Origin of the sequence: Bartonella raoultii, assembly GCF_019659805.1 — a bacterium.
In the GTDB taxonomy this organism is placed as follows: Bacteria; Pseudomonadota; Alphaproteobacteria; order Rhizobiales; family Rhizobiaceae; genus Bartonella; species Bartonella raoultii.
This window is the reverse complement of the sequence record NZ_JAIFRO010000002.1, coordinates 173,015-230,685: the sequence shown is the minus strand read 5'-3', so window position 1 is coordinate 230,685 and position 57,671 is coordinate 173,015. Positions and strand designations below refer to the sequence as shown.

At 37.8% G+C, this 57,671-nt stretch carries 25 protein-coding genes and 2 pseudogenes (2 of these 27 running past the window's edge); 5 read left to right on the top strand and 22 right to left on the bottom strand.

The window, feature by feature from the left end; all coding sequences use genetic code 11:
* Positions 1 to 355: pseudogene (locus tag K3248_RS02255) on the bottom strand (UTP--glucose-1-phosphate uridylyltransferase) (it extends 547 nt beyond the left edge of the window).
* A 187-nt stretch (positions 356 to 542) separates the two neighbouring features.
* Between K3248_RS02255 and K3248_RS02250 the strand changes: the two are divergent.
* Together K3248_RS02250 and K3248_RS02245 are read left to right on the top strand one after the other, a co-directional pair.
* Complete coding sequence (locus K3248_RS02250) at positions 543 to 1,799, top strand: lytic murein transglycosylase (protein WP_220716736.1); 1,257 nt, start codon at positions 543 to 545, stop codon at positions 1,797 to 1,799.
* Positions 1,800 to 1,814: 15 nt separating this feature from the next.
* A complete protein-coding gene (locus tag K3248_RS02245) occupies positions 1,815 to 2,882 on the top strand; it encodes an SGNH/GDSL hydrolase family protein (RefSeq protein ID WP_220716735.1) in 1,068 nt (355 codons plus the stop codon).
* A gap of 148 nt (positions 2,883 to 3,030) precedes the next feature.
* Here K3248_RS02245 and K3248_RS02240 read toward each other — a convergent pair whose 3' ends face one another.
* Positions 3,031 to 5,055 (bottom strand): M3 family metallopeptidase, encoded by a 2,025-nt coding sequence (locus K3248_RS02240; protein WP_220716734.1) that lies wholly within the window; start codon positions 5,053 to 5,055, stop codon positions 3,031 to 3,033.
* A gap of 354 nt (positions 5,056 to 5,409) precedes the next feature.
* Between K3248_RS02240 and mgtE the strand changes: the two genes are divergently transcribed.
* The 3 genes from mgtE (at position 5,410) to ppa (ending at position 9,521) form a co-directional block, all read left to right on the top strand.
* Positions 5,410 to 6,792: a magnesium transporter gene (gene mgtE / locus K3248_RS02235; protein WP_220716733.1), complete on the top strand. Its 1,383-nt coding sequence runs from the start codon at positions 5,410 to 5,412 to the stop codon at positions 6,790 to 6,792.
* A gap of 308 nt (positions 6,793 to 7,100) precedes the next feature.
* Positions 7,101 to 8,927 (top strand): translational GTPase TypA, encoded by a 1,827-nt coding sequence (gene typA, locus K3248_RS02230; protein ID WP_220716732.1) that lies wholly within the window; start codon positions 7,101 to 7,103, stop codon positions 8,925 to 8,927.
* A 63-nt stretch (positions 8,928 to 8,990) separates the two neighbouring features.
* Positions 8,991 to 9,521, top strand: a complete 531-nt coding sequence (gene ppa, locus K3248_RS02225; RefSeq protein WP_220716731.1) for an inorganic diphosphatase — start codon at positions 8,991 to 8,993, stop codon at positions 9,519 to 9,521.
* A 39-nt stretch (positions 9,522 to 9,560) separates the two neighbouring features.
* Here the strand turns inward: ppa and K3248_RS02220 are convergent, their stop codons facing one another.
* From K3248_RS02220 to K3248_RS02130, 20 genes and pseudogenes are all read right to left on the bottom strand, one after another.
* Positions 9,561 to 9,884, bottom strand: coding sequence for a DUF167 domain-containing protein (locus K3248_RS02220; protein WP_220716730.1), 324 nt, complete (start codon positions 9,882 to 9,884; stop codon positions 9,561 to 9,563).
* A gap of 23 nt (positions 9,885 to 9,907) precedes the next feature.
* Complete coding sequence (locus tag K3248_RS02215) at positions 9,908 to 10,201, bottom strand: YggT family protein (RefSeq protein ID WP_220716729.1); 294 nt, start codon at positions 10,199 to 10,201, stop codon at positions 9,908 to 9,910.
* Between the two features lie 315 nt (positions 10,202 to 10,516).
* Complete coding sequence (locus tag K3248_RS02210; protein WP_220716728.1) at positions 10,517 to 11,077, bottom strand: invasion associated locus B family protein; 561 nt, start codon at positions 11,075 to 11,077, stop codon at positions 10,517 to 10,519.
* A 128-nt stretch (positions 11,078 to 11,205) separates the two neighbouring features.
* Positions 11,206 to 11,721, bottom strand: a complete 516-nt coding sequence (locus tag K3248_RS02205; protein WP_220716727.1) for an RNA pyrophosphohydrolase — start codon at positions 11,719 to 11,721, stop codon at positions 11,206 to 11,208.
* Between the two features lie 40 nt (positions 11,722 to 11,761).
* Entirely contained in the window at positions 11,762 to 13,072 is a 1,311-nt protein-coding gene (locus tag K3248_RS02200) for a S41 family peptidase (RefSeq protein WP_220716726.1), read from the bottom strand.
* Entirely contained in the window at positions 13,062 to 14,336 is a 1,275-nt protein-coding gene (locus tag K3248_RS02195) for a murein hydrolase activator EnvC family protein (protein WP_220716725.1), read from the bottom strand. The genes K3248_RS02200 and K3248_RS02195 overlap by 11 nt, the downstream gene beginning before the upstream one ends.
* A gap of 107 nt (positions 14,337 to 14,443) precedes the next feature.
* The gene (gene rlmH, locus K3248_RS02190) at positions 14,444 to 14,926 is read right to left on the bottom strand and encodes a 23S rRNA (pseudouridine(1915)-N(3))-methyltransferase RlmH (RefSeq protein ID WP_220716724.1); all 483 of its coding nucleotides are present in this window, start codon (positions 14,924 to 14,926) and stop codon (positions 14,444 to 14,446) included.
* Between the two features lies 1 nt (position 14,927).
* Complete coding sequence (gene rsfS / locus K3248_RS02185; RefSeq protein ID WP_220716832.1) at positions 14,928 to 15,356, bottom strand: ribosome silencing factor; 429 nt, start codon at positions 15,354 to 15,356, stop codon at positions 14,928 to 14,930.
* A gap of 75 nt (positions 15,357 to 15,431) precedes the next feature.
* Positions 15,432 to 16,025 (bottom strand): nicotinate-nucleotide adenylyltransferase, encoded by a 594-nt coding sequence (locus K3248_RS02180; RefSeq protein ID WP_220716723.1) that lies wholly within the window; start codon positions 16,023 to 16,025, stop codon positions 15,432 to 15,434.
* Between the two features lie 29 nt (positions 16,026 to 16,054).
* On the bottom strand, positions 16,055 to 17,311 hold the full coding sequence (locus K3248_RS02175) for a glutamate-5-semialdehyde dehydrogenase (RefSeq protein ID WP_220716722.1): 1,257 nt from the start codon (positions 17,309 to 17,311) through the stop codon (positions 16,055 to 16,057).
* A gap of 48 nt (positions 17,312 to 17,359) precedes the next feature.
* The gene (proB, locus tag K3248_RS02170) at positions 17,360 to 18,499 is read right to left on the bottom strand and encodes a glutamate 5-kinase (RefSeq protein WP_220716721.1); all 1,140 of its coding nucleotides are present in this window, start codon (positions 18,497 to 18,499) and stop codon (positions 17,360 to 17,362) included.
* A 14-nt stretch (positions 18,500 to 18,513) separates the two neighbouring features.
* Positions 18,514 to 19,527 (bottom strand): GTPase ObgE, encoded by a 1,014-nt coding sequence (obgE, locus tag K3248_RS02165; protein WP_220716720.1) that lies wholly within the window; start codon positions 19,525 to 19,527, stop codon positions 18,514 to 18,516.
* A gap of 173 nt (positions 19,528 to 19,700) precedes the next feature.
* Positions 19,701 to 20,429, bottom strand: coding sequence for an RlmE family RNA methyltransferase (locus tag K3248_RS02160; protein WP_220716719.1), 729 nt, complete (start codon positions 20,427 to 20,429; stop codon positions 19,701 to 19,703).
* A gap of 33 nt (positions 20,430 to 20,462) precedes the next feature.
* Entirely contained in the window at positions 20,463 to 21,764 is a 1,302-nt protein-coding gene (locus K3248_RS02155) for a Ppx/GppA phosphatase family protein (RefSeq protein ID WP_220716718.1), read from the bottom strand.
* A gap of 709 nt (positions 21,765 to 22,473) precedes the next feature.
* Positions 22,474 to 23,049 carry an invasion associated locus B family protein gene (locus tag K3248_RS02150; RefSeq protein WP_220716717.1) on the bottom strand — a complete coding sequence of 192 codons (576 nt, stop codon included), beginning with the start codon at positions 23,047 to 23,049 and terminating at the stop codon, positions 22,474 to 22,476.
* A complete protein-coding gene (locus K3248_RS02145) occupies positions 23,046 to 40,844 on the bottom strand; it encodes a Vomp family autotransporter (RefSeq protein WP_220716716.1) in 17,799 nt (5,932 codons plus the stop codon). The genes K3248_RS02150 and K3248_RS02145 overlap by 4 nt, the downstream gene beginning before the upstream one ends.
* 773 nt (positions 40,845 to 41,617) lie before the next feature.
* On the bottom strand, positions 41,618 to 43,153 hold the full coding sequence (locus K3248_RS09250) for a Vomp family autotransporter (protein WP_443092862.1): 1,536 nt from the start codon (positions 43,151 to 43,153) through the stop codon (positions 41,618 to 41,620).
* Between the two features lie 183 nt (positions 43,154 to 43,336).
* Positions 43,337 to 49,198 (bottom strand): annotated as a pseudogene (locus tag K3248_RS02140) (hypothetical protein); the annotation flags it as partial.
* A gap of 1,244 nt (positions 49,199 to 50,442) precedes the next feature.
* A complete protein-coding gene (locus K3248_RS02135) occupies positions 50,443 to 54,594 on the bottom strand; it encodes a Vomp family autotransporter (protein ID WP_220716714.1) in 4,152 nt (1,383 codons plus the stop codon).
* 565 nt (positions 54,595 to 55,159) lie between these two features.
* On the bottom strand, positions 55,160 to 57,671 hold the 3' end of the coding sequence (locus tag K3248_RS02130; protein WP_220716713.1) for a Vomp family autotransporter. Its footprint extends 3,188 nt past the window's final position; only the last 2,512 of its 5,700 coding nucleotides appear in the window; its start codon lies beyond the right edge, outside the window; it ends in the stop codon at positions 55,160 to 55,162.

The window sequence follows — 57,671 nt, the reverse complement described above, 5'->3', positions numbered from 1 at the left end:
TAATCCCAAAGATGTTGTTGCCGTATAAAGAAACTGTCGCTGGTGCCGGTTGTAAATCATGTAAATGCTCAAGTTCTTCTTTCTTGCCATGTCTAGCAAGTGTTGCATATAATTTAACTTGTCCATCAAAGTAATCTTCAATAACTGCTTTATTGCGCCCAGTAACAAAAATAAAATGCTCAATACCAGTCTCACATGCCTCATCTTCAACATATTGAATAACGGACTTATCAACAACTGTCAGCATTTCTTCAGGAATTGTTTTTGTTGCAGGAAGAAAACGCGTACCAAACCCAGCGACAGGAGATACTGTTTTCCAGATTTTACGTACTTTTACCCTCTCAACCCATAGTATAACTTTCTATCATATGTTTTTACCAAATAGTAAAAAAAAGATCTTATTATTTTAATGAGCGTTATAATGAACAGAAAAAGAATTCATTTTAATCTGTTTTACCTCTTAATAATTTAGTTGATTAAACTAAATACAAAGTCAAAACCATCATACATTGAAAGACTTAAGTATTGATAGGAGTATTAAAATGCAAAAAATAGAGTCTCAATCTTTCTCTTTTTCAGAGAAATTGGTAAAGCAGAAAGCTCTTATCACGAATTTAGTCATTTTTTGTTCTATTTTTTTTACATTTTTTGCATCTTTTTCATATGCTGATAGCGGTTTTAAACACTGGATTAAAGAATTCAAAAAAATAGCACTCACTCATGATATTTTACCCTCTACCTTTGATACAGCTTTTAAAAACGTTAATACAATTGATCCAGAAGTTTTAAAAAGAGCCGCATATCAGCCAGAATTTGTTGCTCCTTCATGGCGTTATTTTGATAACCGTGTTCATAATATTGCTATTGTAGAAGGACGACGCCAAGCTAAAAAGTGGCAAAAATGGCTTCTTCAAATTGAAAAGCATTTTGGCGTTGATCACAATATTCTTCTCGCTATTTGGTCCATGGAAAGCAATTATGGAAAAATTTTAGCTAATAAAAATGTGATGCGTGATACCATTCGCTCCCTTGCAACACTAGCCTATGCAGATAAAAAACGTGCAAACTATGCACGCACACAATTGATTGCTGCTATGAAAATTCTTCAAAATGGTGAAATTAAGCGCTCTCAACTTATTGGCTCTTGGGCAGGTGCATTAGGACATACGCAATTTATTCCAACCAGCTATCTTTCCTATGCTATCGATATAGATGGAGATGGACGGCGTGATATTTGGAGTTCTGTTCCAGATGCTTTAGCCACTGCTGCAAATCTTCTCCATATGAATGGTTGGAAATCTCACCTCTCTTGGGGAATAGAAGTTAAATTACCGCATGGAAAAAATTTGCCTAAAGGGTGGCATTCCTTTGAACAATGGAAAAAATTAGGTGTAAAATGCGCTAATGGACATCCTTTATCTACATCACCAGAACAAGCAATCTTGAAATATCCGGATGGAACAAAAGGTCCAATCTTCTTAGTAACAAAAAATTTCTTCGTTCTTAAACGTTATAATAATGCAGATCGTTATGCTTTCGCTGTTGCCCTTCTTGCAAACCGCATTGCTGGATATCCCAAATTGGTTCAAGATTGGCAAAGACCATTTCAATCTCTTACTTTCCAAGAATGTAAAGAACTCCAATCTCGCTTAGCTAAACTTGGTTATTATAAAGGAGAAATTGATGGTAAAATTGGGACCGCCTCTCGAAAAGCGATTCAAGCTTTCCAGCGGCAACATCACTTAAAAGCCAATGGATATCCAACTCCTGCAATTCTCTCTTTTCTACGAAAACAGTAATCTGGAGTAAAAAGTTTGTCTTACTTCCGTCCATTCTACTTGATTATTTTGCTTTTCTCTATCTTTACCCTTATGCTTATACAGCAGACTCCAAGCAAAGCTAATAACTTTTTTAAATGGTTACTAAACCATAAACAACAAGAATACCAACAACAGAAAATAAAAATTATAGAACAAAAAGGAAACAAACCAATAAAAAAAACTGTCATACAAAAGTTTAAACAAAAACGAAAAGAAGAAAATACAAAACGCATTCTCATCATTGGAGATTTTGTAGCTTCTGCTATTGCAGATGCCCTCAAGACGCTTTTTGCAGATAATAACGATATTATCATTATTAATAAAACAATACCTAATTCTGGCTTAGTTAGAACAGACTATTATTCTTGGAAAAACAATATTTTTAGGCTCATTGATAAAAACAATCCTCACGTTATCGTCATAATGATCGGCGCAAATGATAATCAACCCATTACAACACCTCACGGCATATTCAGCACGATTCAACCAGAATGGATGACTCTCTATAAACAAAGAATTACTGAAATTGCTGAAAGCCTTCATAGCTCTGGAAAGCCATGGTTTTGGATAGGGCAACCTATCTTTCAAAACAGCGATTTAACGCAAAAAATAAAAATCTTTAACACGCTTTATAAAAATATAACAGAAGCAACAGGAGGATATTTTATTGATCTTTGGAATGGCTTTATTGATGAAAAAGGGCAATTTTCTTTTTCAGGTTATAATAAAGATGGAAATATCGTTAGATTACGCACAAATGATGGTATTAATTTTACCTCTGAAGGAAAGAAAAAACTTGCCTCTTATTTAGAAAAAAAATTAGAAAATATTTTAGGTTCTCAAATACTCCCTCATGATAGTGTATTCTTTGCCAATTTCGACATTTCAAAACCTCTGCAAGAAATACAACATATCGTGCGCCAAGCTCCCATGAGTCTTGATGCCATGGCACAACAAAATACTAACTTATTAAACAGCGTAGAGCAAAAATTCATAAAAAAATCTTGGCACTTCCCAAATGGTCATCAAAAAGACCGCGCTGATAATTTTTTTCTCCCATAATATTTTATTAGAAGATTACAGTTTAATCATCTCTACAAATTAAAACCGATATCATAAAAAAATTTACAGTCTTAATATTTTGCATTTACTATACATTTAAAAAGTTATTATAAAGCAGTATATTGTATAAAATATACTGCTCTATTTTTTAAAGCCCACGTTTTTTAATCATTGCTTCTGGTGAAGGCATCCGTCCCCGAAAAGCTTTATAAAGCTCTTCTGGATCACGACTTCCTCCAGTAGAATAAATAAAATGCTTTAAACGATCAGCAAGCTCTGAATTAAAAAAGTTACCTGTTTCTTCAAAAGCTTGAAAAGCATCAGCATCAAGTACTTCCGACCACATATAAGAATAGTAACCAGCAGCATAACCATCACTTGAAAATATATGTGTAAAATGTGGAGGACGATGGCGCATAATAATTGTCTCAGGCATTTGCAATTTTTCTAATTCTTGGCTCTCAAACATTATGGGATCAGTAATCCTGTCTCCTCGATGAAAAGCCATATCCATCAAAGCTGATGAAAGAAATTCAACTGCAGAAAAACCAGCATTAAATGTCTGTGCTGACAAAACCTTATCTATCAACTCCTGTGGCATAGAAAGCCCTGTTTTTACATGTAAAGCATAAGACTTTAAGATCTCTGGTACAGTTAACCAATGCTCATAAAGTTGAGAAGGAAGTTCAACAAAATCACGCGAAACTGATGTTCCCGATACAGACGGCCATGTAACATCAGAAAGCAACCCATGCAATGCATGTCCGAATTCGTGAAAAAGTGTACGCGCATCGTCAAGTGATAAAAGCGCAACCTCCCCTTTCGTAGGTTTAGCAAAATTACAAATATTATAAATGATAGGCTTTTGCCCACCCTCTAATTTATGCTGCGATTGCAATCTACTCATCCATGCACCAGACCGTTTTGAAGAACGTGCAAAATAATCTCCTATAAAATGCCCAAGCAAGCTTCCATTAGATTTTTTTACTTCCCATAAACGTGCATCAGAATGCCAAAGTGCGACAGTGTTTTTCTCTTCAAACGTAATCCCAAAGAGTTTTTCTGCTACTCCAAAAGCTGCTTCAATCATGCGATCAAGTTGGAAATAATTTTTAATTTCGGATTCGTCGAAAGAAAATGTTTTCACGCGAAGTTGTTCAGCATAATAACGCCAATCCCAAGCGGATAAAGATTCATTACTGCCCTGATTTCTTGCAAAGTTTTGTAATTCAGCCTGTTCTTTGGCAGCCTTAGTTTTTGCTCTCTCCCATATAGGAGTAAGCAAACCCATCACCGCATCAACATTTTTGGCCATAGTATTATCTAATTTTAAATCTGCAAAAGACTTATATCCTAGTAAATTAGCCTGTTCATCTCGAAGTGTAACAATCTCTAAAATAATCGCCTGATTATCATTCTCATTCTTATTTTCACCACGTTTAGACCAAGCTTGAAATACACTTTCACGTAAATCACGACGATGAGAGAATTTCAAAAAAGGTTCAACAATTGAGCGTGCCAATGTTAATGCATAAGCCCCCTCATGTCCTCTTTCACGCGCAATTTCTTTCATAGAAGCAATAAGATCATCTGGTAAACCAAACAAATCTGTTTGCTCTAAAAATAACACCCATTCCGCTTCATCTTTTAAAACATGCTGACCAAAAGTAGCATTTAAAAAAGCAAGTTTTTCATTAATTTCAACGAGTCGCTTTTTCTTTTTTTCATCAAGCTTTGCACCATGATAAACAAATTTCTTCCACCATAATTCAAGTACACGCGTTGTTTCACTGTCAAATATGCCTTGTTGAGACTGTTTATACAATGTATCTATTTTTGAAAATATTCTTTCATCCATCATAATCTTCGAAGAATAACGAGAAAGCTTTACAACAAATTCTTGTTCCAACTGCTGGATAAGAGCGTTACTATGCGCCCCTGCGCGCAAGAAAAATATCGAACATACACGATCAAGCGCTTTGCCAAAAAGCTCAAAAGGTTGTAAAAAATTCTCAAGTGTTGGTGGCTCTTGTACTATTGCAATCGTCTCTATTTCTTCTTCTGCTTCTTTAAGCGCCTGTTCAAAAGCGGGTTTAAAGTCTTCATCTCTTATTGAAGAAAAATCAGGAAGCTCTGAAAATCCTTTCCAATCCAACACTGCTGCTTTTGTCATAATACTTTTTATCTCCATTATAAATTTCAGGTATAAGGATTACCTTTACGCCCCAGATTGGGAACATATTAAAACTATTTCCTATACTTTCAAAGAAGCTTTCAGATCTCTATCTTAAAATTATAAATAAAAAATATTGTTCTCATTAAGAACTAAACAAAAATAAGAATCCCTACTTGTCTGATCCAGAAAATTGTTTATAATTTCTGATTTATCCTTGACTTTATTTTAAATATTAACAATTGGAAGAGTGCAATTGGGGAGTCTTTTGTCTTAAATCTTCCGACTTTTGTTTTATCCTACTTCATTATCTGAATTTATCATTTTCTCTAACCTTTCAGAAGGTACTTTATTATGACCGACATTAAAACGACCTTCGATTTTAAAAACTCTTCTCCTGAAGCTCTCGCCAAAGAATTAAAAAATCATCACTTTGCTGACTCAATTGATATCATCAATGAACTTGATATCACGGAGCGCGTTGCTATTCTTAGCCTTTTACCTCTCGATTATGTTATTGAACTTTTTGATAAACCAGAACTTGAAGAACCAGCAGCTATTCTTGAACTCCTCCCTGTAAATCGCTCTGTTGAAGTTCTCGACGGTATGTCTGCTGATGCCGCTACAGACGTCTTTCAAGAAATGAATAAAGAAACCCGTAGGCGACTTTATGCATTGCTTAAACCCTTAACACGCGCTGAAATCAAAAAACTTACGAGTTATCCTGATCATACAGCCGGTGCATTGATGACAACAGAATTTATAGCTGTTCCTGCAAACTGGACCGTAAAAAAAACACTAGATTATATTCGTGATGTCGAACGAACACGCGAAACAGTTTATACAAGCTATGTTATTGATCCCAAAACAGGAACTCTCCTTAAGGCAGTTTCACTGCGTAACCTTATTCTTGCATCACCTGACGATCAAATTTTAAATATCTCTACCTCGACACATGACACGCCCATTACAATATCTCCCTTTACACACCACGAAGATATCGCGCGTCTTTTTCAGCGTCATGACCTTCTTTCTGTACCAGTTATTGATGATAGTAATCATGTCATTGGTATTGTGACCGTTGATGACGTACTGGATACAATGGTTGATGAAATGAGTGAAGATGCATATAAATTTGGGGGTATGGAAGCTCTTGATAAGCCCTATATGCAGATCAATTTTCTAGGCATGATGAAAAAACGTGGTGGTTGGCTTGCATTACTGTTTCTTGGTGAAATGCTAACGGCAAGTGCTATGCAACATTTTGAAACAGAGCTTGAAAAAGTCATTACTCTTACACTTTTTATTCCTCTTATCATGAGCTCAGGAGGAAATTCTGGTTCACAAGCAACATCCCTTATTATCCGTGCATTAGCATTACGTGAACTCACACTGAAAGACTGGTGGAAAATTATCCTTCGTGAAATTCCAGCAGGAATATCTCTCGGTCTTTTACTTGGAACTATAGGAATTATGCGTATTGTTATTTGGCAAAAAACCGGCATCTATAACTATGGTGAACACTGGATCTATATTGCCGTAACAGTAGGTGTCGCTTTAGTTGGAATTGTCACATTTGGCTCTTTATCTGGCTCCATGCTTCCTTTTGTTCTTAAACGTTTTGGATTTGATCCAGCAAGTGCTTCAGCACCCCTTGTTGCAACTTTGGTGGATGTTATGGGCATTGTAATCTATTTCTCTGTTGCTTCCTTCATTTTATCAGGCACTCTACTCTAATATGGCAAGCACAAAAATCATTTTCTGCAACTTAAGATCTTTTATAATTTAATGGTAGAGAGAAAATTGCATGATATGTTTTTTAGCACTAACCTCATATAAATATACTAACATTTAATTGTTTTTTAAAAACCCTATTACAATAATTTAAAAGTATATAAAAAATCTTTTGTCAAACAGCTTATCATAAAAATATTGCCTCCTCTTTCAAAATTATAAAAAAACATGTAAAAGATCTTTTATCGTCAGGTAAAAGAATAAAAACTTTACCTCAAATGAAACTTCATGGAATGAAAAGAAGAAAATTTATGCAATTGCGTAACATTGCTATCATTGCCCACGTTGATCATGGGAAAACAACACTTGTAGACGGACTCCTTAAGCAGTCAGGAAACTTTCGTGATAATCAGCGCACGAGTGAGCGTATGATGGATTCAAATGATATTGAAAAAGAACGCGGCATTACAATCTTAGCAAAAGTAACATCTGTTGTTTGGAAAGATACCAGGATTAATATTGTTGATACACCAGGGCACGCAGACTTTGGTGGAGAAGTTGAGCGTATTCTGAATATGGTAGATGGAGCAATTGTGCTTGTTGATGCTGCTGAAGGACCAATGCCACAAACAAAATTTGTCGTTGGAAAAGCATTGAAAGTAGGATTACGCCCCATTGTTGCTATTAATAAAATTGATAGAGTTGATGCACGTGCCGATGAAGTCATCAATGAAGTTTTTGATCTTTTTGCTGCTCTTGATGCAACTGAGGAACAGCTTGACTTTCCTATTCTCTATGGATCAGGTCGTGATGGATGGATGGCTGAAACCCCCGAAGGACCAAAAGATCAAGGACTCGGTCCTTTATTTGATCTTGTAACTCGTCATGTTCCTTCTCCAACTATAGCGGAAGGGCCATTCCGTATGATTGGAACTATTCTTGAAGCAGATCCATTTTTAGGGCGAATTATTACAGGCCGCATTCATTCAGGATCTCTAAAACCCAATCAAAATGTTAAAGTTCTTGGACAAGATGGAAAACTTTTAGAAACTGGACGTGTTTCGAAAATTTTAGCATTTCGCGGACTGGAACGGCAATCCATTGAAGAAAGTATAGCTGGTGATATTGTAGCAATTGCTGGGCTGCAAAAAGGTACTGTTGCTGATACTTTTTGTGATCCTGCAGTCAATGAACCACTCATCGCTCAACCTATTGATCCACCCACTGTTACTATGAGCTTTCTTGTCAATGACAGCCCTCTTGCCGGAACAGAAGGTGATAAAGTAACAAGTCGTGTCATCCGCGACCGTTTGTTAAAAGAAGCTGAAGGCAATGTTGCTCTTAAAATTGAAGAATCCAGTGATAAAGATTCTTTCTATGTTTCAGGCAGAGGAGAATTACAACTTGCCGTTCTCATTGAAAATATGCGTCGAGAAGGTTTTGAGCTAAGTGTTTCACGCCCACGCGTTGTCATGCAAAAAGATGAGAATGGAACTATTCTTGAACCAATTGAAGAAGTAGTCATTGATGTTGATGAAGAATATTCTGGAACTGTCGTTCAAAAAATGTCTGAGCGTAAAGCTGAGATGATTGAATTGCGACCTTCTGGAGGTAATCGTGTGCGTCTTGTCTTTTATGCACCAACTCGAGGACTTATAGGCTACCAATCCGAACTTTTAACGGATACCCGTGGTACAGCCATTATGAACCGTCTTTTCCATGCTTATGAAGCATATAAGGGAGACATTGCTGGTCGTGTCAATGGTGTTATGATTTCAAATGATAATGGTGAATCTGTTGCTTATGCTCTTTTTAATCTTGAAGATCGTGGACCTATGTTGATTGATGCTGGTGTTAAAGTCTATCAAGGCATGATTATCGGCATTCACTCACGAGATAATGACTTAGAGGTTAATGTTTTAAAAGCAAAAAAACTAACCAACATGCGTGCTTCTGGAAAAGATGAAGCTGTAAAATTAACGCCTCCTCTTAAAATGACATTAGAACGTGCTTTATCATGGATACAAGATGACGAGTTGGTAGAAGTAACTCCCAAAAATATCCGTCTCCGCAAATTGTATTTAGATCCCAATGAACGCAAACGTTTTGAAAAAACACGCGGAACACTTTCAAGCTAACTTTAAAGCTTTTTTGGCTAAATATTTGATTACCCTTTATTACACTCCAGAAAGGATATTTATATGAACATTCAGGAAATACCTATTGGTAAAAATCCACCAGAAGATATCAATGTTATTGTAGAAGTCTCTCTTGGTGGCCAACCAATAAAATATGAAATGGACAAAAAATCAGGTGCATTATTTGTTGACCGTTTTCTTTATACATCAATGGTCTATCCTGGAAATTATGGTTTTGTCCCACAAACACTTTCAGAAGATGGTGATCCCATTGATGTTCTTATCTGTAACACTCGTCCACTCATGCCTGGTTGTGTTATCAACGTACTCCCTATCGGAGCTCTCATCATGGAAGATGATGGTGGGAAAGATGAAAAAATTATTGCTATTCCTACCCCAAAATTAACGCAACACTATATCAATATTCATGATTATACGGATCTTCCCGAAATTACACTCAAAAAAATCGAACATTTCTTTGAACACTATAAAGATCTTGAACCTGGAAAATGGGCTAAAATTGAAGGTTGGCGTAATAAAAATTTCGCACATGAATTGATTAAGCAAGCTATTGAACGCAATAAAGAAATATAACCATTTAAAATAAAGCCTATTTAAAAAATAGGCTTTTACTTATTCTTTTCCAGAAGTGCAACTTTCCAAAGATTGCCATATCTTCTTTAAATCTTCCACATATGTTGAAAAGTAAAGTTGTTTATAGCGAGATGTTGCACCATTTTTCACAGAGATACAAGAAGCTGGAACTTTCCATTGCTTGGCTAAAAATTTAATAAGTGCTTTATTTGCTTTTCCATCTTCAGGAATAGCACGAAGACGTATGACTAAATATTGCCTTCCATTATCTTTGCATTCAACTCCTATTATTTTGTCAATAGATGCTTTAGGAATGAGATATATAAACAGAATCAAGCCATTTGTATCAACTTGATAAAACATTTTCATTCGCCCATACAATCTTTCTATAAATACATGCTTGCATAAGCACGCCACATAAACGTACGAATAAAATAAATTATCACAAATACAACAATAGGTGAAATATCAATTGCTCCAAAATTAGGCAAAATTTTCCGAATACGACTTAAAACTGGATCCGTAAGGCTGTAGAGAAAGTTGCCTATCAAAACGACAAAGCGATTGCGTGCATTTATGATATTAAAGACATAAAGCCAAGAAAAAATAACACTTGCAATTAAAATATCAATATAAATATCAAAAATCAGATCAATCACCTGAAGTAACGCATAAACCATTCTTTATACCTCTTTCAATCAAAAAATAAGAGATTGTATATAGAGCGTTCATTAAAAACAAATCCGTTTAGCAAAAAATGATCTTATACTTCAGCATGCTTTTTTTCTAAACAGGTAAGAAAAAAATCCTAATTTCTCACCCCTATATTATGGAATATGAAACTTAACAAATAAATATTAAAATAAAAAATGACAAATAATTTAAGAATTCTAAAAATCCCTTACCCAATCATCCTACTCTTTTACACCTAAACTTTCTATACAATACTTAAACTAAAAACGGCCCCAAAAGGCCGTTTTAGTTTATTCTTAAGACTATTTCTGCAAAGCAATCAATCGATTAAGTGCATTACTAAAACCATTTAATTGAACAAATAAATCATTCAAAGGTGGCTCACCTGGAGCAGCAGTTTTCATAGCTAATTTTAAATGCTTTCCAGCCCGTAAAGCTGCTACGTAATTTTTATCAAAAGCTATTGGAACAATACATCCTGCTGGTACACAAGTCCGAATACCGGTTTCAATGACTGCTTTTCCCTCATCAACTTGCAAACGAACAGGTTTAGAGACCAAAACACCAAAAGGAACCACTAAATTACCAGATACAGCTCCATCAGCATTGAGAGTAACATTCATAACCAGGACAACTTGACCTTGATCATTTATTTCTTGACGGTGTATAAAGCAAACCTTTTTTCCATTTGCTATACCGCAGTTAATGTTCCACAAACCATAAGTTTCACTCAAAGAAGAAGCTCCATTTGGCAATGTTGCTTCTGTGGTTTTTGTTTCCGTAGACTTTGAATCTAATGCAAATGCCATAGAAGAAATACTCAAGAGAGTACAAACTATAAGTAAATTAAATAACTTTTTCATTTTATATTCCAGTTCTTTACATAAAGAAAAACACATTTATGATTATTTTAATAACTATATGTAATATAAATTACTTTAAAAGCATCTTAATAAAAAGAAAGTTTTCCATAACTGTATAGCCTTTATAATTATATAAAGCTACCTCGAAATTCATTCACAACTTTCATATAAACATGCCTTTTAAAAGAAATCACAATTGAAGGAATGGTTTCTAAATCAACCCATTTCCACTGATCAAATTCCGCCTTATTGCCATCTGGTGGTGGGTTAATCGAGATTTCAGAAAGCTCTCCTGTGAAATGAAAAGCAAACCATTTTTGTATTTGTCCACAATATTTATTATTTAATGTGTTCCCAACAAGTTCTTGTGGAAAATCATAATGAAACCAATCTCGTGCTTCTTTAATTAATTTCACAGATCGAATACCTGTTTCTTCATAAAGTTCACGACATGCTGCATCAAATGGCTCTTCATTTTCATCGATCCCTCCTTGAGGAAGTTGCCAACGATGGGATATATCAGCCTCTGCACGAGCGCCTATCATTAAACGGCGCCCAACCCAAACTTTACCTTCATCATTAAAGACAACTATTCCAACCGCTCTTCTATAAGGAAGAGTCTTCAAGTTAATCCCCGAATCCATTCAATTATCCCTCAAAAGCATTAGCTATATATACCTCTTCTTACTTTAAAATATCTTTATTGGGATCTGGTGGAAATGCTGCATTGACTATTTGACCTCGCAATAGCTTATAAGCCTCATGCAACTGAATATCATCTTTAGGGTCTTGCGGAATAAAGGCGGCTGAACCAGATCCTTTGTTGCTTTCTCGTTTGCCTTTAATATGCCCTTTTAATGCAGATTCACCAACCTTAACATTATAGCCTTTATATTTTTCAGGGAGTGGTTGCTCGACAACAATATCTGGTGTAATCCCAGTTCCTTGAATTGATGTACCAGACGGCGTGTAATAAAGCGCTGTTGTTAAGCGTAAAGCACCATCTTCACCTAAAGGAATAATTGTTTGAACAGATCCTTTACCAAAAGATTGTGTTCCTAAGATTGTAGCACGACGATGATCTTGTAATGCACCTGCAACAATTTCTGAAGCACTTGCCGAACCACCATTAATGAGTACAATGAGAGGCTTTCCATGAGTGATATCTCCTGGCTTAGCATCAAATCTTATCACATCACTCTTTTTACGTCCACGGGTTGATACAATTTCACCTTTATCGAGAAAGGCACTCGAAACACTTACCGCCTGATCTAAAAGTCCACCAGGATTAAGCCGTAAATCAAGAACGTACCCTTTAAGCTTATCTTGAGGAATTTTAGACTGAATATCTTTAATTGCAGCTTGAAGATTACCAAAAGTCTGTTCAGAAAACTGGATAAGTCTTAAATATCCAATATCATCTTCAACGCGATATTTTACTGCCTTCACCTTGATAATATCACGAACGACCTTAATTTCAAGCGGTTCATCAACACCGGAACGAATAATTGTTAAAGTAATAGATGTTCCAGGGGCGCCCCGCATTTTATTAACAGCTTCATTTAATGTCTGACCCGTTGTCTGTACACCATCGATTTTTGAAATGAGATCTCCCGCCAAAATGCCTGCTTTTGAAGCCGGTGTATCATCCATCGGAGAAACAACTTTAACTAAATTTTTCTCCATAGTTACCTCAAGACCAAGACCTCCGAATTCTCCCTTCGTAGAATCCCGCATCTCTTTAGCTTCTTTAGCGTTCATATAAGATGAATGAGGATCAAGCGATGAAAGCATACCATTGATAGCACTTTCAATAAGTTTTGTATCATCAGGAACTGTGACATATTGCATGCGTACACGTTCAAAGATATCTCCAAATAACGCGAGTTTTTTATATACATTATCTTCACTGCTCGCAGCGCCAGATTGCACTACAATCATTGAACTGGCGCCGAGCAATACCCCAGCGACCAAAAGAATAACTTTACGAATCATTTTGGTTCCTTCTCGTTTTTTCAGTCTGCCACCAAGGAGTTGGATTCACAGGTTTTCCCTGTTTTCTAAACTCAATGTAAAGCATTGGAGCTGTTTTGCCTATATCCAATGCAACACTGTTCGCAATAAATTGCATTCCCATCGTACCAAGAGGCTCTCCTGAAAGAACAAATTGCCCCTGAGTTACGTTAATTCTCGACATCCCAGTCAGAATAATATGATAACCACTTCCTACATTAAGAATAATTAATTGTCCGTAAGAACGAAATGGTCCAGCAAAAGCAACAAGTGCATCAGCAGGTGATATCACAACTGCTCCTGTTTCTGTTTCAATCATTTCACCAAAGCGCGTAATTTGCGAACTCTTATTAATGTGCTGTATCCTTTTTCCCGCAACAGGAAAAAGTAATGTGCCTTTACGACTTTCAAAATTGGATTGCTCTAATAATTGTAAATTTTTTTGTACTTGTATTGATGCATCAGCACTCAATTTTGATTGATTATCAAGCTCTAAAATTAACTCTTCTAAAGACTTTGCTTTTTGAGCAAGAATAACGCTTTGCTGCTGCTGCTCTGTAAGTTCTTGTTCTGATCTCTTTTGCAATTGCGCTTTTTTATCTAATAAAAGCTCTAGATGCTTTCGCTGTTCTGCTTGATTTTGCATTTTACTCTTCAAAGCTGCATATTCCGTAGAAATTGCATTGCTTAAACTGGTTAACTCTTTGAGACTTTCTGTTAAAGCTTTTGTTTTCTCTTGCATCTGAGATACGATCGTTCCTAGTAAAATAGAACTACGCATAGAAGTTAACACATCTGTAGGATGTACCATAAGAGCAGGAGGTGGATTCATTCCCATGCGTTCTAAAATAGCTAGAACTTCCGCAAATTCAGTACGACGTTTTTTCAAACTTTGGTGCACTTGTTCCCGCTTTTCTATCATTTTTTTAAGTTTTTCTTCTCTTTCAGCAATATCATTAGCTATTGTACGTTCTTCTTTAGCTACTTTTATAAGTGCGTTACTCAAAGAACGTTGATCTTTTTTTAAATGCTCAACTTGATTCTTAAGAAACGCAATACGCTCACGCGAAAGTGAGATATTTTTGCGAATTCCTACCAACGCTTTTTGTGCAGCTTCTACACTCCCACTACTCATTGTATCTTCAGCATACACTACAGAACAAAATCCTATAGTTAAGAACAACACGACAAATATCGCGCATTCCCCATACAAACATTGCATCTTTCTATGAAGAAGCTTTTTCATTTATCCTACCATTCAGCATCATTACACATACAAGAAATGCTTTAAATGGTGTCAGCTAAAACAATATTAATAAATATATAAATAGTGCTAAAAATTATACAAAAATATTAAAAACGATGATATGGATGATTACTTGCAATGGTTACAGCACGATAAAGTTGTTCTGCAAGAAGTATACGTGCAATTTGATGCGGCCACGTCATAAAACCAAACGATAAAAGAAAATCAGCACGACTCCTTACTTTTTCATTATGCCCATCAGGTCCTCCCAAAGCAATAATGATATCACGAACACCTGCATCACGATAAAAAACCAATTTTTCAGCAAAAGCAGGTGATGAAAGCGATTTTCCACGCTCATCCAGCACAATTAACTGACATTTTTCAGGTAAAAATTCAATAAGTTTTCTTCCTTCCTCTTCCATACGCTGGCATGCTGTTTGAGCACGACTTTCTGATATTTCTTGTAATCTTTTAAAATGAACCCCTACAGCTCCAGAACTTTTAGAAAAACGATCCAAATAATGATCAACCAATTTTTGCTCCGCTCCCTTTTTCATACGACCAACAGCAAAAATAGACATTTGCATCTTAATGATCTCCAACGAGAAGTGGTTTTGTATTATTTAAATCTGGAGCAAGCCACATTTTTTCCAAATTATAAAAAAGACGAACTTCTGGCCGAAAAAGATGAACAATAATATCTCCTGTATCAATCAATACCCAATCACCTTCAGCAAGCCCTTCCACACTTGTAATGCCATAGCCATTCTGTTTCCAAATACATAACAGATGGTCAGCAACAGAAGCTACATGACGCTGTGAATGTGCTGAAGCTATAACAATATAATCAGCTAAGGATGATTTCTCTTGAATATCAATGGCAAGTATATCTTCCGCTTTGTTATCTTCTAAGCTGTTGAGAATAACTTTAAGCTTCTCCTCAACAGAAAATAATTTTTTTTCTGATGAAGATGAAAGACAATAAGAACGATTTTGTGAAGTATGTTCCAGACCAATATCCTTTCTTAATTATTTAAAACATAGAAAAAGAAGCATCTCTCCAAAAAAGAGAAGCAGAATCTTATAAAATGTTCAAGAAAAATCATTCTCCTTTAAACGAAGATTTGTCGAAGATTGAAAAGATAAAGGTCCATGTAAATAAATCCAAGCTGGTGGTTTCATAAAAGGTAATCGTATACTGTCTCTTTCATCCACACGAAAACGACGGTAAATATGTGCCATAGGAGAAGAGAATGCTGACATATGCGCTAAAGGGCGATCAATAATTGCAATAGGAATCATAGACACAATATCATGCCATCGATACCAATAATGCATTGTTGCAAAACTATCTGCACCCATAATCCATACAAAATGTACTCCACGATAATGCGTAAGAATATGCGAAATTGTATTTACTGATATTTTACTACCTATAACCTGCTCAAAACCAGTAATGCGAATCTTTGGATGATCAATCAATTCAAAACTTAAGCGCATTCTTTTCTCTAAAGAACGTAACTGTGAACAATCTTTTAAAGGGTTTCCTGGAGTGACCATCCACCATAATTGATCAAGATGTAAACGCCGAATAGCCGTTTTTGCAACAAGCAGATGTCCCGCATGTGGTGGATTAAAGGATCCACCAAAAAGCCCCACAATATTAGATTTTTCAACATGAGGCATGCGATCTTTCCATAGAAAAAATGGATTTTTCAAGGTCTAACCTGCCCATTTCCTTTAATATGATATTGAAATGACGTCAACTGCTCAACACCTATGGGACCACGTGCATGCATCTTTCCTGTTGCTATACCAATTTCCATTCCAAAACCAAATTCACCTCCATCAGCAAACTGTGTAGAAGCATTATGTAGTAAAATAGCTGAATCTAAATGATTAAAAAAACGCTCTACCACTTCCCTATCCTCAGCAATAATCGATTCTGTATGTCCTGAAGAATAACGCTTAATATGCGCAATGGCTCCCTTAACACCGTCAACCGTTTTAACAGAAAGAATGGCATCAAGATATTCACATGACCAATCTTCCTCAGACGCTAACTTTACGGTTGGTAAAAGACGAACAATATCTTCTGTTGCACGAATTTCACAGCCCTTCTCTTGTAAAGCCTCTAGAACAGGCAGAAACTTTTCTAATGCTTGTCTATCTATCAGAACTGTCTCAACAGCACCACATATACCCGTTCGTCGCAACTTTGCATTCAATACGATATCACATGCCATTTTTAAATCTGCTGATTGATCAATATAAATATGACAAAGCCCTTCTAAATGTGCAAAAACTGGAACACGTGCATCAGATTGAACACGTGCAACAAGACTCTTTCCTCCACGAGGTATAATGACATCAATCGTTCCATCCAATCCTTTAAGCATTTCTCCAACAGCATCACGGTTTTTTGTTCCAACCATTTGAATCGTATCTTTAGGAATACCAGCTTTTTCCAATCCGCTTACTAATGCGCAATGAAGAGCATGAGAAGAATGAAAGCTATCCGAACCACCACGTAAAATTGCAGCATTTCCAGATTTTAAACACAAAGCACTCGCATCAATTGTAACATTTGGTCGACTCTCATAAATGATACCAATTACACCCAGAGGTGTACGGACACGACTAATATGTAGTCCATTGGGGCGTATCCATTCGCTTATCACTTGTCCAACAGGATCAGCTAAACAAGCAACTTGGCGGACACTATCTATAATAGCACCTAAACGTACTTCATCTAATTTAAGCCGATCAATCATTGCTGACTTTAAATTATTTTGAACAGCCTTTTCTAAATCCTGATGATTAGCCCGTAAAATCTCAATTGCTTGCCCCTCTAAGCTCGAAGCTATCATCTCTAACGCCTTATTCTTTTGCTCAGAGGAAATAACAGCTAACGCTGCTGACGCTTGGCGTGCTTTTTGGCCCATTTCCTTCATCTGTTCTTCTAAAGTCATAGTATAATCCGCTTCGCTAAAACAATATAAAAAGTAAAAATGACTATCTTAAGCAGAATTTGTTAAACATCGTAAAACCATATCATTACGATGCACCATAGCGGAGCGCGCTTCATATCCAAGGATAGTTTCAATTTCTTCACTTTTACACCCCATAATGCGTATTGCTTCTTCTTTACCATAACTTACAAGTCCACGCGCAATCTCAATTCCATTTGCATCAATAATAGCAACGGTATCTCCACGATGAAATCCTCCCTCAACAGCAATAACGCCTGCTGCTAATAACGATTTACCTGATTTAAGAGCCTTGACTGCTCCTTGGTCAATTGTCAAAATACCAGAGGGATCTAAATGACCAGAAATCCATGTTTTCCAAGCGTTGACAGGCTTTTCACCAGCAGCAAAAAAACTCTTACGTTCCCCTTTATCAATTGCTGCAAGAGGATGCATACGTTTTCCTGAAGTAATAATCATAGCCGTTCCCGCAGAATTTGCTATTTTTCCAGCATCTAGCTTTGTTTTCATTCCTCCCCGAGAAAGTTCTGAAGCAGAAATATCTGCCATTTTTTCGATATCACTCGTAATTGATGCAATAAAGGGAACAAATTCAGCTGTTGGATCTCGATGAGGAGACTTCGTATAAAGACCATCAATATCTGATAATAGTATCAAAAGATCTGCCCCCATCATCGTCGCCACACGTGCTGCTAAACGATCATTATCACCATAACGAATTTCACTTGTTGCAACAGTATCATTTTCATTAATAACAGGAATTGCTCCAAAACGTAAAAGCACATTCATTGTAGCGCGCGCATTAAGATAACGCCGTCGCTCTTCTGTATCAAATAAAGTGAGTAAAACCTGTCCTGTTTTTAATCCATACTGAGCAAATGCATGACTATATGTTTTTGCTAGTTCAATTTGCCCTAAAGCAGCACAAGCCTGACTCTCTTCTAATTTTAAAGCTCCCTTAGGGAGATGAAGTAATGTTCTCCCTAAAGCAATGGCTCCCGAAGACACTAATAAAATCTCAACGCCTTTCTGATGCAATGCAAAAATATCACTTATCAAACTTTTAAGCCATTCAGCATGTAAACCTGTCTGAGGATCAACTAAAAGAGCAGATCCAACTTTGATGACAATGCGCTTATAGTGTACAAGTTTTTGTAATTCAACTGCCATCCTTATCAACCCTGCTACTCTTGACCCATATCTTCTTTACGTGCCATTTCAATAATATGTGCACAAGCACGTAAAACATTTTCTAAACCTTCACGACTAACTGCAGAAAACATCATAACAGATTGACCAATTATTTTTTGCAAAGCCTCTTGTTTAGCTTTACGTTCCTCAAGAGTAAGCGTATCTATCTGACTTAAAGCTACAATTTCAACTTTATCACTCAGATTATTTCCATAAGCCTTTAATTCATTACGAACAATCCGATATGCTTTTGCTACATCTTCTTCTTGAGCAGAAATCAAATGGAGTAAAACACGACAACGTTCTACATGTCCTAAAAAACGGTCCCCAATTCCTACACCTTCATGCGCCCCTTCAATAAGACCAGGAATATCAGCCAAGACAAATTCACGGGCATCAATACGTGCAACACCAAGATGAGGATACAAAGTCGTAAAAGGGTAGTCTGCAATTTTTGGTTTTGCAGCCGTCACAGATGCTAAAAAAGTTGATTTTCCAGCATTTGGTAAACCAATAAGCCCAGCATCCGCAATTAACTTCAAACGAAGCCATAATGTACGCTCTTCTCCTGCTAATCCAGGATTTGCACGGCGAGGTGCTCTATTCGTAGATGTTGTAAAATGGAGATTCCCAAAACCGCCATTCCCTCCTTTTGCAAGACGATAACGCTGTCCTACTTCCGTTAAATCACAAATTAGTGTCGTATTATCTTCTTCAAAAATTTGCGTCCCAACCGGTACTTTCAGGATAATATCATCGCCCTTTTCACCCGTCATATTACGGCCTTTACCATGTCCACCTGTTTTTGCTCTAAAATGCTGCTGATAGCGATAATCTATTAGTGTATTAAGTCCATCAACCACAATGGCCCAAACATCACCTCCACGTCCTCCATTACCTCCATCAGGACCTCCAAACTCTATGAATTTTTCACGCCGAAATGATACTGCCCCTGCTCCTCCACTACCAGAACGAATATAGATTTTAGCTTGATCAAGAAATTTCATGGAAACAGCTCACTGAAAAATCAATCCTTTTACTCTTCTTATTAATACGTAAAGCTTTATAATGTTTTATCATTTATAATAAAGAAAACTACAAATAATATTACTCGCAACCGTTTAAAACCATTCTTACATTTCAATATGTAAATAACTTTCAGCCTTCTGAAAAGAAGACACTATTGTTGTACTTTTGTTTTTCTCTTGAATTCAAGCGCAAGAAGATAAAGTTCTACTGATGCTGATCGGCTTGCAGGCGGTTTAACATGGTAAACTTTTTTAAAACTCTGTTTTAATGTGGTAAGAAGAGTATTTTCTGCCCCACCTTGAAAAGTCTTTGCTAAAAAATGTCCTCCAGGTTTGAGAACCGAAAGCGCAAAATCAGTCGCAGCTTCACATAAGTAAACCGTCCTTAAATGATCCGTCTGGCGATGGCCTGTTGTTGGTGCTGCCATATCAGAAAGAACCACATCTGGCTTTGCCCCTAAAGTATCAATTAATTGCTGCGATGCATTAGCATGCAAAAAATCCATTTCTAGCATGACAACCCCAGGCAATGGATCAACATGCAAATAATCAATACCAACAACGCTAGGATTTTCATCGCTGGATCCTACTATACGTCCTGCTACCTGACACCACCCTCCTGGTGCTGCTCCTAAATCAATAATTTTTTGCCCTTTTTTAAGAAACTTGTAACGATCATTCATTTCAATAAGCTTATAAGCTGCACGCGAACGATAACCATCTATTTTTGATTGATGGACATAAGGATCATTCAAATGCCTCTCTAACCATCGACGCGATGACGCTTTAATGGTTCCTGCTTTTTTCTTTACACGCTGATATAATTCATGCGATCCTGAACCACCATATCCACCTGTTGGTGTTTTTCCTGTTTTTTTCATAGTTGTTCATTATCTCCGTACTTTGATAACTTCCTAACGTTTAAAACCTCTCCTTTTCTTATAACGACACCATACACCATCGCGTAACATCAACTCTATCAAGATTCCTTCTCTTACCCCGCGATCAGCAACTCTTAAGCGCTGACTGGGCCAAACTTCTCGAATAACATCTAAAATTGCACAACCGGCTAAAATCAAATCTGCTCTCCCCCGCCCAATACAAGGATTTATAACACGTTTATTCATATTCCATGATAATAAACGTTTCACCATAAGAGTAATATCTGTATCATTCATCCAAATACCATCAATTTTTTTCCGATCATAACGTTTTAAATTAAGATGTACTCCTGCTAAAGTCGTAATCGTTCCAGAAGTTCCCAAAAGATGAAACTTTGAACTCTGTGCTAAAACCCCTAATTTATGACGATCTGTAAAGCAATTTAAAAAACCGCGCACATAGTTTTTCATTTTTTCAAAATCATCTAAACTCACATCACTCCCACCAAAATGCTCAGCAAGCGTGACAACACCCACAGGAAGAGAAGTCCAAGCAATAATTTGTTCAGCTAAATGTAAAGAACGTTTTTGAGAAAAATCAAGAAGTACAATTTCTGATGATCCCCCTCCAATATCAAAAAGTACAATTGCATCAGTATTTGGCTCAACGAGTGTACCACAGCCTGTAACAGCAAAACGTGCTTCTGTTTCCCGATCAATAATTTCCAATTCAAGGCCAGTCTCATCCAAAACACGTTGAATAAAATATTTACCATTTTTTGCTAAACGACAAGCTTCTGTTGTAATTAAACGATAACGCTTAATAGGCCTTTTCTTTAGCTTTAAATGACAAATCTTTAAGGCTTCAATCGCTCGATCCATAGCCTGTGTCTTTAGAAAGCCATTATTTGCTAATCCCTCTCCCAATCGTACAATACGTGAAAAAGCATCCACAACTCGAAAATGCCCCGGTTTACTAGGAGATGCTATCAACAGACGACAATTATTTGTTCCCAAATCAAGTGCAGCATAAAGAGGTGGGCTTTTAAAGCTAGATACCCGTGGAAGAAAAGAACTTTTTTGACTTTTTATTTTTTTGATACCTAAAGGAATATTGGCTTCACAAGCTATATTTGGCTGAATAAGAACTTTTTTTTGTTTGCAGCATATTTTTTGCAGTTGTTTTCTATCAGTAGAAAGAGAGCAAGCCTCTTTCTGTAGTAATGTACCACAATCTTTTTGAAGGTAACCACGATGACCATACAATTGCTTTACTCTAGTACAATAAACTCTTTCTCGCTTTGACACTTTAAAATCATAATCTAACGAGGACATTTCTCTTATCCCTTAAATCTCTACTTCAAATAAATAAACGTAAGGACTCTTGCGCTCATTATTAAAGTTAAAGTGACAATGCAGAATCAAATTATAAATATCAAGAGAACATTATCTCGTTTCTATCATTAAAATATTGTACACTCATATCCTTAAGACTTCTAAAAAATCTTTTGATCATTTTTACAAAATCATATTTTTTTATGATTTAAAACTACAAATTAATTGCTTATGCTCATCTTTTTTGTAGTCTTACATGCTTCTCTTTGTACCCTTTATATGAATGAGATTGCTATTATAAAAATAAATGCACATCTTTAAAGCAATTTCATGAATCATCTTTTTTCATATTTACAAAATAACAACATTGTAATTGTATAATAACCGCACTTTTATATAATCACCATCAAAGTTAACTAAATATGCGATTGTATGCCTCTTTCTCTTCAAAAAAAATTGTGTTCAAAATCAGTATAAAACTTTCATAAAAAATCTTTTTCTGAAGAATTCTATTCTTACTACACACAATCTATTTTCAATAGCTTGCTGTTAGTAGCTAACGTAATTTACCTTAATAAGCCCTATGAAAAATACTCTTTTAATTTTTCATGACATATAAATAGCTTATAAGGATTTTACAGATGTAAGATGTTATCTTATTTGAAAATATAATAAAATAACTTATGTAAAAATGCTCTTACAGTATGGTCTATCGTTGTAAAGAATAAAGTGCTTCGCTTAATCCTTTAAATGGCAGAATAAAAGAAAATATCTTTCCTTTTTTAACTTTATAAGAAATACGTACCTCTTTATTCTTTTCTATTTGTTTACTAAAAATTGGTCCTATAGGTGATTGTGCTAGACAAACTGTTTCACTACATTGCGTATAATGAATAAGAACAGGCTTTTTAACACCTTCAACAAACATTTGAATAGGAACTTTTGTATCAGCATTTGGTAATGTTCGAAAGAGCATTATCGCTTTACCATTCGTGGTTGAAACAAGAGACCAACTAAAAATAGTATTATCTTCCTGATCATGAACAGTCTGTGTTACGTTACATATGCCTTGCTTAAGCTTTTGTTTTTCATCACAAATCAAAGTCCAATAATAAAACTGCATAATAATTCGACGTGTTTCACCAGGTGCTCCTTTAGGAACAGTTAAGTGCGGTGGATGAATAGTATAAACACTATGCTTATCATCCGCAAACCCTTCGCCCTTGCCTAATAAAGCAAGGACGAATAAAATTTTTATCAAAATATTTCGTTTTTTTACTATCATCTCAACCTTAACGTAATCCCTGCACCTATCCCCCAGTGGCCTCCAGCGCTCGTAATAGATACGTTAGAACGAATATTCCCATCTTCAGATGTATAACCAGCACCTACAGCGAATGCGGATTGGCTACGCCATATACCCGTACCAAATGAAAGGCTCACAGATCCAGGTATATCATAATAACGTAAGTTAGAGACCGCTAACCCAATAGCTGCTGCCTGTCTAGCTTCTTTACGAACATCCTCAATGGCATAATTTAACGTTTCAAACTTCATATCTGTATATGACTTGGCTTCATTAACACTATCATTGACAATATCCTGAACACGATCATCCGTGTATTTCTTCGCATCATCAAGAACTATCTTCATCTGCTCTTCAGTGTAATCATGTAACTGACCGCCATTAACAGCTTCTTTCGAACCTTTTTCTATCTTGCCATCTGCTACATTGTCTATCACTACAGGAGCACTTTCATCGCCACCAACTAACGTAACTTTATTCGTCTTCTTGCCTGTTTCATCCTTATCATAATTAACAGATCCATCCGCAACTTCCGTAGCAATATCTTGGACATGTTTATCAATATCATCTACACGCTGTTCAACCTTACCAACACGTTCATTGGTGTCCCAAAGCTGACCTCCATTAACAACATCTTTGGAACCTTGGGATATATTACCATCCGCTACATGCGTTATCTTACTTTCATCACCATTATGGCGCGCATCATAAGAACCTTCTTTATCATTCCAATTTAAGCCATTCGAATTAACATTCTGTCCAACGGACTGTTCAACGGAATTGATACGATCATTCATAGAGCTAAGGCTACCATTAACACCTTCAAATGCTCCAGCAACACTATCATAGCTCTTTTCTTCTGAAGAACTACCATCACCTGTAAACTGGGCAACTTTAAAGTTTGGCGCTGTCCATACTCCATTTTCAAACTTGGCTCCACCACCAAAATATGTTGCAAGAGCTTGGTTTAATACATAGAGCTGATTACCTGTAATGGCTTCTGTAGAACCTTGTGAGATATCTCCATCTAAAAGATGTGTTAGCTTACTATCATGCTTTGCGTCACCTTGACCATGAAGCGCTACAAATGCTTTTTCTTCATCACTCCATAACAACGCATTTGGATCAAAATTATACAAAATATCATCGTGAAGTTTCGTGAAAGAATTATTCATTTCCGAAAATGCATCTGCAACATTATTATACTTCTTTTCTTCAAACGTACCATCATCATTCAAGCTCGTAACCGTGAAATTTGGTGCTGTCCACTTGCCATTTTCAAACTTCGCTTCACCACCAAAGTAGGTTGCAAGGGTCTTATTCAACGAATAAAGCTGGCTACCATTAATTGCATCCGTAGAAGCTTGCGTAATCTCTCCATTTAAAAGATGTGTGATCTTGCTAGCTGTCTTTTCACCTTCTGCTCCATGATCCGCTACAAAAGCCTTCTCATTCGAACTCCACAACAATGCATCATCTTTAAGCTGTTGCGTTGCTTGCCCTACATTTTGGCTCAGTTCATCAAACTTATTCGTTAAGTTATTATTGACATTGTTAATATTCTTATCAAGACCAGCAAGCGCTGAACCCGCATCATGGTAACTCGTTGAGCCTACTTCCCCATCTTTATCTATATCAGACAATGTATAGGTAGGTTCGCTAAACTTACCATCTGCAAATTTCGCATCTCCACCCAATGCCTTGGCAATATCTTGAGAAAGAACTTCTAGCTGACCACCATTGATCGCATCATGAGAACCAGCGCTAATTTGCCCATCAGCTACATTATGCAAGCCTACAGAAGCTGAGCCTTTGGCTTTACCAAGCGTAACACTCGTATAATCTATGCTACCATCTTCTGATTGATCATAATGAACAACCGCTGAACCATCAGACTGAAGGCTATTTGTTAACTCTTTTAAACCTTGATCCAATTGACCTTTGTTAACGGCTTCATTGGCTTTTTCCCCTGCCTTTATACCAGAAAGCCTACGATCTTCATGGTCTTTATTGGCAATATTAACTTCATCACCCTCTCTTTCTCCACCTATCGTGATATTCTTACTCTCAGGATCTTGCTTAACAAGATTATTACCTTCAACAGTGTTAAGCGCATTACTCATTTCATCGTGTATATTTGTCAGAGAACTATTGAAACCTTCAAAAGCACCGGCAACGTTATCATAGCTTTCTTCTGTAGCATTACCTTCAGAATCAAAGCCCTTAACCGTAAAGTGAGGCGCTATCCATTCACCATTCTCAAACTTTGCTCCACCTCCAAAGTAGGTTGCAAGGGTCTTATTCAACGTATAGAGCTGACCACCATTAACCGCATCACTGGAGTTTTCTGAAACATCTCCATCCAAAAGATGCGTAAGCTTACTTTTCGTCTTTGAAGAACCAACTCCATGATCTGCTACAAAGGCTTTCTCACTCGAACTCCACAACAATGCATCATCTTTAAGCTGTTGCGTTGCTTGCCCTACATTTTGGCTCAGTTCATCAAACTTATTCGTTAAGTTATTATTGACATTGTTAATATTCTTATCAAGACCAGCAAGCGCTGAACCCGCATCATGGTAACTCGTTGAGCCTACTTCCCCATCTTTATCTATATCAGACAATGTATAGGTAGGTTCGCTAAACTTACCATCTGCAAATTTCGCATCTCCACCCAATGCCTTGGCAATATCTTGAGAAAGAACTTCTAGCTGACCACCATTGATCGCATCATGAGAACCAGCGCTAATTTGCCCATCAGCTACATTATGCAAGCCTACAGAAGCTGAGCCTTTGGCTTTACCAAGCGTAACACTCGTATAATCTATGCTACCATCTTCTGATTGATCATAATGAACAACCGCTGAACCATCAGACTGAAGGCTATTTGTTAACTCTTTTAAACCTTGATCCAATTGACCTTTGTTAACGGCTTCATTGGCTTTTTCCCCTGCCTTTATACCAGAAAGCCTACGATCTTCATGGTCTTTATTGGCAATATTAACTTCATCACCCTCTCTTTCTCCACCTATCGTGATATTCTTACTCTCAGGATCTTGCTTAACAAGATTATTACCTTCAACAGTGTTAAGCGCATTACTCATTTCATCGTGTATATTTGTCAGAGAACTATTGAAACCTTCAAAAGCACCGGCAACGTTATCATAGCTTTCTTCTGTAGCATTACCTTCAGAATCAAAGCCCTTAACCGTAAAGTGAGGCGCTATCCATTCACCATTCTCAAACTTTGCTCCACCTCCAAAGTAGGTCGCAAGGGTCTTATTCAACGTATAGAGCTGACCACCATTAACTGCTTCACTTGAATCTTCTGAAAGACTTCCTGACTTGACACCAGACAAGCTACGTAAAGCTCCATCAGTATTTGTAAGAGTAACTTTTGTACCACTCTTGTCACCACCAATACTAATTTCATGGGTTACTTCATCTTGCTTAACAAGGCTATCACCTTCAACCTTGGTGATCGCATTGTTGATTTCATTATGTATATTCGTAAAGGAAGTGCCAACACCGGCCAAAGCATCCGCTACATTATCATACTCTTGCTTTTCAAATTCACCATCTTCATTCAACTGTTGAACTGTGAAGTTTGGTTCGCTCCACTTACCATCTTCAAACTTTGCTCCACCTCCAAAGTAGGTCGCAAGGGTCTTATTCAACGTATAGAGCTGACCACCATTAACTGCTTCTGATGAGTCTTTTGAAAGACTTCCTGACTTGACACCAGACAAGCTACGTAAAGCTCCATCAGTATTTGTAAGAGTAACTTTTGTACCACTCTTGTCACCACCAATACTAATTTCATGAGTTGTTGCATCTTGCTTAACAAGGCTATCACCTTCAACCTTGGTGATCGCATTGTTGATCTCATTATGTATATTCGTAAAGGAAGTGCCAACACCGGCCAAAGCATCCGCTACATTATCATACTCTTGCTTTTCAAATTCACCATCGTCATTCAACTGTTGAACTGTGAAGCTTGGTCCTGTCCACTTGCCATCTTCAAACTTTGCTCCACCACCAAAGTAGGTCGCAAGGGTCTTATTCAACGTATAAAGCTGACCACCATTAACTGCTTCTGTTGAGTCTTTTGAAAGACTTCCTGACTTGACACCAGACAAGCTACGTAAAGCTCCATCAGTATTTGTAAGAGTAACTTTTGTACCACTCTTGTCACCACCAATACTAATTTCATGAGTTGTTGCATCTTGCTTAACAAGGCTATCACCTTCAACCTTGGTGATCGCATTGTTGATCTCATTATGTATATTCGTAAAGGAAGTACCAACACCGGCCAAAGCATCCGCTACATTATTATACTTCTTCTCTTCAAATTTACCTGCTTTATTCAACTGTTGAACTGTGAAGCTTGGTCTAATCCACTTACCATCTTCAAACTTAGAGCCACCACCGAAATAAGTCGCAAGGGTCTTATTCAACGTATAGAGCTGACCACCATTAACTGCTTCTGTTGAGTCTTTTGAAAGACTTCCTGACTTGACACCAGACAAGCTACGTAAAGCTCCATCAGTGTTCGCAAGAGTAACTTTTGTACCACTCTTGTCACCACCAATACTAATTTCATGAGTTGTTGCATCTTGCTTAACAAGGCTATCACCTTCAACCTTGGTGATCGCATTGTTGATCTCATTATGTATATTCGTAAAGGAAGTACCAACACCGGCCAAAGCATCCGCTACATTATTATACTTCTTCTCTTCAAATTTACCTGCTTTATTCAACTGTTGAACTGTGAAGCTTGGTGCGATCCATGCGCCATCTTCAAACTTAGAGCCACCACCGAAATAGGTCGCAAGGGTCTTATTCAACGTATAGAGCTGACCACCATTAACTGCTTCACTTGAATCTTCTGAAAGACTTCCGGCCTCAACACCAGACAAGCTACGTAAAGCTCCATCAGTGTTCGCAAGAGTAACTTTTGTACCACTCTTGTTGCCGCCAATACTAATTTCATGGGTTACTTCATCTTGCTTAACAAGGCTATCACCTTCAACTTTAGTGATCGCATTGTTGATCTGCTTAGTAATGTTATTTTCAACATTCGTAAAGGAAGTACCAACACCGGCCAAAGCATCGGCTACACTATTATACTTCTTCTCTTCAGACTTACCATCTTCATTCAACTGTTGAACTGTGAAGTTTGGTCCGCTCCACTTACCATCTTCAAACTTTGCTCCACCTCCAAAGTAGGTCGCAAGGGTCTTATTCAACGTATAGAGCTGACCACCATTAACCGCATCACTAGAGTTTTCTGAAACATCTCCATCCAAAAGATGCGTAAGCTTACTTTTCGTCTTTGAAGAACCAACTCCATGATCTGCTACAAAGGCTTTCTCACTCGAACTCCACAACAATGCATCATCTTTAAGCTGTTGCTCAGATTCCCCTATACTCTGCGAAAGTTCATCAAACTTGTTCGTGAAGTGTTCATTGACATTATTGATATTCTTATCAAGACCAGCAAAGGCTGAACCTACATCATGATAGTTCGTTTCTCCCACATGACCCTCTTTATCAATACCTGACAATTTATAGGTAGGGGCGGTAAACTTACCATCTTTAAACTTAACATCACCGCCCAATGCACTAGCAATATCTTGTGAGAGACTTTCTATCTGACCACCATTGATCGCATCATGAGAACCGCCCTTAATCTGTCCATTCGCTACATTATGCAAGCCTACAGAAGCTGAGCCTTTGGCTTTACCAAGCGTAACACTCGTATAATCTATAGTACCATTTGACTGTTTGTCATAATGCACAACTGCTGAGCCATCCGATTGAAGTGTATCTGAAAGGGCTTGCAAATTCTTATCTAACTGACCTTTGTTAACTGCTTCATCTGCCTGTTGCGCATCCTTTACACCGGAAAGCCTGCGTGCTTCTTGGGCACTGTTGGCTATATTGATCTCATTACCTTCTTTGCTTGCTCCAATAGTTATACGATTGTTCGCATCATCCTGTTGAACAAGGCTATCACCTTCAACTTTAGTGATCGCATTGTTGATCTGCTTGGTAATGTTATTTTCAACATTCGTAAAGGAAGTACCAACACCGGCCAAAGCATCCGCTACACTATTATACTTCTTCTCTTCAGACTTACCATCTTCATTCAACTGTTGAACTGTGAAGCTTGGTCCTGTCCACTTACCATCTTCAAACTTTGCTCCACCTCCAAAGTAGGTCGCAAGGGTCTTATTCAACGTATAGAGCTGACCACCATTAACTGCTTCACTTGAATCTTCTGAAAGATTTCCGGCCTCAACACCAGACAAGCTGCGTAAAGTTCCATCAGTATTTGTAAGAGTAACTTTTGTACCACTCTTGTTGCCACCAATACTAATTTCATGAGTTGTTGCATCTTGCTTAACAAGGCTATCACCTTCAACCTTAGTGATCGCATTGTTGATCTCATGATGTATATTCGTAAAGGAAGTGCCAACACCGGCCAAAGCATCCGCTACATTATCATACTCTTGCTTTTCAAATTCACCATCGTCATTCAACTGTTGAACTGTGAAGCTTGGTCCAGTCCACTTGCCATCTTCAAACTTTGCTCCACCACCGAAATAGGTCGCAAGGGTCTTATTCAACGTATAAAGCTGACCACCATTAACTGCTTCTGTTGAGTCTTTTGAAAGACTTCCTGACTTGACACCAGACAAGCTACGTAAAGCTCCATCAGTATTTGTAAGAGTAACTTTTGTACCACTCTTGTCACCACCAATACTAATTTCATGAGTTGTTGCATCTTGCTTAACAAGGCTATCACCTTCAACCTTAGTGATCGCATTGTTGATCTCATTATGTATATTCGTAAAGGAAGTGCCAACACCGGCCAAAGCATCCGCTACATTATCATACTCTTGCTTTTCAAATTCACCATCTTCATTCAACTGTTGAACTGTGAAGCTTGGTCCTGTCCACTTGCCATCTTCAAACTTAGAGCCACCACCGAAATAAGTCGCAAGAGTCTTATTCAACGTATAGAGCTGACCACCATTAACTGCTTCTGTTGAGTCTTTTGAAAGACTTCCGGCCTCAACACCAGACAAGCTACGTAAAGCTCCATCAGTGTTCGCAAGAGTAACTTTTGTACCACTCTTGTCACCACCAATACTAATTTCATGAGTTGTTGCATCTTGCTTAACAAGGCTATCACCTTCAACCTTGGTGATCGCATTGTTGATCTCATTATGTATATTCGTAAAGGAAGTACCAACACCGGCCAAAGCATCCGCTACATTATTATACTTCTTCTCTTCAAATTTACCTGCTTTATTCAACTGTTGAACTGTGAAGCTTGGTGCGATCCATGCGCCATCTTCAAACTTAGAGCCACCACCGAAATAGGTCGCAAGGGTCTTATTCAACGTATAGAGCTGACCACCATTAACTGCTTCACTTGAATCTTCTGAAAGACTTCCGGCCTCAACACCAGACAAGCTACGTAAAGCTCCATCAGTGTTCGCAAGAGTAACTTTTGTACCACTCTTGTTGCCGCCAATACTAATTTCATGGGTTACTTCATCTTGCTTAACAAGGCTATCACCTTCAACTTTAGTGATCGCATTGTTGATCTGCTTAGTAATGTTATTTTCAACATTCGTAAAGGAAGTACCAACACCGGCCAAAGCATCGGCTACACTATTATACTTCTTCTCTTCAGACTTACCATCTTCATTCAACTGTTGAACTGTGAAGTTTGGTCCGCTCCACTTACCATCTTCAAACTTTGCTCCACCTCCAAAGTAGGTCGCAAGGGTCTTATTCAACGTATAGAGCTGACCACCATTAACCGCATCACTGGAGTTTTCTGAAACATCTCCATCCAAAAGATGCGTAAGCTTACTTTTCGTCTTTGAAGAACCAACTCCATGATCTGCTACAAAGGCTTTCTCACTCGAACTCCACAACAATGCATCATCTTTAAGCTGTTGCTCAGATTCCCCTATACTCTGCGAAAGTTCATCAAACTTGTTCGTGAAGTGTTCATTGACATTATTGATATTCTTATCAAGACCAGCAAAGGCTGAACCTACATCATGATAGTTCGTTTCTCCCACATGACCCTCTTTATCAATACCTGACAATTTATAGGTAGGGGCGGTAAACTTACCATCTTTAAACTTAACATCACCGCCCAATGCACTAGCAATATCTTGTGAGAGACTTTCTATCTGACCACCATTGATCGCATCATGAGAACCGCCCTTAATCTGTCCATTCGCTACATTATGCAAGCCTACAGAAGCTGAGCCTTTGGCTTTACCAAGCGTAACACTCGTATAATCTATAGTACCATTTGACTGTTTGTCATAATGCACAACTGCTGAGCCATCCGATTGAAGTGTATCTGAAAGGGCTTGCAAATTCTTATCTAACTGACCTTTGTTAACTGCTTCATCTGCCTGTTGCGCATCCTTTACACCGGAAAGCCTGCGTGCTTCTTGGGCACTGTTGGCTATATTGATCTCATTACCTTCTTTGCTTGCTCCAATAGTTATACGATTGTTCGCATCATCCTGTTGAACAAGGCTATCACCTTCAACTTTAGTGATCGCATTGTTGATCTGCTTGGTAATGTTATTTTCAACATTCGTAAAGGAAGTACCAACACCGGCCAAAGCATCCGCTACACTATTATACTTCTTCTCTTCAGACTTACCATCTTCATTCAATTGTTGAACCGTGAAGTTTGGTCCGCTCCACTTACCATCTTCAAACTTTGCTCCACCTCCAAAGTAGGTCGCAAGGGTCTTATTCAACGTATAGAGCTGACCACCATTAACCGCATCACTGGAGTTTTCTGAAACATCTCCATCCAAAAGATGCGTAAGCTTACTTTTCGTCTTTGAAGAACCAACTCCATGATCTGCTACAAAGGCTTTCTCACTCGAACTCCACAACAATGCATCATCTTTAAGCTGTTGCTCAGATTCCCCTATACTCTGCGAAAGTTCATCAAACTTGTTCGTGAAGTGTTCATTGACATTATTGATATTCTTATCAAGACCAGCAAAGGCTGAACCTACATCATGATAGTTCGTTTCTCCCACATGACCCTCTTTATCAATACCTGACAATTTATAGGTAGGGGCGGTAAACTTACCATCTTTAAACTTAACATCACCGCCCAATGCACTAGCAATATCTTGTGAGAGACTTTCTATCTGACCACCATTGATCGCATCATGAGAACCGCCCTTAATCTGTCCATTCGCTACATTATGCAAGCCTACAGAAGCTGAGCCTTTGGCTTTACCAAGCGTAACACTCGTATAATCTATAGTACCATTTGACTGTTTGTCATAATGCACAACTGCTGAGCCATCCGATTGAAGTGTATCTGAAAGGGCTTGCAAATTCTTATCTAACTGACCTTTGTTAACTGCTTCATCTGCCTGTTGCGCATCCTTTACACCGGAAAGCCTGCGTGCTTCTTGGGCACTGTTGGCTATATTGATCTCATTACCTTCTTTGCTTGCTCCAATAGTTATACGATTGTTCGCATCATCCTGTTGAACAAGGCTATCACCTTCAACTTTAGTGATCGCATTGTTGATCTGCTTGGTAATGTTATTTTCAACATTCGTAAAGGAAGTACCAACACCGGCCAAAGCATCCGCTACACTATTATACTTCTTCTCTTCAGACTTACCATCTTCATTCAATTGTTGAACCGTGAAGTTTGGTCCGCTCCACTTACCATCTTCAAACTTTGCTCCACCTCCAAAGTAGGTCGCAAGGGTCTTATTCAACGTATAGAGCTGACCACCATTAACCGCATCACTAGAGTTTTCTGAAACATCTCCATCCAAAAGATGCGTAAGCTTACTTTTCGTCTTTGAAGAACCAACTCCATGATCTGCTACAAAGGCTTTCTCACTCGAACTCCACAACAATGCATCATCTTTAAGCTGTTGCTCAGATTCCCCTATACTCTGCGAAAGTTCATCAAACTTGTTCGTGAAGTGTTCATTGACATTATTGATATTCTTATCAAGACCAGCAAAGGCTGAACCTACATCATGATAGTTCGTTTCTCCCACATGACCCTCTTTATCAATACCTGACAATTTATAGGTAGGGGCGGTAAACTTACCATCTTTAAACTTAACATCACCGCCCAATGCACTAGCAATATCTTGTGAGAGACTTTCTATCTGACCACCATTGATCGCATCATGAGAACCGCCCTTAATCTGTCCATTCGCTACATTATGCAAGCCTACAGAAGCTGAGCCTTTGGCTTTACCAAGCGTAACACTCGTATAATCTATAGTACCATTTGACTGTTTGTCATAATGCACAACTGCTGAGCCATCCGATTGAAGTGTATCTGAAAGGGCTTGCAAATTCTTATCTAACTGACCTTTGTTAACTGCTTCATCTGCCTGTTGCGCATCCTTTACACCGGAAAGCCTGCGTGCTTCTTGGGCACTGTTGGCTATATTGATCTCATTACCTTCTTTGCTTGCTCCAATAGTTATACGATTGTTCGCATCATCCTGTTGAACAAGGCTATCACCTTCAACTTTAGTGATCGCATTGTTGATCTGCTTGGTAATGTTATTTTCAACATTCGTAAAGGAAGTACCAACACCGGCCAAAGCATCCGCTACACTATTATACTTCTTCTCTTCAGACTTACCATCTTCATTCAATTGTTGAACCGTGAAGTTTGGTCCGCTCCACTTACCATCTTCAAACTTTGCTCCACCTCCAAAGTAGGTCGCAAGGGTCTTATTCAACGTATAGAGCTGACCACCATTAACCGCATCACTGGAGTTTTCTGAAACATCTCCATCCAAAAGATGCGTAAGCTTACTTTTCGTCTTTGAAGAACCAACTCCATGATCTGCTACAAAGGCTTTCTCACTCGAACTCCACAACAATGCATCATCTTTAAGCTGTTGCTCAGATTCCCCTATACTCTGCGAAAGTTCATCAAACTTGTTCGTGAAGTGTTCATTGACATTATTGATATTCTTATCAAGACCAGCAAAGGCTGAACCTACATCATGATAGTTCGTTTCTCCCACATGACCCTCTTTATCAATACCTGACAATTTATAGGTAGGGGCGGTAAACTTACCATCTTTAAACTTAACATCACCGCCCAATGCACTAGCAATATCTTGTGAGAGACTTTCTATCTGACCACCATTGATCGCATCATGAGAACCGCCCTTAATCTGTCCATTCGCTACATTATGCAAGCCTACAGAAGCTGAGCCTTTGGCTTTACCAAGCGTAACACTCGTATAATCTATAGTACCATTTGACTGTTTGTCATAATGCACAACTGCTGAGCCATCCGATTGAAGTGTATCTGAAAGGGCTTGCAAATTCTTATCTAACTGACCTTTGTTAACTGCTTCATCTGCCTGTTGCGCATCCTTTACACCGGAAAGCCTGCGTGCTTCTTGGGCACTGTTGGCTATATTGATCTCATTACCTTCTTTGCTTGCTCCAATAGTTATACGATTGTTCGCATCATCCTGTTGAACAAGGCTATCACCTTCAACTTTAGTGATCGCATTGTTGATCTGCTTGGTAATGTTATTTTCAACATTCGTAAAGGAAGTACCAACACCGGCCAAAGCATCCGCTACACTATTATACTTCTTCTCTTCAGACTTACCATCTTCATTCAACTGTTGAACTGTGAAGCTTGGTCCTGTCCACTTACCATCTTCAAACTTTGCTCCACCTCCAAAGTAGGTCGCAAGGGTCTTATTCAACGTATAGAGCTGACCACCATTAACTGCTTCACTTGAATCTTCTGAAAGATTTCCGGCCTCAACACCAGACAAGCTGCGTAAAGTTCCATCAGTATTTGTAAGAGTAACTTTTGTACCACTCTTGTTGCCACCAATACTAATTTCATGAGTTGTTGCATCTTGCTTAACAAGGCTATCACCTTCAACCTTAGTGATCGCATTGTTGATCTCATGATGTATATTCGTAAAGGAAGTGCCAACACCGGCCAAAGCATCCGCTACATTATCATACTCTTGCTTTTCAAATTCACCATCGTCATTCAACTGTTGAACTGTGAAGCTTGGTCCAGTCCACTTGCCATCTTCAAACTTTGCTCCACCACCGAAATAGGTCGCAAGGGTCTTATTCAACGTATAAAGCTGACCACCATTAACTGCTTCTGTTGAGTCTTTTGAAAGACTTCCTGACTTGACACCAGACAAGCTACGTAAAGCTCCATCAGTATTTGTAAGAGTAACTTTTGTACCACTCTTGTCACCACCAATACTAATTTCATGAGTTGTTGCATCTTGCTTAACAAGGCTATCACCTTCAACCTTAGTGATCGCATTGTTGATCTCATTATGTATATTCGTAAAGGAAGTGCCAACACCGGCCAAAGCATCCGCTACATTATCATACTCTTGCTTTTCAAACTCACCATCATCATTCAACTGTTGAACTGTGAAGCTTGGTCTAGTCCACTTGCCATCTTCAAACTTAGAGCCACCACCGAAATAAGTCGCAAGGGTCTTATTCAACGTATAGAGCTGACCACCATTAACTGCTTCACTCGAATCTTGTGAAATATTTCCTGACTTGACACCTGATAAGCTACGTAAAGTTCCATCAGTATTTGTAAGAGTAACTTTTGTACCACTCTTGTTGCCGCCAATACTAATTTCATGAGTTGTTGCATCTTGCTTAACAAGGCTATCACCTTCAACTTTAGTGATCGCATTGTTTATCTCATTATGTATATTCGTAAAGGAAGTACCAACACCGGCCAAAGCATCCGCTACATTATCATACTCTTGCTTTTCAAATTCACCATCGTCATTCAACTGTTGAACTGCGAAACTTGGTCTAGTCCACTTACCATCTTCAAACTTGGAACCACCTCCAAAATAGGTCGCAAGGGTCTTATTCAGCGTATAGAGCTGACTACCATTAATCGCATCGCTCGAATCAAAAGAAATAGCGCCATCTAAAAGATGGGTGAGCTTACTTTTCGTCTTTGTCCCTCCCGTTCCATGATCCGCTACAAAAGCACCATCTACATCACTCCATAAAAGTGCTTTTTGTGCAATGGCATCAAACTTAGTTGTAATAGTGTTATTAACAGTTGCTATACCCTTATCTAACTGACCTTTATTAACAGCTTCATCTGCCTGTTGTGCATCCTTTACACCAGAAAGCCTACGCGCTTCTTTATTACTGTTAGCAATATTAATCTCACTACCTTCTTTGCTGGCCCCAATGGTTATACGATTGCTCGCATCATCCTGTTGAACAAGATTGTTACCTTCCACCTTAGTAATCGCATTATTAACCTGCTTGGTAATACTATTTTGAACATTCTTGAAAGAAGTACCAACACCTGCCAAAGCATCTGCTACATTATCATACTCTTGCTTTTCAGACTCACCATCTTCATTCAACTGTTGAACTGTGAAGCTTGGTGCTGTCCATTTGCCATCTTCAAACTTTGCACCACCACCAAAATAGGTCGCAAGAGTTCTATTCAATGTATAGAGCTGACTACCATTAATCGCATCGCTCGAATCAGAAGAAATAGTACCATCTAAAAGATGCGTAAGCTTACTCTTCGTCTTTGAAAAACCTGTTCCATGATCCGCTACAAAAGCATCATCTACATCACTCCATAAAAGTGCTTTTTGTGTAATGGCATCGAACTTAGTTGTAATAGTGTTATTAACTGTCGCTATATTCTTATCAAGCTGCCCTTTATTAACCGCTTCATCTGCCTTTGCTGCATCCTTTACACCAGAAAGTGTGCGCGCTTCTTCATCACTGTTAGCAATATTAATCTCACTACCTTCTTTGCTTGCCCCAATGGTTATACGATTGGTCTCATCATCCTGTTGAACAAGGTTGTTACCTTCTACTTTAGTAATCGCATTATTAATCTGCTTGGTAATGTTCGTTTCAATATTCGTAAAGGAAGTACCAACACCGGCCAAAGCATCTGCTACATTATCATACTCTTGCTTTTCAGACTTACCATCTTCATTCAACTGTTGAACTATGAAATTTGGTGCTGTCCATTTGCCATCTTCAAACTTTGCTTCACCACCAAAATAGGTCGCAAGAGTCTGATTCACTGTATAGAGTTGACTACCATTAATCGCATCGCTCGAATCAGAAGAAATAGTACCATCTAAAAGATGCGTAAGCTTACTCTTCGTCTTTGAAAAACCTGTTCCATGATCCGCTACAAAAGCATCATCTGCATTGCTCCACAAAAGTGCTTTTTGTGTAATGGCATCGAACTTATTTGTAATAGTATTATTAACTGTCGCTATCTTATCTGTAATAGTGTTATTAACAGTTGCTATACCGCTATCAAGCTGCCCCTTGTTAACAGCTTCATCTGCATTTGCTGCATCTTTTACACCAGAAAGTACGCGCGCTTCTTTATTACTGTTAGCAATATTAATCTCACTACCTTCTTTGCTGGCCCCAATGGTTATACGATTGGTCGCACTATCCTGTTGAACAAGGTTGTTACCTTCTACTTTGGTAATCGCATCATTAACCTGCTTGGTAATATTATTTTGAACATTCTTAAAAGAAGTACCAACATCTTTTAAAGCCTCTGCTACATTGCTATAGTTTTTCTCTTCTGAACTACCATCATCGTTTAACTGTTGAATTGCAAAGTTAGGTGCTGTCCAGCTACCATCTTCAAACTTTGCCCCACCACCAAAATAGGTCGCAAGAGTCTGATTTAATGTATAGAGTTGACTACCATTAATCGCATCGCTTGAATCAGAAGAAATAGTACCATCTAAAAGATGCGTAAGCTTACTCTTCGCCTTTGAAAAACCTATTCCATGATCCGCTACAAAAGCATCATCTGCATTGCTCCACAAAAGTGCTTTTTGTGTAATGGCATCGAACTTATTTGTAATAGTATTATTAACTGTCGCTATCTTATCTGTAATAGTGTTATTAACAGTTGCTATACCGCTATCAAGCTGCCCCTTGTTAACAGCTTCATCTGCATTTGCTGCATCTTTTACACCAGAAAGTACGCGCGCTTCTTTATTACTGTTAGCAATATTAATCTCACTACCTTCTTTGCTGGCCCCAATGGTTATACGATTGGTCGCACTATCCTGTTGAACAAGGTTGTTACCTTCTACTTTAATGATTGCATCATTAACCTGCTTGGTAATATTATTTTCAACATTCTTAAAAGAAACACCAACATCTTTTAAGGCTTCTGCTACATTGCTATAGTTTTTCTCTTCTGAACTACCATCATCATTTAACTGTTGAATTGCAAAGTTAGGTGCTGTCCAGCTACCATCTTCAAACTTTGCCCCACCACCAAAATAGGTCGCAAGGGTCTGATTTAATGTATAGAGTTGACTACCATTAATCGCATCGCTTGAATAAGAAGAAATAGTACCATCCAAAAGATGCGTAATTTTACTGTTTGTCTTTGCACCATCCCCACCATGATCCGCTACAAAAGCATCATCTTCATCACTCCACAAAAGTGCTTTTTGTGTAATGGCATCGAACTTATTTGTAATAGTGTTATTAACTGTCGCTATCTTATCTGTAATAGTGTTATTAACAGTTGCTATACCCCTATCAAGCTGCCCCTTGTTAACAGCTTCATCTACTTCTGTTGCATCCTTTACACCAGAAAGCTTACGTGCTTCTTCATCACTGTTAGCAATATTAATCTCACTACCTTCTTTGCTTGCCCCAATGGTTATACGTTTTGTCTTTAGATCTTGTTGAACTAGATTACTACCTTCTACTTTAATGATTGCATCATTAACCTGCTTGGTAATATTATTTTCAACATTCTTAAAAGAAACACCAACATCTTTTAAGGCTTCTGCTACATTGCTATAGTTTTTCTCTTCTGAACTACCATCATCATTTAACTGTTGAATTGCAAAGTTAGGTGCTGTCCAGCTACCATCTTCAAACTTTGCCCCACCACCAAAATAGGTCGCAAGGGTCTGATTTAATGTATAGAGTTGACTACCATTAATCGCATCGCTTGAATAAGAAGAAATAGTACCATCCAAAAGATGCGTAATTTTACTGTTTGTCTTTGCACCATCCCCACCATGATCCGCTACAAAAGCATCATCTTCATCACTCCACAAAAGTGCTTTTTGTGTAATGGCATCGAACTTATTTGTAATAGTGTTATTAACTGTCGCTATCTTATCTGTAATAGTGCTATTAACAGTTGCTATATCCCTATCCAGCTGCCCTTTGTTAACAGCCTCATCTCCCTTTACGGCATCTTTTACACCAGAAAGTGTACGTGCTCCCTCTTCATTGTTAGCAATGTTGATCTCACTACCTTCTTTGTTTGCTCCAATAGTGATACGGTTTGTTTCTGGATCTTGTTGAACAAAACTATTAGCAGCAACCTCTTGTTTAACTTTTTCTAGTTGTGAAAAATTCACCGCGTCGCTATCTGCATCACCAGCTGCTACACCTGTTATCTTCTTATTGCCTGCAGAAATACCAGAAGTAGTCACTTGCGGACCATCTTTAATCGATAAACCTGCCCCATTAAAAACATTCCCCCCAACTGTCACACCATCTAGTGTGATATCTCTGGATAAATCAAATTTGATCTCATTGTCTTTATCGCCTTTTGTAATGTTAAGGTTACTACTTCCTGCGGAAAAATCTACTTCACTATTTATAAGAACTTTTCCAACATCTTCACCACCAACAGAAAGTGTCCAACCATTTGTGTTGGTATAGGTTTCTAAAGCTTTTAATTGTGCAACATTCACCGCATCGGTAGCTTCAGAACCAGCAGCAACCCCTACAATTTGTCTTGTTATTTTTTTACTAACATCACCAACACTAAATGCAGCTCGGGTACTTCTCCATACAAAACCGCTATCTTCCTCCCCTCCCTTAAAACCAAGAGAACTATAACCTTCAACACCAGCAGCAATATTCGCCACAGAGTCAGACCCTAAAGCAACTGCACCAGCTGTAAGTGCTTGAGCCTGTGTACCTATCGCAACAGCGTTATTATCACTTGTACGCGCAAGCCCACCTAAAGCGATCGAAGAATCTCCTTTCGCTTCTGACCCCACACCTATCGCAACACTTACCTTTCCCTCTGCTAGAGCAGAAACACCAAAAGCTTGAGCTCCTCCTGCATTCGCAGTTGCATTCGCACCAAACGCTACGGAATAATTTCCCCTTGCTGAGGATCCACAACCTGTTGCAAAAGAATAAATACCAAAAGCTGAAGGCAATATACTCGTATCACCTTTAGTTGACCCACCCATATAACCATTATTCAATGATGTATTACCATTACCACTCCAACGGTCCTGTCCTTGCTCGTTACTACCGTAAGGATGTAATCTACCAAATGCTTTATTTTCAATAAATCGCTGATATTGCTCTTCTGCTGTTATTTCTTTACCCCTACGTTCTTTACCATCAGCTATAATACGGTCTCCACGACCAATAACATTATCAACACCACAATAATCATCATCACCAGCCAAGACAATACTGCCGTGACTCCCTCTAGAGTATCCTGAATTAGGAGAATTATCACTTAAAGATTTTGCTCCTGTTATCGCTAAATTCGAAGCAAAAACAGATGAAACATTTGATAGAAATGCAACTATTGTAGCCGATAAAAAAACATGTACAAAGGAAAAACGAGAAGACTTTGCATTGCTCGTTTTTTGTTTGGCATACAATTTTTTCATAATGAACTCTCCAATGAAAAAAAAATTAAAAAACACCTCCAAAACATAAAAAAGACATATTTCAACAGTATTTGCTTTGTTCAAATAGGATTTGAAGTAAGGATTTCTGCTTAGAATAGGAACGTTTTGAGTCTTTTATTTTTGCTTTGTGTGCGCTTTCTGTAATGTGACCTAAATGAGAAAATTTTGAGATATGTTTTTTAAACATAAAAAGAACACATTTAGAGTCTAAGGTGAATGTGGTTTTAGTCATATAAGCTTAAAAAAGAGATTATTACACTTTTAAGCGACGTTGGTTGTGTTATTAAATTTTTGAGCTGTAAAAGACTTTTCTCATGAGCTTTTTCTTGAGTATTTGCCTTTAATAGCATTTTAGAAATGCTAGCTTTTTGAAGATACACAGCTATTGGTTACAATATTCTTTTATTAAGAGTAATGTAATAATGCGGATGCGATTTTGTAGCAGTTTTTCTTGTATACATTACCTATCCCCCCTTCTGAAATATCTTTTGTGCCAAAATGAGTCTTATTAATATACTTCTTGTATTCCTATAAGATGTTAAATGAAATAGCAAGAGAAAAATAAACTTCTTTTTAAAAAGATATATCATTTTGGATTCTAATGTGATCTTTTTTCAACAAAAGCAGCTAGGCATTTTCCGCAAAGGCTTAAGAGCATGACGTAGTTAAAATCTATAATAGCCTTTTTAAGAAGTATTCGCCTTTGTTTATTTAACAAAGGCGAATTAAAATCTTACTTACAAACTTTATTGTTAGTTCAGTGTTATTCTAAATCCTGCCCCTAACCCCCAATGACCTCCAGCACTCGTTGCAGAAAAATTAGAGCGAATTCTTCCATTTTCAGACATATAACCAACTCCAAAAGCAAATGCAGATTGGCTATGCCATACCCCCGTACCAAATGAGACACTTAATTTTCCAGGTGTATCATCATAACTTAAATTAGAGACTGCTAGCCCAATAGCCGCTGCCTGTCTAGCTTCTTTACGAACATCCTCAATGGCATAATTTAACGTTTCAAACTTCATATCTGTATATGACTTGGCTTCATCAACACCATTATTGACAATATCCTGAACACGATCATCCGTGTATTTCTTCGCATCATCAAGAACTATCTTCATCTGCTCTTCAGTGTAATCATGTAACTGACCGCCATTAACAGCTTCTTTCGAACCTTTTTCTATCTTGCCATCTGCTACATTGTCTATCACTACAGGAGCACTTTCATCGCCACCAACTAACGTAACTTTATTCGTCTTCTTGCCTGTTTCATCCTTATCATAATTAACAGATCCATCCGCAACTTCCGTAGCAATATCTTGGACATGTTTATCAATATCATCTACACGCTGTTCAACCTTACCAACACGTTCATTGGTGTCCCAAAGCTGACCTCCATTAACAACATCTTTGGAACCTTGGGATATATTACCATCCGCTACATGCGTTATCTTACTTTCATCACCATTATGGCGCGCATCATAAGAACCTTCTTTATCATTCCAATTTAAGCCATTCGAATTAACATTCTGTCCAACGGACTGTTCAACGGAATTGATACGATCATTCATAGAGCTAAGGCTACCATTAACACCTTCAAATGCTCCAGCAACACTATCATAGCTCTTTTCTTCTGAAGAACTACCATCACCTGTAAACTGGGCAACTTTAAAGTTTGGCGCTGTCCATACTCCATTTTCAAACTTGGCTCCACCACCAAAATATGTTGCAAGAGCTTGGTTTAATACATAGAGCTGATTACCTGTAATGGCTTCTGTAGAACCTTGTGAGATATCTCCATCTAAAAGATGTGTTAGCTTACTATCATGCTTTGCATCACCTTGACCATGAAGCGCTACAAATGCTTTTTCTTCATCACTCCATAACAACGCATTTTGTTCAAGGTTATCTGAAAGCTCATGACGAAGCTTCTTGAAAGAATGGCTCATGCCAGAAAATGCATCTGCTACATTATTATACTTCTTGTCTTCAGACGTACCATCATCATTCAACTGTTGAACCATAAAGCTAGGTGCTGTCCATTTGCCATTTTCAAACTTGGCTCCACCACCAAAGTAAGTTGCAAGGGTCTGATTTAATGAATACAGCTGACTACCATTAACTGCTTCTGTTGATTGCTCTGAAACGCTTCCAGACGAAACACCTGACAAGATCCGCGATGCACCATCAGTATTTATGAATGTAACTTTCGTACCACTCTTCTCACCCCCAATGCTAATAGCATGGGTTTGTGCATCTTGCTTAACAAGGCTTTCACTTTCCATTTGAGAAATTTCATTGCTAATTTCATTATGGATATTCTTGATAGAAGTTCCAACCCCTGCAAAAGCGTCTGCTACATTGTTATAGCTTTGCTCCTTAACAGCATTACCATCAGAAGAAACTGTAGTAACTGTAAAGTTTGGCGCTGTCCATTCTTCATTGTCATAACGCGCACCACCACCAAAATAGTTTGCCAGGGTCTGATTCAATGAATAGAGCTGTTCTCCATTTATCGCTTCTGTAGATCGTTTTGAAACACTGCCCGCCTGAACACCTGAGAGAATACGTGCTGCATCACCACTATTGGCAATATTGATCTCTTTACCGCCTTTTTCTGATCCAACCTTGATAAGGTGTGTCGTTGCATCTTGCTTAACAAGACTTTCTGTTTCAACTTTGGCAATTTCATTGTTAATCTGCTTGCTAATGTCATTTTTTACATTCGTGAGAGACGTACCAACACCTTTAAATGCATCCGCTACAGTATCATACTTCTTCTCTTCAGACTTACCATCTTGATCAAACTGCTGAACCATAAAGCTAGGAGATGTCCACTTACCTTTTTCATCATAACCAGCACCACCACCAAAATAACGCGCAAGCGTATCCTGTGCACTATAGAGCTGTTTACCTGTAACAGCATCTGTTGAAGTTGTCGAAATATCTCCATCTAAAAGATGCGTAAGCTTGCTATTGCTCTTTCTATCATTCTTGCCATGATCAGCTACAAATGCATTTTCACTCTCACTCCATAATAAGGAATCGCCCTGAACTTGTTGCGTAACATTATTGATGTTTTGCGTAAGTTCGTTGAATTTATTTGTGAGGGTATTATTCACGCTCTCAATATTACTATCAAGCTGTCCCTTATTGACTGCTTCATTAGCCTTCGTTGCTTCCTTAACACCAGAAAGAACCCTATCCTGACGATCATTATTAGCAATATTGATTTCATCGCCACCTTGACGTGCTCCAATGGTTATACGTTTTGTAGCATTATCCTGTTGGACAAGGTTGTCACCTTCTACTTTGGTAATTGCATTATCAATCTGCTTGCTAATATCATTCTTGACATTCGTAAGGGAATTACCAACACCTGCAAAAGCATCCGCTACAGTATTATACTTCTTCTCTTCAGAGCCACCGTTATCATTAAAGCTCATAATCTTGAAACTAGGGGATGTCCATTCTTCATTGTCATAACCTGCACCACCACCAAAGTACCTTGCTAGGGTCTGATTCAATGAATAGAGCTGATCACCATTAACTGCTTCTGTTGAATGCTTAGAAATACTGCCTGCACGAACACCAGAAAGAGTCCGTAACGCACCATCAGTATTGGTGATTGTAATTTCCGTACCAGTCTTTTTACCACCAATACTAATAACATGTGTATCTACATCTTGCTTAACAAGACTTTCATTTTCAACTTGTGCAATCTCATTATTAATCTTGTTCGTAATGTCATTTTTTACATTGGTAAGGGATGTACCAACACCTTTAAATGCATCGGCTACAGTCTCATACTTCTTCTCTTCAGACTTACCGTCTTCACCAAATTGTTGAACAATAAAGCTTGGATCTGTCCAGTGACCATCTTTATACTCTGCACCACCTCCAAAATAGCGCGCAAGCGTATTGTGCGTACTATAGAGTTGTTTACCTGTCACAGCATCCGTTGAAGTTGCCGAAATATCTCCATCCAAAAGATGCGTAAGCTTACTGTTGCTCTTATGACCATCAACACTATGATCGGCTACAAACGCTCTATCATCCTTACTCCACAACAAAGCGTCACCTTGAACTTGTTGTGCTGTTTCTTCTATGTTTTGCGTAAGTTCATTAAACTTATTTGTAATATTATTATTAACATTCGCAATATTTTTATCAAGCTGCTCCTTGTTAACTGCTTCATCATTCTTTGTTGCTTCTTTAACGCCGGAAAGGGTACGTAATCCCTCTTTGCTATTAGCAATATTGAGCTCACTACCACTTTGTTTGGCTCCAATGGTAATCCGCTTTGTACTATCATCTTCTTGTACAAGATTATCACCTTCTACCTTGCTAATAGCACTATCAATCTTGTTGCTAATATCATTTTTTACATTCGTGAGAGAACTACCTACACCGGCCAAAGCTTCAGCAACATTATTATACTTCTTTTCTTCAGAATCACCATTATCATTAAAACTCATAATCTTGAAACTAGGCGCTGTCCACTTACCATTTTCATAATTAGCATCACCACCAAAATAGGTCGAAAGGGTCTTATTCAATGAATAGAGCTGACTACCAGTAACAGCTTCTGTTGAATTTTCTGAAACATTTCCTGATGCAACACCGGAAAGAACACGAGAAGCATCGCCACTATTTGCAATATTGATCTCTTTGCCGCCTGTTTCTCCTCCAATCTTAATCATTTTGCTCGCAGAATTTTGTTTAATAAGGTTATCACCTTCAACTTTATTAATGGCATTATCAATCTGCTGGCTAATATCATTTTTTACATTCGTGAGAGAAGTACCAACACCGGCCAAAGCATCTGCTACATTGCCATACTCTTTCTCTTCTGAGCCACCACCTTGACTAAATTGCTGAACCTTAAAATGAGGCCCTGTCCACTTACCGTCTTCATACTGAGCGCCACCACCAAAATAGGTCGCAACTGTACCTGCAACCGTGTAGAGCTGACTACCAGTAACAGCTTCTGTGGAATTTGCTGAAACGCTTCCTGATGCAACACCGGAAAGAACACGCGATGCTCCACCACTATTAGAAATATTGATCTCATTACCGCTTTGCTTTGCTCCAATGGTAATCTGCTTTGTGCTATCATCTTGTTGTACAAAGCTCTCTTTTTTTACTTGAGAAACCGCATCATTAAATTGCTGCGTAATGTCATTTTTGACATTTGTGAATGAAGTACCAACATCCGCCAAAGCATCTGCTACATTATCATACTCTTTCTCTTCTGAGCCTCCATCTTTACTAAACTGCTGAACCTTAAAGTGAGGCCCTGTCCACTTACCGTCTTCATACTGAGCACCACCACCAAAATAGGTCGCAACTGTACCTGCAACCGTGTAGAGCTGACTACCAGTAACAGCTTCTGTGGAATTTGCTGAAACGCTTCCTGATGCAACACCGGAAAGAACACGCGATGCTCCACCACTATTAGAAATATTGATCTCATTACCGCTTTGCTTTGCTCCAATGGTTATACGATTGCTTGCATCATCCTGTTGAACAAGATTATTACCTTCTACTTTGGTAATCGCATTATTAACCTGCTTGGTAATACTATTTTGAACATTCTTAAAAGAAGTACCAACACCGGCCAAAGCATCCGCTACATTATCATACTCTTGCTTTTCAGACTCACCATCTTCATTCAACTGCTGAACTGTGAAATTTGGGGCTGTCCATTCACCATTTTTATTATAACCAGCACCGCCACCAAAATAGGTTGCAAATGTCTTATTCCATGTATAGAGCTGACGACCAGTAATTGCATCGGTTGAATCTTTTGAAATAGCACCATCTAAAAGATGCGTAATTTTACTATTGGTCTTGTTATCATCCCCACCATGATCTGCTATAAAAGCTTCATCGTCCTCACTCCATAATAAAGCATCATTTTTAACATGTTGCTTAATATGCGTTATATCTTGAGTAAGCGAAGTGAATTTATTTGTAACATTATTGTTAACATCACTAATATTTTTATCAAGCTGCCCCTTGTTAACAGCTTCATCTGCATTTGTTGCATCCTTTACACCAGAAAGTACGCGCGCTTCTTTATTACTGTTAGCAATATTAATCTCATTACCGCTTTGCTTTGCTCCAATGGTTATACGATTGCTTGCATCATCCTGTTGAACAAGATTATTACCTTCTACTTTGGTAATCGCATTATTAACCTGCTTGGTAATACTATTTTGAACATTCTTAAAAGAAGTACCAACACCGGCCAAAGCATCCGCTACATTATCATACTCTTGCTTTTCAGACTCACCATCTTCATTCAACTGCTGAACTGTGAAATTTGGGGCTGTCCATTCACCATTTTTATTATAACCAGCACCGCCACCAAAATAGGTTGCAAATGTCTTATTCCATGTATAGAGCTGACGACCAGTAATTGCATCGGTTGAATCTTTTGAAATAGCACCATCTAAAAGATGCGTAATTTTACTATTGGTCTTGTTATCATCCCCACCATGATCTGCTATAAAAGCTTCATCGTCCTCACTCCATAATAAAGCATCATTTTTAACATGTTGCTTAATATGCGTTATATCTTGAGTAAGCGAAGTGAATTTATTTGTAACATTATTGTTAACATCACTAATATTTTTATCAAGCTGCCCCTTGTTAACAGCTTCATCTGCATTTGTTGCATCCTTTACACCAGAAAGTGTGCGCGCTTCTTCATCACTGTTAGCAATATTAATCTCACTACCTTCTTTGCTTGCCCCAATGGTTATACGTTTTGTCTTTAGATCTTGTTGAACTAGATTACTACCTTCTACTTTAATGATTGCATCATTAACCTGCTTGGTAATATTATTTTCAACATTCTTAAAAGAAACACCAACATCTTTTAAGGCTTCTGCTACATTGCTATAGTTTTTCTCTTCTGAACTACCATCATCATTTAACTGTTGAATTGCAAAGTTAGGTGCTGTCCAGCTACCATCTTCAAACTTTGCCCCACCACCAAAATAGGTCGCAAGGGTCTGATTTAATGTATAGAGTTGACTACCATTAATCGCATCGCTTGAATAAGAAGAAATAGTACCATCCAAAAGATGCGTAATTTTACTGTTTGTCTTTGCACCATCCCCACCATGATCCGCTACAAAAGCATCATCTTCATCACTCCACAAAAGTGCTTTTTGTGTAATGGCATCGAACTTATTTGTAATAGTGTTATTAACTGTCGCTATCTTATCTGTAATAGTGCTATTAACAGTTGCTATATCCCTATCCAGCTGCCCTTTGTTAACAGCCTCATCTCCCTTTACGGCATCTTTTACACCAGAAAGTGTACGTGCTCCCTCTTCATTGTTAGCAATGTTGATCTCACTACCTTCTTTGTTTGCTCCAATAGTGATACGGTTTGTTTCTGGATCTTGTTGAACAAAACTATTAGCAGCAACCTCTTGTTTAACTTTTTCTAGTTGTGAAAAATTCACCGCGTCGCTATCTGCATCACCAGCTGCTACACCTGTTATCTTCTTATTGCCTGCAGAAATACCAGAAGTAGTCACTTGCGGACCATCTTTAATCGATAAACCTGCCCCATTAAAAACATTCCCCCCAACTGTCACACCATCTAGTGTGATATCTCTGGATAAATCAAATTTGATCTCATTGTCTTTATCGCCTTTTGTAATGTTAAGGTTACTACTTCCTGCGGAAAAATCTACTTCACTATTTATAAGAACTTTTCCAACATCTTCACCACCAACAGAAAGTGTCCAACCATTTGTGTTGGTATAGGTTTCTAAAGCTTTTAATTGTGCAACATTCACCGCATCGGTAGCTTCAGAACCAGCAGCAACCCCTACAATTTGTCTTGTTATTTTTTTACTAACATCACCAACACTAAATGCAGCTCGGGTACTTCTCCATACAAAACCGCTATCTTCCTCCCCTCCCTTAAAACCAAGAGAACTATAACCTTCAACACCAGCAGCAATATTCGCCACAGAGTCAGACCCTAAAGCAACTGCACCAGCTGTAAGTGCTTGAGCCTGTGTACCTATCGCAACAGCGTTATTATCACTTGTACGCGCAAGCCCACCTAAAGCGATCGAAGAATCTCCTTTCGCTTCTGACCCCACACCTATCGCAACACTTACCTTTCCCTCTGCTAGAGCAGAAACACCAAAAGCTTGAGCTCCTCCTGCATTCGCAGTTGCATTCGCACCAAACGCTACGGAATAATTTCCCCTTGCTGAGGATCCACAACCTGTTGCAAAAGAATAAATACCAAAAGCTGAAGGCAATATACTCGTATCACCTTTAGTTGACCCACCCATATAACCATTATTCAATGATGTATTACCATTACCACTCCAACGGTCCTGTCCTTGCTCGTTACTACCGTAAGGATGTAATCTACCAAATGCTTTATTTTCAATAAATCGCTGATATTGCTCTTCTGCTGTTATTTCTTTACCCCTACGTTCTTTACCATCAGCTATAATACGGTCTCCACGACCAATAACATTATCAACACCACAATAATCATCATCACCAGCCAAGACAATACTGCCGTGACTCCCTCTAGAGTATCCTGAATTAGGAGAATTATCACTTAAAGATTTTGCTCCTGTTATCGCTAAATTCGAAGCAAAAACAGATGAAACATTTGATAGAAATGCAACTATTGTAGCCGATAAAAAAACATGTACAAAGGAAAAACGAGAAGACTTTGCATTGCTCGTTTTTTGTTTGGCATACAATTTTTTCATAATGAACTCTCCAATGAAAAAAAAATTAAAAAACACCTCCAAAACATAAAAAAGACATATTTCAACAGTATTTGCTTTGTTCAAATAGGATTTGAAGTAAGGATTTCTGCTTAGAATAGGAACGTTTTGAGTCTTTTATTTTTGCTTTGTGTGCGCTTTCTGTAATGTGACCTAAATGAGAAAATTTTGAGATATGTTTTTTAAACATAAAAAGAACACATTTAGAGTCTAAGGTGAATAGAAGTTTTTTGTATAAATTTAAAAAGGGTTTTCGCATATTAAACAATTGAATATTAGAAGTGTTTTGCTTGGTAAAATTTTTAGAACTAAGCTTTTACTTTTTGTAACTTTGTTTTCATTGGTAATGTTATTTCTTAACAAAAAGTAAATTTGGAATTGTTTTAAAGAAGTTTTCTATAAAATTTGCAATTCTTAGTTAATATGTACTTTATAAATTGTGATGTGACGGTATAAGGTTGTTTTTTTCTTTTACTCACAACTTATCCCCCTTTTGAGTTATTTCTTTTATCGAAATGAGTCTTAATAATACAATTATACGCCTATATTCTATTAGGTAAAATAGCAAGAAAAAAGTGAGTTTTATTATAAATCTTTATGAAAAAATATCATTTTGGATTCTAGTGTGATCTTTTTTCAACAAAAATAACTAAGATATTTCTATAAAAGCGTCAAAGTTAGAGCATAGTGGAAATTATAGTATCCTCTCTCTTTAAGAGGGGATTATAAATAATTTGCCCTTGCCTTTAATCAAGCAAGGGCAAATTAACTTTTATATGTATGCTTGTTTATCAATTAAGTATCAAACTAAATCCTCCACCTATACCCCAATGCCCTCCAGAACTAGTAATGGATAAATTAGAGTTAATATTTCCATTCTCTGAGGTATAACCAGTACCAAAAGCAAAGGCAGATTGGCTACGCCATAAACCAGCACCAAATGCAGCTGTTAATTTTCCAGGTATATCACTATAACGCAAGTTAGATACAGCTAAACCTATGGCTGCTGCTTGTCTCGCCTCCTTCCGAACATTCTCAACAGCATAACTTAATGATGAGAACTTCATATCTGTATACGCATTGGCCTCATCAACTACACTTTTTGTAATATTCGTAATTTTTTCATCCGTATATGTTTTGGCATTATCAAGAACAATATCCATCTGTTCTTTTGTGTAACTATATAATTGCCCCCCATTTACAGCTTCTTGAGAATCTTTCTCAATTTTACCGTCTGCAACCTTATCTATTACTACAGGGGCACTTTCATCACCTCCAACTAAGGTAATCTTATTGGATTTTTTGCCATCTTCCCCTTTATCATAGCTAACAACTCCATCCGTGACTGTATTTTTAAGATCTTCTAACTTAGTATCCATATCATTTACTTGTTTTTCAACATGATCTACCCGATCTTTTACTTCCTTTACCTTTTGCTCAGTCTTCCAAAGCTGACCTCCATTTACAGCCTCTTGAGAACCTTCCTCAATTTTGCCATCTTCTAAATTGATAATCTTACTGGGTGACTTATTATCACCACGAGCAGCATTGTATGCCCCTTCATTGTTGTCCCAATTTAAGCCATTCGAAGAAGCATCTTCAACCTTCTTGATGCGATTATTAATATTGGACATGCTTTGGTTAACACCCTCAAAGGCACCAGCAACATCATGATAAGTTTTCTCTACACTTTCCCCCTCGTTATCAGTAAAAGTTTTAAGTGTAAAACTTGGAGCTTTCCAATTTCCTTCATCATCATAGCCAGCTCCTCCGCCAAAATAGGATGCAAACTGGTTTTTCAAATCATAAAGCTGGTTACCCGTAATTGCTTCTGTAGAACCTTTTGAAATATCTCCATCTAAAAGATACTTAATCTTGCTATTACTCTTTTCATCTCCTTGACCATGTAATGCTAAAAAGGCTTCTTCTTTATCGTTCCACAACAAGGCATTCTGCTCCACACCACCAGACATCTCTGTATGAAGCTTGGTAAAAGAGGTATTCATAGCTGCAAATGCTTTTGCAACACTATCATAACTCTTTTCTTCAGATGTACCATCATCATTCAAGCTCGTAATCGTGAAGTTTGGCGCTGTCCATTCGCCATTCTCATATTTAACACTACCACCAAAATAACTCGCTAATGTCTGATTCAATGAATAAAGCTGGCTACCATTAATTGCATCCGTAGAAGCTTGCGTAATCTCTCCATTTAAAAGATGTGTGATCTTGCTAGCTGTCTTTTCACCTTCTGCTCCATGATCCGCTACAAAAGCCTTCTCATTCGAACTCCACAACAATGCATCATCTTTAAGCTGTTGCGTTGCTTGCCCTACATTTTGGCTCAGTTCATCAAACTTATTCGTTAAGTTATTATTGACATTGTTAATATTCTTATCAAGACCAGCAAGCGCTGAACCCGCATCATGGTAACTCGTTGAGCCTACTTCCCCATCTTTATCTATATCAGACAATGTATAGGTAGGTTCGCTAAACTTACCATCTGCAAATTTCGCATCTCCACCCAATGCCTTGGCAATATCTTGAGAAAGAACTTCTAGCTGACCACCATTGATCGCATCATGAGAACCAGCGCTAATTTGCCCATCAGCTACATTATGCAAGCCTACAGAAGCTGAGCCTTTGGCTTTACCAAGCGTAACACTCGTATAATCTATGCTACCATCTTCTGATTGATCATAATGAACAACCGCTGAACCATCAGACTGAAGGCTATTTGTTAACTCTTTTAAACCTTGATCCAATTGACCTTTGTTAACGGCTTCATTGGCTTTTTCCCCTGCCTTTATACCAGAAAGCCTACGATCTTCATGGTCTTTATTGGCAATATTAACTTCATCACCCTCTCTTTCTCCACCTATCGTGATATTCTTACTCTCAGGATCTTGCTTAACAAGATTATTACCTTCAACAGTGTTAAGCGCATTACTCATTTCATCGTGTATATTTGTCAGAGAACTATTGAAACCTTCAAAAGCACCGGCAACGTTATCATAGCTTTCTTCTGTAGCATTACCTTCAGAATCAAAGCCCTTAACCGTAAAATGAGGTGCTGTCCACGTGTTATTCTCAAACTTTGCTCCACCACCCAAATAACTCGCTAATGTCTGATTTAATGAATAGAGTTGACTACCATTAATTGCATCCGTAGAAACTTGCGTAATCTCTCCATTTAAAAGATGTGTAATCTTGCCAGATAACTTTTTACCTTCCGCTCCATGATCTGCTACAAAAGCATTCTCACTCGAACTCCACAACAATGCATCATCTTTAAGCTGTTGTGTTGCTTGCCCTACATTTTGGCTCAGTTTATCAAACTTATTCGTTAAGTTATTATTGACATTGTTAATATTCTTATCAAGACCGGCAAGCGCTGAACCCGCATCATGATAACTCATTGTGCCTACTTTCCCATCTTTATCTATATCAGACAATGTATAGGTAGGTTCGCTAAACTTACCATCTGCAAATTTCGCATCACCGCCCAATGCCTTAGTAATATCTTGAGAAAGACCTTCTAGCTGACCACCATTGATCGCATCATGAGAGTCTTTGCTAACCTTTCCATCAGCGACATTATGTAAGCCGACAGAATCCGAGTCTTTATTCTTACCTAGCGTAACATTTGTATAATCTACACTGCCATCTTTTGTTTTATCATAATGAACAACCGCTGAACCATCAGACTGAAGGCTATTTGTTAACTCTTTTAAGCCTTGATCCAACTGACCTTTATTAACAGCTTCATTGGCCTTTTCCCCAGCCTTTACACCAGAAAGCCTACGATCCTCATCATCTTTATTGGCAATATTGACTTTACCGCCATCTGTGCCCCCACCTATCGTGATATCTTTGCTCTCAGGATCTTGTTTAACAAGACCACCGGATGCTAAATGTTTTTCAATCTCTTGTTCCACTTTTTGCAGTTGTGCAAAATTCACCGCATCTGTCTCATCAGTACCCGTTGCTACATTTGTTATCTTTTTACTGCCTGCATTCATACCATCAGCTGTTACTTGCGGACCATTATTAATAATCAAACCCGTTGCATTAAAAATATTCTCTCCAGCTTTTACACTCTCCAGCGTAATATTCTTTGCTAGATCAAATTTTATCTTATTGCTTTTTTTATCTGTTTCTTTAGTAATTTCAAGATTTGCACCTCCAGCAGAAAAATCGACTATGCTATCTATGGCGACAGCTTCAGCATTGTCACCATTAATATATAGCTTCCAGCCTTTATCGACATAATCTTGTAACGACTTTAATTGCGCAACATTCACTGCATCAGAATCTTTAGTACCAGCTGCTAACCCTATAATTTGTCGTGATTGATTCGTAGAATTATCACCAACACTCACAGCACCTAATGTGCTCTTCCATACAGAATTTAGATTATTGGAGTTACCTTTTATAAAAGGGCTATAACCAACAATAGCACCAGCAACATTAGCTAAAGAATATGCCCCTATAGCAACTCCTGAATCCACCATTGCTTGTGCTAGCATTCCTAAAGCTATAGACTTATCACTACTTGTAGATGTATCAGTACCTATAGATATAGTGTTCGCATTCTTACTTGTAGCCCTATAACCTATGGCGATTGATTTTTCGCCTAGTGCAGATGCATCAGTAGCAAGAGAAACATTATCATCGCTCACATCAACAAGGGTTCTGGTTAAAAATTTTCCATGGTCATTCAAACCATCCACTGTTGATACCTGCACTGAATTTAGCGCTGTTATATAATTGTCGTGTGATACATCAATAGATCCCTTATAATTTGAATCAAGGCTTTTTGAAAAAACAGGAGATACACTCGACAAAAGTGCAGCTATTGAAGTCAATGACAGGATTTTAATAAAAGGAAAACGAGACAATTTTAAATCACTCCCCGCAAATGTTGTATATAATTTTTTCATAACAAATTCCCCAATGAAAAAAAATTAATTATAAACACAAAAAAAACACTTTTAAACGCTAAACAACCCCTTAAGTTTTATTTTTTAGTATGTTGGAAATTTAGAGTGTAATTGAAACAGAGGGCTTATACGTTAAGATGTTAAAAGAGATGCGTTGTGCTTTTTATTAAAAAAAACATAAGAATTATTTTATTATATCATTAATATTTGCTTAATTTTTGCACATAAATTATTTTTTGCAAGGTTTTTTGTTGCACCTTTGTTCTTGTTTAAAGCCCATTAGATAGTCATTTCTCTTTATAAATATGAGGCTGTTCATTGTCTTCAACTGCTGTGGTGATGCTTAAAATTCAATAATAATCAATATTGTAGGTTTTATTTTTTCTTATTTCAAATATAGAAATATCTCTTTTCTATGCTTACACTAAAGCTTATAAACACAGCATTCGAACAAACTACTATAGCGATCCCTACACTTTATGAAAAAATACCGTATAAAAACAATCCACCCCTGTCTCATAAGACAAGGGTGAATAAAATTTTTGCTTATGTGTTTTGTTGATTATCAGTTCAATGTCATATTGAATCCTGCACCTATACCCCAATGGCCACCAGATGTAGTCACAGACAGATTAGAGCGAATATCTCCTTTTTCTGATGTATAACCAGCACCAAAGGCAAATGCAGATTGACTACGCCATAAGCCACTACCAAATGCAACGCTTAATTTTCCAGGCATATCATTGTAGCGCAAGTTAGATACCGCTAAACCAATAGCTGCTGCCTGTTTTGCTTCTTTACGAGCATCTTCAATACCGTAGCGTAAAGCATCAAATTTCATATCTGTATATTGTTTAGCTTTATCAACTGCATCATCGATCGCATCAATAACAATATTATTTACCCGTTGATCCGTGTAACGCTTCGATTCATCGAGAACAATTTTCATCTGCTCTTTGGTATAATCATGAAGCTGCCCACCATTTATAGCCTCTTTGGAGCCATTTTTAATTTTACCATCAGCTACATTATCAATCACAACAGGTTCACTATCATCGCCACCTTTCAAAACAATTTTATTTGTTTTGTTGCCGTTCTCATCTCTTTCATAACGAACAGCATCTTCAGCAATATCATTAACTTTATTATCAATATTATCAACTTTATTATCAATATTGATAACTATATCACCAATATCCTCAATCGTATTTGAAATGTTATCTACTTTTTTTGAAATATGCTGAACATCTTTTTCAACATCTGTAACACGATTTTCAACATTTGTAACACGCTCATTGGTTTTCCAAAGCTGTCCACCATTAACCGCCTCTTTTGAATCTTTTTCAATTTTACCATCGGCTACATTGATAATTTTATTCGGCTTACCACCGCGACTAGCATCATAGGCATTTTTATCATTGTTCCACTTTAAAGCATCTGAATCAACCTTATTAATGACATCATCTATACGCTCATTAATTTTTGACATGTTATTGTTAACGCCACCAAAAGCATCAGCAACATTATTATAGCTTTTCTCAACTGTCTCACCATTTTCATTAGTTTCAGAAATCTTGAAAGCAGGATCTGTCCATTGGCCATTCTCATATTTAGCACCACCACCAAAATAAGAAGCAAGTTTATTGCTTATGAGATAAAGCTGATTACCCGTGATGGCATCTGTTGAACCTTGAGCAATCTCACCATCCAAAAGGAACTTAAGCTTACTTTTTGTTTTCTCCCCATCTTTTTCATGAAGCGCAACAAAGGCTTTGTCATCTTCACTCCACAATAAAGCGTCCTTGGAAAAACCTTCAATTTTCTGATTAAAGTTATTGGCTACATCCGTTAAACGACTATTCACACTTTTGACATTTGCATCAAGGCCTGTCAACGCTGAACCAACATTACGATAATTAGCATTTCCTACTGTACCATCTTCAGTAATAACTGATAAAGTATATTTTGGTCCCTTAAAGGCGCCGTTAACAAATTCTGTACCACCACCAAAATAGTTGGCAATATCTTTAGATATTTGATTAATTTGGCTACCATTGATGGCATCATTCGAATTTTCAGCAATTGTGCCATTTTTGACGTTAAGCAGAGCAACTGGCCCGTTATTTTTGTCTCCACCTAAAGTAACACGACCATAATTCACGACACCATTTTCTTTGTCATAAAGAACCGCAGCAGCACTTGCTATCTCAATATCTTTAGTAATATCCTTTATACTTTTATCAAGTTGATCTTTGTTAACAGCTTCATCACCCTTCTCTGCTGCCTGCACACCAGAAATCTTACGTGCTACTTTGCCATATCCTGCAACATTGATCTCAGTACCTGTTGTTTTCGCACCGATGGTGATAATCTTTGATGTATCATCTTGTTGGACAAGATTATTTTCCTTCATTTCAATAATCTTATCATCAAGACTTTTAATAGAAATATTCACACCGGTAAAAGCAGAACCAACATCATTATATGGCTTATTATTAATAAGATAAGTTGGTTTTATACCAGCTCGCACATCTGCACCACCTCCAAAATATTCCGATGTATTTTTAGCAACCTCGAACAGTTGGGAACCGTTTATAGCATCTGTTGATGTTTGAGAGAGTTTTCCATCTTTTACTCCAGAAATTGTTCTGTTTTGACCGATTCTGTTGACAATATTGATGGTATCACCGCCTGTTGCTTTACCAACAGTAATAATTCCGTCTTCACCATCCTGTTTAACAAGGCTATTTTCTGTTATATTAGAAATCTGATTATGAATATTCGTGAAAGAATTATTCACACCTTCAAAAGCATCAGCAACATTATAATAAGGTTGTTTAGAGGAAGCGCCATTATCCTTGAATTGAATAACCCGAAAGACAGGGGCATGCCATTCATTTTCATCATCATATCCAGCACCACCACCAAAATAAGATGCAACGTCCTTCATCGCATAAATGAGATGCTGATTGACGTGCCTGATATTAGTATCAAGCCCCGATAAAGCTCTACCAACATCATTATATTCCTTACTTGTTACCTTGCCGTTTTCATTAATAGTAGTTAAATTATATCTG

What these genes read in the sequence shown, in the direction of transcription:
- K3248_RS02250 (WP_220716736.1), top strand. Translation starts at nt 543, where the DNA reads ATGCAAAAAATAGAGTCTCAATCTTTCTCTTTTTCAGAGAAATTGGTA.
- K3248_RS02240 (WP_220716734.1), bottom strand. Translation starts at nt 5,055, where the DNA reads ATGACAAAAGCAGCAGTGTTGGATTGGAAAGGATTTTCAGAGCTTCCT.
- mgtE (WP_220716733.1), top strand. Translation starts at nt 5,410, where the DNA reads ATGACCGACATTAAAACGACCTTCGATTTTAAAAACTCTTCTCCTGAA.
- typA (WP_220716732.1), top strand. Translation starts at nt 7,101, where the DNA reads ATGCAATTGCGTAACATTGCTATCATTGCCCACGTTGATCATGGGAAA.
- ppa (WP_220716731.1), top strand. Translation starts at nt 8,991, where the DNA reads ATGAACATTCAGGAAATACCTATTGGTAAAAATCCACCAGAAGATATC.
- K3248_RS02220 (WP_220716730.1), bottom strand. Translation starts at nt 9,884, where the DNA reads ATGTTTTATCAAGTTGATACAAATGGCTTGATTCTGTTTATATATCTC.
- K3248_RS02215 (WP_220716729.1), bottom strand. Translation starts at nt 10,201, where the DNA reads ATGGTTTATGCGTTACTTCAGGTGATTGATCTGATTTTTGATATTTAT.
- K3248_RS02210 (WP_220716728.1), bottom strand. Translation starts at nt 11,077, where the DNA reads ATGAAAAAGTTATTTAATTTACTTATAGTTTGTACTCTCTTGAGTATT.
- K3248_RS02205 (WP_220716727.1), bottom strand. Translation starts at nt 11,721, where the DNA reads ATGGATTCGGGGATTAACTTGAAGACTCTTCCTTATAGAAGAGCGGTT.
- K3248_RS02200 (WP_220716726.1), bottom strand. Translation starts at nt 13,072, where the DNA reads ATGATTCGTAAAGTTATTCTTTTGGTCGCTGGGGTATTGCTCGGCGCC.
- K3248_RS02195 (WP_220716725.1), bottom strand. Translation starts at nt 14,336, where the DNA reads ATGAAAAAGCTTCTTCATAGAAAGATGCAATGTTTGTATGGGGAATGC.
- rlmH (WP_220716724.1), bottom strand. Translation starts at nt 14,926, where the DNA reads ATGCAAATGTCTATTTTTGCTGTTGGTCGTATGAAAAAGGGAGCGGAG.
- K3248_RS02180 (WP_220716723.1), bottom strand. Translation starts at nt 16,025, where the DNA reads ATGCCTCATGTTGAAAAATCTAATATTGTGGGGCTTTTTGGTGGATCC.
- K3248_RS02175 (WP_220716722.1), bottom strand. Translation starts at nt 17,311, where the DNA reads ATGACTTTAGAAGAACAGATGAAGGAAATGGGCCAAAAAGCACGCCAA.
- proB (WP_220716721.1), bottom strand. Translation starts at nt 18,499, where the DNA reads ATGGCAGTTGAATTACAAAAACTTGTACACTATAAGCGCATTGTCATC.
- obgE (WP_220716720.1), bottom strand. Translation starts at nt 19,527, where the DNA reads ATGAAATTTCTTGATCAAGCTAAAATCTATATTCGTTCTGGTAGTGGA.
- K3248_RS02160 (WP_220716719.1), bottom strand. Translation starts at nt 20,429, where the DNA reads ATGAAAAAAACAGGAAAAACACCAACAGGTGGATATGGTGGTTCAGGA.
- K3248_RS02155 (WP_220716718.1), bottom strand. Translation starts at nt 21,764, where the DNA reads ATGTCCTCGTTAGATTATGATTTTAAAGTGTCAAAGCGAGAAAGAGTT.
- K3248_RS02150 (WP_220716717.1), bottom strand. Translation starts at nt 23,049, where the DNA reads ATGATAGTAAAAAAACGAAATATTTTGATAAAAATTTTATTCGTCCTT.
- K3248_RS02145 (WP_220716716.1), bottom strand. Translation starts at nt 40,844, where the DNA reads ATGAAAAAATTGTATGCCAAACAAAAAACGAGCAATGCAAAGTCTTCT.
- K3248_RS09250 (WP_443092862.1), bottom strand. Translation starts at nt 43,153, where the DNA reads ATGGAAAGTGAAAGCCTTGTTAAGCAAGATGCACAAACCCATGCTATT.
- K3248_RS02135 (WP_220716714.1), bottom strand. Translation starts at nt 54,594, where the DNA reads ATGAAAAAATTATATACAACATTTGCGGGGAGTGATTTAAAATTGTCT.